Origin of the sequence: Peribacillus sp. FSL R5-0717 (assembly GCF_038002945.1) — a bacterium.
Lineage (GTDB): Bacteria > Bacillota > Bacilli > Bacillales > DSM-1321 > Peribacillus > Peribacillus frigoritolerans.
This window is the reverse complement of the sequence record NZ_JBBOOF010000001.1, coordinates 230,687-288,357: the sequence shown is the minus strand read 5'-3', so window position 1 is coordinate 288,357 and position 57,671 is coordinate 230,687. Positions and strand designations below refer to the sequence as shown.

57 protein-coding genes and 2 pseudogenes (1 of these 59 cut by a window edge) are annotated in these 57,671 nt (G+C 40.1%); 53 read left to right on the top strand and 6 right to left on the bottom strand.

Annotation, left to right across the window (positions count from 1 at the left end):
- Window positions 1–3 precede the first annotated feature (3 nt).
- The 6 genes and pseudogenes from NYE65_RS01370 to NYE65_RS01345 all read left to right on the top strand — a co-directional run bounded on the left by NYE65_RS01370 (window position 4) and on the right by NYE65_RS01345 (window position 7,412).
- Window positions 4–1,002, top strand: a pseudogene (locus tag NYE65_RS01370) (permease).
- Between the two features lie 13 nt (window positions 1,003–1,015).
- Complete coding sequence (locus NYE65_RS01365; RefSeq protein ID WP_340859591.1) at window positions 1,016–1,978, top strand: TIGR03943 family putative permease subunit; 963 nt, start codon at window positions 1,016–1,018, stop codon at window positions 1,976–1,978.
- A gap of 1,168 nt (window positions 1,979–3,146) precedes the next feature.
- Window positions 3,147–5,324, top strand: coding sequence for a DNA topoisomerase III (locus NYE65_RS01360; protein WP_340859590.1), 2,178 nt, complete (start codon window positions 3,147–3,149; stop codon window positions 5,322–5,324).
- A 102-nt stretch (window positions 5,325–5,426) separates the two neighbouring features.
- A complete protein-coding gene (gene mntR, locus NYE65_RS01355) occupies window positions 5,427–5,855 on the top strand; it encodes a transcriptional regulator MntR (RefSeq protein ID WP_034307593.1) in 429 nt (142 codons plus the stop codon).
- A gap of 166 nt (window positions 5,856–6,021) precedes the next feature.
- Window positions 6,022–6,717, top strand: a complete 696-nt coding sequence (locus NYE65_RS01350) for a class I SAM-dependent methyltransferase (RefSeq protein WP_340859589.1) — start codon at window positions 6,022–6,024, stop codon at window positions 6,715–6,717.
- Complete coding sequence (locus NYE65_RS01345) at window positions 6,717–7,412, top strand: AIM24 family protein (protein ID WP_328176890.1); 696 nt, start codon at window positions 6,717–6,719, stop codon at window positions 7,410–7,412. The genes NYE65_RS01350 and NYE65_RS01345 overlap by 1 nt, the downstream gene beginning before the upstream one ends.
- Before the next feature lie 108 nt (window positions 7,413–7,520).
- Here the strand turns inward: NYE65_RS01345 and metA are convergent, their stop codons facing one another.
- The gene (gene metA / locus NYE65_RS01340) at window positions 7,521–8,429 is read right to left on the bottom strand and encodes a homoserine O-acetyltransferase MetA (protein ID WP_057277307.1); all 909 of its coding nucleotides are present in this window, start codon (window positions 8,427–8,429) and stop codon (window positions 7,521–7,523) included.
- 161 nt (window positions 8,430–8,590) lie between these two features.
- Here metA and NYE65_RS01335 point away from each other — a divergent pair, with 161 nt between their 5' ends.
- The 9 genes from NYE65_RS01335 (at window position 8,591) to NYE65_RS01295 (ending at window position 17,915) form a co-directional block, all read left to right on the top strand.
- Entirely contained in the window at window positions 8,591–9,124 is a 534-nt protein-coding gene (locus NYE65_RS01335) for a hypothetical protein (RefSeq protein ID WP_328176891.1), read from the top strand.
- Window positions 9,125–9,202: 78 nt separating this feature from the next.
- Window positions 9,203–9,679, top strand: coding sequence for a glutathione peroxidase (locus tag NYE65_RS01330; protein WP_034307586.1), 477 nt, complete (start codon window positions 9,203–9,205; stop codon window positions 9,677–9,679).
- 141 nt (window positions 9,680–9,820) lie between these two features.
- Window positions 9,821–10,666, top strand: coding sequence for a DegV family protein (locus NYE65_RS01325; protein WP_098864245.1), 846 nt, complete (start codon window positions 9,821–9,823; stop codon window positions 10,664–10,666).
- Window positions 10,667–10,719: 53 nt separating this feature from the next.
- The gene (locus NYE65_RS01320; RefSeq protein WP_340859588.1) at window positions 10,720–11,364 is read left to right on the top strand and encodes an HD domain-containing protein; all 645 of its coding nucleotides are present in this window, start codon (window positions 10,720–10,722) and stop codon (window positions 11,362–11,364) included.
- Window positions 11,361–13,238 carry an ABC-F family ATP-binding cassette domain-containing protein gene (locus NYE65_RS01315; protein ID WP_340859587.1) on the top strand — a complete coding sequence of 626 codons (1,878 nt, stop codon included), beginning with the start codon at window positions 11,361–11,363 and terminating at the stop codon, window positions 13,236–13,238. The genes NYE65_RS01320 and NYE65_RS01315 overlap by 4 nt, the downstream gene beginning before the upstream one ends.
- Window positions 13,239–13,368: 130 nt before the next feature.
- Window positions 13,369–14,505, top strand: coding sequence for a conserved virulence factor C family protein (locus NYE65_RS01310; RefSeq protein WP_340859586.1), 1,137 nt, complete (start codon window positions 13,369–13,371; stop codon window positions 14,503–14,505).
- Between the two features lie 282 nt (window positions 14,506–14,787).
- Complete coding sequence (ilvD, locus tag NYE65_RS01305; RefSeq protein ID WP_034311212.1) at window positions 14,788–16,458, top strand: dihydroxy-acid dehydratase; 1,671 nt, start codon at window positions 14,788–14,790, stop codon at window positions 16,456–16,458.
- 172 nt (window positions 16,459–16,630) lie between these two features.
- The gene (locus NYE65_RS01300) at window positions 16,631–17,059 is read left to right on the top strand and encodes a BrxA/BrxB family bacilliredoxin (RefSeq protein WP_057277313.1); all 429 of its coding nucleotides are present in this window, start codon (window positions 16,631–16,633) and stop codon (window positions 17,057–17,059) included.
- 76 nt (window positions 17,060–17,135) lie between these two features.
- A complete protein-coding gene (locus tag NYE65_RS01295; RefSeq protein ID WP_340859585.1) occupies window positions 17,136–17,915 on the top strand; it encodes a class I SAM-dependent methyltransferase in 780 nt (259 codons plus the stop codon).
- Here NYE65_RS01295 and ggt read toward each other — a convergent pair whose 3' ends face one another.
- A complete protein-coding gene (ggt, locus tag NYE65_RS01290) occupies window positions 17,916–19,604 on the bottom strand; it encodes a gamma-glutamyltransferase (protein WP_268591202.1) in 1,689 nt (562 codons plus the stop codon).
- Window positions 19,605–20,040: 436 nt separating this feature from the next.
- Between ggt and NYE65_RS01285 the strand changes: the two genes are divergently transcribed.
- The 3 genes from NYE65_RS01285 (at window position 20,041) to NYE65_RS01275 (ending at window position 21,983) form a co-directional block, all read left to right on the top strand.
- Window positions 20,041–20,658: a YpjP family protein gene (locus NYE65_RS01285; RefSeq protein WP_340859584.1), complete on the top strand. Its 618-nt coding sequence runs from the start codon at window positions 20,041–20,043 to the stop codon at window positions 20,656–20,658.
- Window positions 20,659–20,853: 195 nt separating this feature from the next.
- The gene (locus NYE65_RS01280; protein WP_340859583.1) at window positions 20,854–21,624 is read left to right on the top strand and encodes a TerC family protein; all 771 of its coding nucleotides are present in this window, start codon (window positions 20,854–20,856) and stop codon (window positions 21,622–21,624) included.
- Between the two features lie 71 nt (window positions 21,625–21,695).
- A complete protein-coding gene (locus NYE65_RS01275) occupies window positions 21,696–21,983 on the top strand; it encodes a hypothetical protein (protein ID WP_340859582.1) in 288 nt (95 codons plus the stop codon).
- Window positions 21,984–22,629: 646 nt separating this feature from the next.
- Here NYE65_RS01275 and NYE65_RS01270 read toward each other — a convergent pair.
- Entirely contained in the window at window positions 22,630–22,872 is a 243-nt protein-coding gene (locus NYE65_RS01270; RefSeq protein ID WP_048686776.1) for a hypothetical protein, read from the bottom strand.
- A 224-nt stretch (window positions 22,873–23,096) separates the two neighbouring features.
- Here NYE65_RS01270 and NYE65_RS01265 point away from each other — a divergent pair, with 224 nt between their 5' ends.
- From NYE65_RS01265 to NYE65_RS01215, 11 genes are all read left to right on the top strand, one after another.
- On the top strand, window positions 23,097–23,810 hold the full coding sequence (locus NYE65_RS01265) for an anthrax toxin lethal factor-related metalloendopeptidase (RefSeq protein WP_328143954.1): 714 nt from the start codon (window positions 23,097–23,099) through the stop codon (window positions 23,808–23,810).
- 57 nt (window positions 23,811–23,867) lie between these two features.
- Window positions 23,868–24,662, top strand: coding sequence for a thymidylate synthase (locus NYE65_RS01260; protein ID WP_048686772.1), 795 nt, complete (start codon window positions 23,868–23,870; stop codon window positions 24,660–24,662).
- The gene (locus NYE65_RS01255; protein WP_057277318.1) at window positions 24,659–25,144 is read left to right on the top strand and encodes a dihydrofolate reductase; all 486 of its coding nucleotides are present in this window, start codon (window positions 24,659–24,661) and stop codon (window positions 25,142–25,144) included. Before NYE65_RS01260 ends, NYE65_RS01255 begins: the two co-directional genes overlap by 4 nt.
- A 150-nt stretch (window positions 25,145–25,294) precedes the next feature.
- On the top strand, window positions 25,295–26,563 hold the full coding sequence (ilvA, locus tag NYE65_RS01250; protein WP_034307560.1) for a threonine ammonia-lyase IlvA: 1,269 nt from the start codon (window positions 25,295–25,297) through the stop codon (window positions 26,561–26,563).
- Between the two features lie 193 nt (window positions 26,564–26,756).
- Window positions 26,757–26,948 carry a twin-arginine translocase TatA/TatE family subunit gene (tatA, locus tag NYE65_RS01245; protein ID WP_034307557.1) on the top strand — a complete coding sequence of 64 codons (192 nt, stop codon included), beginning with the start codon at window positions 26,757–26,759 and terminating at the stop codon, window positions 26,946–26,948.
- 85 nt (window positions 26,949–27,033) lie between these two features.
- Window positions 27,034–27,780: a twin-arginine translocase subunit TatC gene (tatC, locus tag NYE65_RS01240; protein ID WP_034307555.1), complete on the top strand. Its 747-nt coding sequence runs from the start codon at window positions 27,034–27,036 to the stop codon at window positions 27,778–27,780.
- Window positions 27,781–27,915: 135 nt separating this feature from the next.
- A complete protein-coding gene (locus NYE65_RS01235) occupies window positions 27,916–28,179 on the top strand; it encodes a DUF2535 family protein (RefSeq protein WP_306804680.1) in 264 nt (87 codons plus the stop codon).
- A gap of 226 nt (window positions 28,180–28,405) precedes the next feature.
- Window positions 28,406–29,248, top strand: coding sequence for a DegV family protein (locus tag NYE65_RS01230; protein WP_328176898.1), 843 nt, complete (start codon window positions 28,406–28,408; stop codon window positions 29,246–29,248).
- Window positions 29,249–29,401: 153 nt separating this feature from the next.
- Window positions 29,402–29,992: an SCO family protein gene (locus NYE65_RS01225; protein ID WP_340859581.1), complete on the top strand. Its 591-nt coding sequence runs from the start codon at window positions 29,402–29,404 to the stop codon at window positions 29,990–29,992.
- Between the two features lie 278 nt (window positions 29,993–30,270).
- Window positions 30,271–31,113 (top strand): SGNH/GDSL hydrolase family protein, encoded by an 843-nt coding sequence (locus tag NYE65_RS01220; RefSeq protein WP_063590834.1) that lies wholly within the window; start codon window positions 30,271–30,273, stop codon window positions 31,111–31,113.
- On the top strand, window positions 31,110–31,694 hold the full coding sequence (locus tag NYE65_RS01215) for a YpmS family protein (protein WP_057277322.1): 585 nt from the start codon (window positions 31,110–31,112) through the stop codon (window positions 31,692–31,694). The genes NYE65_RS01220 and NYE65_RS01215 overlap by 4 nt, the downstream gene beginning before the upstream one ends.
- Before the next feature lie 50 nt (window positions 31,695–31,744).
- On the opposite strand, the gene NYE65_RS01210 is transcribed toward NYE65_RS01215, so the two are convergent.
- Window positions 31,745–32,485 (bottom strand): DUF4397 domain-containing protein, encoded by a 741-nt coding sequence (locus NYE65_RS01210; protein WP_340859580.1) that lies wholly within the window; start codon window positions 32,483–32,485, stop codon window positions 31,745–31,747.
- Window positions 32,486–32,668: 183 nt separating this feature from the next.
- Between NYE65_RS01210 and msrA the strand changes: the two genes are divergently transcribed.
- The gene (gene msrA / locus NYE65_RS01205; protein ID WP_340859579.1) at window positions 32,669–33,211 is read left to right on the top strand and encodes a peptide-methionine (S)-S-oxide reductase MsrA; all 543 of its coding nucleotides are present in this window, start codon (window positions 32,669–32,671) and stop codon (window positions 33,209–33,211) included.
- On the top strand, window positions 33,201–33,629 hold the full coding sequence (gene msrB, locus NYE65_RS01200) for a peptide-methionine (R)-S-oxide reductase MsrB (protein ID WP_034307536.1): 429 nt from the start codon (window positions 33,201–33,203) through the stop codon (window positions 33,627–33,629). Before msrA ends, msrB begins: the two co-directional genes overlap by 11 nt.
- Before the next feature lie 51 nt (window positions 33,630–33,680).
- On the opposite strand, the gene NYE65_RS01195 is transcribed toward msrB, so the two are convergent.
- On the bottom strand, window positions 33,681–34,769 hold the full coding sequence (locus tag NYE65_RS01195; protein WP_340859578.1) for a GDSL-type esterase/lipase family protein: 1,089 nt from the start codon (window positions 34,767–34,769) through the stop codon (window positions 33,681–33,683).
- A 294-nt stretch (window positions 34,770–35,063) separates the two neighbouring features.
- On the opposite strand from NYE65_RS01195, the gene NYE65_RS01190 reads away from it, so the two are divergent.
- The 11 genes from NYE65_RS01190 (at window position 35,064) to NYE65_RS01140 (ending at window position 45,434) form a co-directional block, all read left to right on the top strand.
- Window positions 35,064–35,237 carry a YjcZ family sporulation protein gene (locus tag NYE65_RS01190; protein ID WP_340859577.1) on the top strand — a complete coding sequence of 58 codons (174 nt, stop codon included), beginning with the start codon at window positions 35,064–35,066 and terminating at the stop codon, window positions 35,235–35,237.
- A 307-nt stretch (window positions 35,238–35,544) separates the two neighbouring features.
- Window positions 35,545–36,519, top strand: coding sequence for a S66 peptidase family protein (locus tag NYE65_RS01185; RefSeq protein WP_328176902.1), 975 nt, complete (start codon window positions 35,545–35,547; stop codon window positions 36,517–36,519).
- 221 nt (window positions 36,520–36,740) lie between these two features.
- A complete protein-coding gene (locus NYE65_RS01180; protein WP_034307530.1) occupies window positions 36,741–37,070 on the top strand; it encodes a hypothetical protein in 330 nt (109 codons plus the stop codon).
- Between the two features lie 180 nt (window positions 37,071–37,250).
- Window positions 37,251–38,615 (top strand): aspartate aminotransferase family protein, encoded by a 1,365-nt coding sequence (locus tag NYE65_RS01175; RefSeq protein WP_340859576.1) that lies wholly within the window; start codon window positions 37,251–37,253, stop codon window positions 38,613–38,615.
- 2 nt (window positions 38,616–38,617) lie between these two features.
- Window positions 38,618–39,328: a CoA transferase subunit A gene (locus tag NYE65_RS01170; protein ID WP_340862072.1), complete on the top strand. Its 711-nt coding sequence runs from the start codon at window positions 38,618–38,620 to the stop codon at window positions 39,326–39,328.
- Window positions 39,295–39,960, top strand: a complete 666-nt coding sequence (locus tag NYE65_RS01165; protein WP_098185832.1) for a 3-oxoacid CoA-transferase subunit B — start codon at window positions 39,295–39,297, stop codon at window positions 39,958–39,960. The genes NYE65_RS01170 and NYE65_RS01165 overlap by 34 nt, the downstream gene beginning before the upstream one ends.
- A gap of 9 nt (window positions 39,961–39,969) precedes the next feature.
- Window positions 39,970–41,241, top strand: a complete 1,272-nt coding sequence (locus tag NYE65_RS01160; RefSeq protein WP_340859575.1) for a peptidase — start codon at window positions 39,970–39,972, stop codon at window positions 41,239–41,241.
- A 77-nt stretch (window positions 41,242–41,318) separates the two neighbouring features.
- Window positions 41,319–42,167, top strand: coding sequence for a putative beta-lysine N-acetyltransferase (gene ablB / locus NYE65_RS01155; RefSeq protein ID WP_340859574.1), 849 nt, complete (start codon window positions 41,319–41,321; stop codon window positions 42,165–42,167).
- A gap of 82 nt (window positions 42,168–42,249) precedes the next feature.
- Window positions 42,250–43,629, top strand: a complete 1,380-nt coding sequence (locus NYE65_RS01150) for a sigma-54 interaction domain-containing protein (RefSeq protein ID WP_340859573.1) — start codon at window positions 42,250–42,252, stop codon at window positions 43,627–43,629.
- Between the two features lie 118 nt (window positions 43,630–43,747).
- On the top strand, window positions 43,748–45,151 hold the full coding sequence (gene ablA, locus NYE65_RS01145) for a lysine 2,3-aminomutase (RefSeq protein ID WP_063575877.1): 1,404 nt from the start codon (window positions 43,748–43,750) through the stop codon (window positions 45,149–45,151).
- A gap of 1 nt (window position 45,152) precedes the next feature.
- Window positions 45,153–45,434 carry a YokU family protein gene (locus NYE65_RS01140; protein WP_063575878.1) on the top strand — a complete coding sequence of 94 codons (282 nt, stop codon included), beginning with the start codon at window positions 45,153–45,155 and terminating at the stop codon, window positions 45,432–45,434.
- Between the two features lie 304 nt (window positions 45,435–45,738).
- On the opposite strand, the pseudogene NYE65_RS01135 reads toward NYE65_RS01140, so the two are convergent.
- Window positions 45,739–45,931, bottom strand: a pseudogene (locus tag NYE65_RS01135) (amino acid permease); the annotation flags it as partial.
- Window positions 45,932–46,141: 210 nt separating this feature from the next.
- Between NYE65_RS01135 and qoxA the strand changes: the two are divergent.
- The 11 genes from qoxA to NYE65_RS01080 all read left to right on the top strand — a co-directional run.
- The gene (qoxA, locus tag NYE65_RS01130) at window positions 46,142–47,083 is read left to right on the top strand and encodes a cytochrome aa3 quinol oxidase subunit II (RefSeq protein ID WP_340859572.1); all 942 of its coding nucleotides are present in this window, start codon (window positions 46,142–46,144) and stop codon (window positions 47,081–47,083) included.
- A gap of 50 nt (window positions 47,084–47,133) precedes the next feature.
- Window positions 47,134–49,089: a cytochrome aa3 quinol oxidase subunit I gene (gene qoxB, locus NYE65_RS01125; protein ID WP_340859571.1), complete on the top strand. Its 1,956-nt coding sequence runs from the start codon at window positions 47,134–47,136 to the stop codon at window positions 49,087–49,089.
- Window positions 49,080–49,676 (top strand): cytochrome aa3 quinol oxidase subunit III, encoded by a 597-nt coding sequence (gene qoxC, locus NYE65_RS01120; protein WP_340859570.1) that lies wholly within the window; start codon window positions 49,080–49,082, stop codon window positions 49,674–49,676. The genes qoxB and qoxC overlap by 10 nt, the downstream gene beginning before the upstream one ends.
- Before the next feature lie 2 nt (window positions 49,677–49,678).
- On the top strand, window positions 49,679–49,966 hold the full coding sequence (gene qoxD / locus NYE65_RS01115; RefSeq protein WP_057277337.1) for a cytochrome aa3 quinol oxidase subunit IV: 288 nt from the start codon (window positions 49,679–49,681) through the stop codon (window positions 49,964–49,966).
- Window positions 49,967–50,909: 943 nt separating this feature from the next.
- Window positions 50,910–51,152 carry a YozE family protein gene (locus NYE65_RS01110; protein WP_034307512.1) on the top strand — a complete coding sequence of 81 codons (243 nt, stop codon included), beginning with the start codon at window positions 50,910–50,912 and terminating at the stop codon, window positions 51,150–51,152.
- A gap of 14 nt (window positions 51,153–51,166) precedes the next feature.
- On the top strand, window positions 51,167–52,933 hold the full coding sequence (locus tag NYE65_RS01105) for an ATP-binding protein (RefSeq protein WP_340859569.1): 1,767 nt from the start codon (window positions 51,167–51,169) through the stop codon (window positions 52,931–52,933).
- Window positions 52,934–53,083: 150 nt separating this feature from the next.
- On the top strand, window positions 53,084–53,791 hold the full coding sequence (locus NYE65_RS01100) for a hypothetical protein (RefSeq protein ID WP_340859568.1): 708 nt from the start codon (window positions 53,084–53,086) through the stop codon (window positions 53,789–53,791).
- Between the two features lie 171 nt (window positions 53,792–53,962).
- Entirely contained in the window at window positions 53,963–54,133 is a 171-nt protein-coding gene (locus NYE65_RS01095; protein WP_064505166.1) for a YozD family protein, read from the top strand.
- Between the two features lie 229 nt (window positions 54,134–54,362).
- On the top strand, window positions 54,363–55,067 hold the full coding sequence (deoD, locus tag NYE65_RS01090) for a purine-nucleoside phosphorylase (RefSeq protein WP_034307509.1): 705 nt from the start codon (window positions 54,363–54,365) through the stop codon (window positions 55,065–55,067).
- Between the two features lie 253 nt (window positions 55,068–55,320).
- The gene (locus NYE65_RS01085) at window positions 55,321–56,808 is read left to right on the top strand and encodes a S41 family peptidase (RefSeq protein ID WP_445670391.1); all 1,488 of its coding nucleotides are present in this window, start codon (window positions 55,321–55,323) and stop codon (window positions 56,806–56,808) included.
- Window positions 56,809–56,921: 113 nt separating this feature from the next.
- Window positions 56,922–57,671: the 5' portion of an LCP family protein gene (locus NYE65_RS01080; protein ID WP_063590845.1), read on the top strand. 138 nt of this gene lie beyond the right edge of the window; only the first 750 of its 888 coding nucleotides appear in the window; it begins with the start codon at window positions 56,922–56,924; its stop codon lies beyond the right edge, outside the window.

Here is a 57,671-nt window from a genome sequence, read left to right as displayed (position 1 = left end):
CCTATGATTCGGATTATTCGAGGTCATATGATAGATATAACCGGTATTATCATAATAGCGCTAGCTCTTTTCCTGTTTTCTTTCAGTTCTAGTATAAAAGATACCTTTGTTATTCCACCGTCATTGTTAAATTTAAATACTATTTTTCTAAGTATTTTAATAGAAGCCCTGCCCTTTGTTTTAATTGGCGTCCTCATTGCTGGAGTGATCTAAATCTTTGTTACTGAGGAACATATTCAAAGGTGGATACCAAAGAATAAAGTTATGGCTGTAATCATGAGCTGTATTGTAGGAGCGCTGTTTCCTGCCTGTGAATGTGGAATCGTCCCCATTGTTCGACGTTTAGTTGTAAAAGGAGTACCTATTCATGCTGCGATGGGTTTTATGTTAACAGGCCCTCTTATCAACCCGATTGTTATTGCTTCTACATATATGGCATTTGGAAACGATTTTAAAATTGCTGGATTGCGTATGGGGTTAGGTTTTCTGGTGGCTATAATGGTTGCCTTTGCTGTCAGTTGGATTTTTAAAGGCAATCAATTTAAGGATTCCATCATTTCTGTCTCAACCCATAATCACAGTAAAAATCAATCACTTTCCAATCGTTTTTGGTCGATGCTCACACATTCTATTGATGAGTTTTTTGATATGGGGAAATACCTGGTTATGGGTGCTTTTTTAGCTGCTTTTGTACAAACCTATATGCCAGCAAAATCCTTGTTGGAGGCTGGAAACGGTCCGGCTTCTTCTATATTTGTTATGATGGGATTGGCTTACGTTTTATCTCTATGTTCTGAAGCAGACGCGTTTATAGGAGCTTCCTTCAGCAGCATTTTTCCAGTTTCTTCAATCCTTGGCTTCTTAATTTTCGGACCCATGATTGATTTAAAGAACACACTTTTGATGCTGAGCGTTTTTCGATTTAGATTTGTTATGGTTTTGCTAGCATTGGTTGTTTCTATGGTGTTTATCACTTTAATGCTGCTGCAAAGCTTTTTATAAGGAGGGGAAAATCATGCAACTCCAATTTCAGCAAGCTGCTAGAGCTTTAATTTTACTAGCTTTTTCGGCCCTCATATTTAAGCTTCATTTCACCGGTGAAATTACAAAGTTCATTAACCCAAAATATGAAAGTTTAAGCCAAGTAGCTTCTGTAATATTTTTGATTTTGTTTTTTATTCAAATTACAAGGACATGGAAAGTAAAGAAAAGCAGCTATCATCATTGTGATCAGCACGACCATGACTGCGACCATAACCATGATCATGGAGATTCTTCTTTTAACACAAAAAAACTAATCTCGTATTTTATTATTGTGTTTCCATTACTAACTGGGTTTCTGCTTCCAGCCAAAGTACTCGATGCTTCTATTGCCAATAAGAAAGGGGCAATGCTGGCACTGTCAAACCAAAAACAAGCACCTAAAGAAGACAAAAATAAAGAAAACAGTAACCCTCCAGAAGAAATGGAAGAGAGTAACATAAATGGTCAGGCTAATCCCTCTATAGATGACAACCCTGTAGACCCAGCTCTTCTAGAAAACCAGCAGGAAGAAATCTCAGAGGAAGAATATAATCAACTGATACAACAGTTAGAACAAAACCAAAATATTGAGATGAATGACTATGTTTATGCAGCCTATTATGAAGAAATGAGTAAAGATATTAATAAGTTTAAGGGAAGAAAAATCGAATTAAAGGGCTTTGTTTATAAAGAAGATGGATTTGCTCAAAATCAGCTGGTGATTTCAAGATTTTTAATTACTCACTGTGTCGCAGACGCAAGTATTATTGGATTTCTTTCAGAGTTCCCAGAGGCTTCTTCCCTAGACAAGGATACATGGATCAAAGCAAATGGTGTAATAGAAATTACGACGTATAACGGGAAGGAGCTTCCTGTAATCAAAATTACTGATTGGGAAAAAATCAGTGAACCTATTGAGCCTTATCTATATCCGATTAGTGTAAAAATATTATAAAACATTTGCAAAAAGAAGCTGATTTCATCGGCTTCTTTTAATTTTATTTAACTTTCATAGTTTATGCAACTTGTTCGTCAATTGAAAAGTAGTTTCAATGTTAGAGTCTAATAAATTTAATTTCAAATAAAAACTGGGGGTAACCTCTTATAGGGTTTGCTCTCCATTTAGTGAGCTGATTAACCTTACGGCTAACCCCATAACAGGCATTTGTTCGGACTGCCTTCAGGCGGGCATATAGTTCATTCATGGTATTCCATATCAAACCAACCCTTTCCTATATCAGTTAATTTTTAAATGAGGTAATTAAATCCGCCGCTAATAGATTAGAGCCTCTTACTCCTTTCAAATATTTTAAACTTCCCTCATTTGACCAATCAATGTTAGTAATATTGGTTAAATTCTTAGAAATTTCAGTATTGTTCAATTGATTAGATGAGAAATTATAGTTCTCTGAAATAATAGTGTTTCCAGCAATGGATAGAGCATTTAAACAAACTATATAAGTTAGTCTATATTTTTTATAATCGCTCCATTGGATAGGCAATATATTTTTAATTTCATTAAAGTAATAGAGTGAAATATATAAAATTTTTTCTTTGGGTAATTCAGCTAAATCTGACTTTCTCGTCAATAATTTTTAAAAAATAATGGATGTTTTTGTAGTGTGATATGGTTTTCTTTATTTCTCTTACCAATAAGAGTTCCGATGCTGTAAAAAGGACTATCAGGATTAATAATAAGTTGAGTTGTAATCCAACTAAGGTTATCGTTGTTTCTCTTTAAATATCTGCTTAATGAACATCCAATTCCTTTAGCTTTGGTATTAATAATATCAAAAAATTTATTTTCTTCATCTTCATCTAAACAGTGAAAAGCTAGGAAGGGCACATATAACATCGCACTTGTTTCTTTTGTATTTACTCCGATTCCCCCTAATCTATGCTGACCATCCAGTAGTGAAGCTTTTTTTGCATATTAATCTGCCTATATTTTTAGAAGGATTTTATCATCTGCCTGAAAACCTCACTCTTCACCGAAGTTAAGCAATCATTTCATGCTTTCTACTATCAGTCCGGTAAAAACGAAGTCATATCTAGCCGATTGTGATAATTAAGGTATAATGATAGGGGAAAGATATTTTGTAACGGATTAGGTGAAGATGATCATGAAGCTAATCATTGCGGAGAAACCAGATCAAGGTTCAACGCTAGCGGCTCAATTTAAAACGAAAAAACAGCAAGGCTATATAGAAATCATGCCGAATGAACTTTTCCCCGATGGAGCTTATGTAACTTGGGCCGTCGGACATTTATGTCAACTTGTTTCGCCGGAAACCTATCATTCAAAATGGAAAAAATGGTCGATGGAAACGTTGCCGATGATTCCTGAGAAATTTCAATATGAAGTGACCCGGCAAAAGGCAAAGCAATTCAATGTTGTGAAGACTTTGCTTAGGAAACCGGAAGTCGATGAAATCATTCATGCAGGTGATGCCGGGCGTGAAGGAGAATTGATTGTACGCAATATCGTTAATCTATGCAATGTCAATAAACCGATGAAACGTTTATGGATTTCCTCTTTGACCCCGAAAGCGATTTATGAGGGATTCCAAAATTTGAAGAGCGAGGAAAAAACCAGGCCGCTCTATTATGAAGCGTATACGAGAGCTTGTGCGGACTGGGTTGTGGGAATGAATGCGTCGAGAGCGTATAGTATTTTATTGAAACAAAGGGGCGTTTCGGATGTGTTTTCAGCTGGAAGGGTTCAGACACCAACTCTTGCTTTGATAGTGAAGCGGGAAATGGAAATTGAGCAATTCAAGTCTGAGCCGTTCTGGGAAGTGTTCGCTGACTTCAAGATGGATGGAAAGAAATATCAGGGAAAATGGCAGCAGAACAATGATCCGAGAATAAAGACAAAAGAAATGGCTGATAAAATTGCTGCCTTTTGCAAGGGTAAGGAAGCTGAAATAGCGGAAATGGATACTGAAAGGAAAGAATTTCAGCCGCCTTTGTTATTTAATCTATCGTCATTGCAAGCTACAGTGAACAAGATTTATAAATATTCACCGAAACAGACGCTAGATATCGTGCAAAGTTTATATCAAAAAGGGATCGTTTCTTATCCACGTTCAGATTCCAATTACGTGACGGAGGGGGAAGCCGAAACATTTCCCGAAATCTTGCAAAAACTAAGCAGATTTTCAGAATATGAATCCCTGTTTCCTTTGCCACAACCGAACATCATAAATAATAAAAGGTTTGTAAATGAAAAAAAAGTGACTGATCACTATGCAATTATCCCGACGGAGCAGGTAACCGACCCGAAGCGGCTTTCCGCCGAAGAACGGAATATTTATGACTTGGTGGTACGCCGGTTGATTGCGGCTCATTATGAGAAAGCGATTTTCGATTACACCACCATTAAAACGCTTGTCGATAAGCGTGCGGAATTCATTTCTAAAGGCAAGCAGCAGATTCAAGAGGGATGGCGCAAAGTGATTTTCCAAAATAATGACAAGGATGATGATGATATCATTTTGCCGTCCGTTTCCAAAGGGGATACTGGAAATGTCGCCAATATAAAGGTGAAAGAAGGAAAAACCCAACCTCCTAAGCGCTATACAGAGGGTCAGCTGATCACTTTGATGAAAACAGCCGGAAAGCATCTGGATAATGAAGAGTTAGAAAAAGTTCTGATGAAAACCGAGGGTCTCGGAACCGAAGCAACTCGGGCTGGCATCATTACCATGCTCAAAGACCGTAAATACATCAATGTCAAAAAAAATCAGGTGTTTGCGACAGATAAAGGGAAAGTGCTGATTACTGCCATCGGGGAGAAAATCCTGGCTTCACCTGAAATGACAGCCAAATGGGAACAGCGTTTGAGGGAAATCGGTGAAGGAAAGGCTTCAGCTGGCGGATTTATGGAAGCTGTTAAAAAGATGTCAGCAAAAATCATCAGTGATGCCGTGGAATCATCGGAAAGCTGGGATTTTCAAGGGCTGGATACCGAGTCGATTCAACGGAGCGGCCCTAAAAAGAGAAGTTCCGCATCTGTGGGCAGCTGTAAACTATGCGGTTCTAAGATTGTCGATAAAGGGGAATTCTATGGATGTGTAAGTTATCAAAAAACAAAGTGTAACTTCACCATCTCCAAAAAAATTCTTAATAAGAAAATCAGTCAAGCAAATATAAAAAAGCTGTTGGCGAGCGGTGAAACGGATCTGATAAGCGGTTTTAAAAAAGGGGAAAAAACCTTTGATGCCATTCTATCGTGGTCCGATGCTGAAAAGAAGATCAGTTTTACATTCCCAACAGAACAAAACATCAAGCAAACTTGAGAAGAAACATCATTAAAGGCGCCCTGAGACTTATATCTTCTTGTTTCGGGGCCGTTAATATAGTAAAATTTTTAGATATGCGTTTGAATGGGAGGATTCCGAATGCCTACACCGAGCATGGAGGATTACATAGAACAAATTTATTTACTTATTGAAGAAAAAGGATATGCAAGAGTTTCCGATATTGCCGAAAATCTTTCCGTCCACCCATCTTCTGTTACAAAAATGGTACAAAAACTGGATCAGGAAAAATATTTGATATATGAAAAGTACCGGGGTCTGGTCTTAACCGCAAATGGGAAAAAAGTTGGTAAAAGGCTCGTATATCGTCATGAACTTTTAGAACAGATGCTAAGGTTGATTGGGGTCAAGGAAGAAAATATTTATCAGGATGTAGAGGGGATTGAACACCACCTTAGTTGGAATGCCATCGATAGGATTGGAGACCTGGTTGAATTCTTTGAAGAATCTTCTGACCGTGTCGAGGATTTACGTAAGATACAAAAAAGAAATGAAGAAAATTCAAAATAAGCTGCCGCTGGCAGTTTTTTTTATGTATTTGAAAATCACTAGGGGTCGACGTTTTAAAGGAGGATTTTTGAATTAAGAGCAGAATAGCTATAGGGAAGCCCCGGTCGGGAAAATATTTTTCAGGAAAATATTTAATTAGGGGGGTATATGGGAGGATTAATTTCAGATGAATTTACATACATGGCATAAAGAGTCGGAAAAGGAATGGGATGTTTTTGCACCTATGTGGGTGAAGAATTCGCAAGAAATGTGGGAAACGGGGAGTCGGAAAAACATCATTCCCTTCTTTTCTGAATATGTACCTTCGGGATTGAAGGTGGCTGACATAGGCTGTGGAGATGGAGTTGGTTCCTTGAAATTGGCCGAAGCGGGATTTAAAGTAACTGGAGTTGATTTATCCAATGTGATGATTGAATTTGCAAAGGGGAAAACCGCTCAACAACCAGGACTTTCTTTCCTGCAAGGGGATTTCTATAACCTTCCCTTCGAAGATGAAGAAATGGATGCGGCAATGGTCATTAATTCTTTGGAATATACGGGTGAACCCTTAACGGTGTTGAAGGAAATCCAACGGGTAATAAAGCCTGGAGGTTATGTCTGTTTTGGAATACTTGGTCCAACAGCTGAGCCGCGAAAAAAATTCAGCTTCCACCGGTTATTGGGAGATGAAGTCATCATGAATACCATGCAGCCGTGGGAATTTGAAAAAATGGCTTTAGAAACGGGATGGAAGGAAGTGGCTGATACCGGCGTAGCAAAGAGAGGGGTGGACTATACAAAGCTCGGACATTTTTCAAAGGAATTAAAGCAAGCTGTATCGTTCATGTGGCTTTTCCTCCTGCAAAAAGAGGTGGGGCAGTGATGGAGAAGTATCAAATCGATCAATTCGTTGAAAAGACGAAACAGCAGGATAAAGGGCAAGGTTTATTTGAACTTGAAACGGAACGAATCCTGGAGATTAATTTGGAAAAGAAGATTTGGGCAAAAATGGGAACGATGGTTTCTTATCGCGGCCAAATTAAATTCGAGCGGGAAGGTATTTTGGAGCATGGTTTTGGTAAACTCTTTAAAAAAGCCTTAACCGGTGAGGGTGCATCCCTGATGAAAGCGACCGGAAGCGGCAAGCTATACGTCGCGGATCAAGGGAAGAAGATTTCCATTTTAGAGTTAAATGGTGAATCGATCTGTGTTAACGGAAATGATTTACTCGCATTTGAGCCGGGGATTTCATGGGATATTAAAATGATGCGGCGCATTGCCGGGTTATTGGCGGGCGGATTGTTCAACATAAGGCTCGAAGGGAGAGGCATGGTCGCATTCACTTCCCATTATGAGCCTCTTACTTTAATGGTGGAACCTGGGAATCCGGTTTATACCGACCCGAATGCCACAGTAGCTTGGTCAGGGGAATTGCAGCCTGAATTCGTAACGGATGTTTCATTGAAGTCATTTTTTGGAAGGGGAAGCGGCGAATCCGTTCAAATGAAATTCGAAGGACAAGGATTTGTGGTGGTCCAACCTTTTGAAGAGGTATATTTCGGTAATAAGGAATCATGAAACAAACAACCTGAGTCAGATACTCAGGTTGTTTCCCATGATGATCGGATGTGTCTGCCATAAAAAAGCGATTCATTTCAAAGTGAAAGCTTCTTTTTTCTTACCCTTTCAATCCCACTCATAAGGGGTTGATTGGTAGACATAATAGTTCAGCCAATTCGAGAACATCAGGCTGCAATGGCTCTTCCAGCGGTGAAGAGGTATCCTGGTCGGATCGTTATCAGGAAAGTAATTTTCTGGGAGTTGCGTATTGATCCCGCGTTCCCTATCGCGCTTGTATTCTTCACCGAGGGTATCGGCATCATACTCGAAATGGCCGGTAACCATAATTCTTTTTCCATCAACTGAAGCAGCCATCAATACACCAGCTTGATCGGACTGTGCGAGAACCTTCAATTCAGGATGGTTAACTAATTTTTGATAATCAATATCCGTATAGCGTGAATGAGGGGCCATAAAATAATCATCGAATCCGCGGACTAGATTTTCATTCGGTTCAAGGACCTCATGAGTGTATACCCCGAAGCATTTCTCTGGAAGTTCGTACTTGCCTATTCCATAATGATGGTACAGGGCAGCTTGTGCCCCCCAACAGATATGTAGGGTGGATGTAACATTTTCACTTGACCAGTTCATGATGCTCTGCAGTTCTTCCCAATAATTAACGTCTGAAAACTCCAGCTTTTCCACTGGAGCGCCTGTAATGATCAAGCCGTCATATTTCTTTGTGCGAATATCATTAAATGATTTATAAAACTGATCTAAATGAAATTTACTTGTGTTCTTTGATTCATGTGTGCTTAAGCGCAGGAATGATATATTTACTTGAATGGGAGTATTGCCAAGAAAGCGCAGTAACTGGGCCTCCGTTTTTTCTTTCTCTGGCATTAGGTTTAAAATTAATATATTCAATGGACGGATTTCCTGATTGGTAGCTCTTTGCTCATCCATTACGAAGATATTTTCCTGTTCTAAAATTTCCCTTGCTGGCAGTTGTTCCGGAATTCTAATTGGCATGATTAGCCTCCTTCTTCAAAAATCATAATATTTTAATTATATAGAAAATTATTGAATAGAAAAGCTATTTTAATAATTTCTTGTAAATCCCGAAGGAAATGGCCTGGGAATGGTAAAATGGGAAGATCGGAATACATTAACTATGGAGAGGTGTTTGGAGATTGTTTGATCCTACAGCATTTGAAAACATGAAAGTGGTATTGGAAGGAGCGGTTTACGATCGTGACTTCATAGGGGATATATTGGTCATAAACCGTGATGATATAGTGAATCTCTCAACCATGTCCAGATCATATAAGATCGAGATGGAATTGAAAAAAACAAACGCGCCCATTTCCATTAGCGGTGCCATTGAGCTACACGCTTCCCTACATAACCTAAGTTCGGAGTTACTCGATGTAGCTATGGATGATACGCATTCAGGCTGCACGGTCAATATATTCATTTCTTTTCCTAAAAAGCTTGATGAAGTGAATGCTGAACAATTTATGAGTGACCTGGAAAAAATCTGGGGAGATCAGAGAATCATATCAGTGACGACCAGCGAAACGGTCAGTAAAAAAATGCAACCCATTACTTCTTCTATTTATAAAATTTCATTTGGAAGGCTTGTAAGAGAAGAGCAAATGGATGATTTGGAAGACATGGTAGAGTATTTGATTCAATCCATTCAAGCAGTGAAGATTCCTGGATGATAGGAAAAGGATTAAAGTTGGTAAACCTACCTTTAAATACGGTAAAATGAATCATCATACTAAAGGGAGAGATCATTCATGTCCATTTACGAATTTGAAGTCAATAAAATCAATGGCGAAACCATCTCGCTTGAGGAATATAAAGGGAAAGTGATGATTATAGTGAATACCGCAAGCAAATGCGGTTTTTCGCCACAGTATGATGATTTGCAAAGTCTGTATGTGCAATATAAAGAGGATGGGGTAGTCGTGCTTGGTTTTCCGTGTAATCAGTTTTTGAATCAGGAGCCTGGTGATGATCTGGAAATCGATTCATATTGCAAATTGAATCATGGTGTAACCTTCCCGATGTTTGCAAAAGTGAATGTCAAAGGAAAGGAAGCCCACCCCTTATTCAGCTATCTGACTGAAAATGCTCCTGGAGTGATGGGGTCCAAATCGATAAAATGGAATTTTACAAAGTTTTTGATTGATCGTAATGGAAATATCGTCAGCCGGTTTGCACCTAAAACAAAACCTCTGGAAATGGAAGAAGATATAAAAAAATTAATATGAAGTATGAAATCGAGTCCAACGGAAAGTTTCTGTTGGGCTCTTTTCTTGAGGTAAGATATTTATTGCATGCATCCGTTTTTAAAAGGGGACAGATGGTTGGGATATTGAATATAATAGAAGACACAAATGAGGGGGGAAACCATGGAACGAATTGCATGGGTAACAGATAGTACGGGAACTTTAGATGAAGAATTATCATTGAATGAACATGTATACATCGTTCCGATGGTCGTCATCATCGATGGGAAGGAATATGAAGATGGCGTCGACCTATTACCTGAGGAATTATACCGGCGGATGAGTGAGGAAAAAATCACGGCAACCACGTCACAGCCCTCGGTCGGCCGATTCCAGGAATTATATAAGGAGCTTGAAAAACGCTATGATCGAATCATAGCCGTACATCTTTCCAGTGAATTGAGCGGGACGGTTTCTGCGAGCAGGCAAGCTGCACAAATGGTTACGATCCCTGTTGATGTTTTTGATACTTTACTTATTTCCTTTCCAATGCTATTAATCTTGAAACGGCTCATGCATTATATTGAAAATGGCAATTCCATCAATGAAGCATTCGTCAAAACGAGAATGTATGCGGATAACCATGAGACCTATGTAATGATAGGCTCTTTAGATCAGCTGCATCGTAGCGGCAGGTTAACAAACGCACAGTATATTCTAGGAAGCCTATTGAGCTTTAAACCCATCATTTCAATTGAAAATGGTGTGCTTCATACTAAATCTAAACCTCGGAACCTAAAAAAAGCGGAAAAACAGATCTTCACTGATTTTCGCAGATCAGTCGAAGCGGGAACAGTAAAGGAATGCACCATATTATATGGTGGAGTGTCGGAGCAGGCACAAAAATGGAAAAAGATGATTTCCGAAGAATTCCCTCATGTGTTGATCCATGTATCCCCACTGGGGAGCGCCATCGGGGTGCATACCGGTGAACAGACGATCGGGCTCAGTTGGTTCAATGAAGATTAAAGCACACCATTATTGAGAACCATGGTAAAATAGAAAGGACATGGAGTGGTGAAATGAAACAAACGATGATTGAGTTAACGGAGAAGTATGTATATGACCAATTGAATTCTGATGCCAGCGGCCATGATTGGTTCCATATCGATCGTGTTCGTAAGCTGGCTTTACATATTGCAAAAGAAGAACGAGTAGGAAATGAGTTCATCATTGAAATGGCGGCTCTGCTTCATGATATCCCTGATGATAAACTAAACCAGGAAGCCGATGGGGGCTGGAAAAATCTTGATGCTTGGTTTGATGAAATAAAGTTGGATATTGATAGTGTTGATGCCATCAAACAGATCATCAATACAATTTCATTTAGTGCAGGGCAGATGAGGCTACCTTCGATAGAGGCTGAAATTGTTCAGGATGCGGACCGCTTGGATGCAATTGGTGCCATTGGCATAGCCAGGACATTTGCATTTGGCGGAAAGAAGGGACAGCTTATGTATGATCCTTCATTGCCCATTAGGGAAAACATGACCAAGAAGGAATACAGGAATGGCAAAAGCTCTTCCATTCATCACTTTCATGAAAAATTATTGCGCTTGCAAGACATGCTTAATACTTGTACAGCCAAGAAGATTGCTAGTGAAAGGCATGAATATATGGTAGGATTTTTAGAGGAATTTAATAAGGAATGGGATGTACGATTATGAAAGTTTTTAGCATGGAACATGTAATGAAAACCCAAGGGGAAAAGCTGCTTTTTAAAGATGTCTCTTTTTCCATTACCGAAGGGGAAAAAATCGGGATCGTTGGGATAAACGGTACCGGTAAATCGACATTATTGAATATCATCGCAGGGCTGGAAGACAGTGATTTAGGAACGAAGGATCATCCGAATGATTATACGATTTCCTATCTGTCCCAAGATCCGCATTTTGATGAGAAATTGACGATCATGGAATATATGTATGAAAGTTCAACTCCTGTATTTTCGTTGATTAAAGAGTATGAAAAGACGCTCATTGAACTTCAAGTGGACCCGCAGAATAGCGCAATACAGGACCGTTTGTTAAAACAGCAGCAGGATATGGACACGCTAGGCGCCTGGGATACAAGTGCCAATGCCAGAACGATACTGACCAAGCTTGGACTTCCTGATCATTCAAGGAGACTGGGGGAACTGTCAGGCGGCCAAAAAAAACGTGCGGCCCTGGCAAAAACCTTGATTGAGACCCCAGATTTATTGATTTTGGATGAGCCTACGAACCATCTCGATTTTGAAAGCATCACTTGGCTTGAAGAATATTTAGGTAAATATCAAAAATCCGTTTTATTTGTAACCCATGATCGATATTTCCTTGATCGTGTATCCAATAAGATTTGGGAAATTGCCCAGACCCAGCTTTTCGAATACAAAGGAAACTATGCGGATTATTTAGAATCAAAGGCCATTCGTGAAGAGAATGAATCGGCTGAAAGAACGAAAAAGGAAAGTCTATTCAAAAAAGAACTGGCCTGGATCCGTAAGGGTGCAAAGGCTCGGACAACGAAACAAAAGGCCAGGATCCAACGCTTCGAAACATTGGAATCAGGTGTAAAGGATAAGCAGAAAACCGAGAACCTGGAAATGGAATTAAGCGGTGCCCGTCTTGGGAAAAAAGTACTTGAGATGCAGGATGTATCTAAATCCTTCGGTGATCGAACCATCATCAACCATTTTTCCTTCCTCTTCAAACCAGGTGATCGAATTGGGATCGTCGGTAATAATGGCAGCGGAAAGTCAACCTTGTTGAATATCCTGGCAGGTAGGGAATCAATAGATGAAGGAAACCTGGAAAAAGGGCAAACCGTGAAAATAGGATACTATACGCAAGAAAGCGTCGATATGGATGAGAATTTGCGCATGATAGAGTATATTCGGGAAACGGCGGATTCAATCGCCCTTAAAGATGGTAGTTTCATATCGGCTGCGCAGATGCTTGAAAGATTCTTATTTCCAATGGGATCGCATGGGACGCCAATTCGTAAGCTGTCCGGTGGGGAGAAAAGGCGATTATATCTCCTTAACATATTGATGTCGGCACCTAATGTCCTGCTTTTGGATGAACCGACGAATGATTTGGACACGCAAACCTTGACCGTTCTTGAGGATTATTTAGAAACATTTTCAGGGGTAGTCATTACTGTCTCACATGATAGGTATTTCTTGGATAAAACGTGCCACCAGCTTCTTGTTTTCAAGAATAAAGGTGACATTGACTTTTATTACGGCTCATATTCAGAGTTCTTGGAAGACAAGACGGAAGAGGCTGTGCCAGTAAAAGCACCAGAGCCACAGATGAACCGGACCGAAAAGAAAAAGAAAAAACTGACCTATGCGGAAAGTAAGGAATGGGAAGAGATAGAAGGGAACATGGAGCAGGCCGAGCAGCGCTTGAAAGACATTACATCAGAAATGTCAGCAGCGGGAAGCGATTTTGAAAAAGTCCGCCTGCTTCTTGAAGAAGAAAAGGAACTATCGGATAAATTAGACCATTTGATGGAAAGATGGGCGTATTTAGCGGAAAAATTGGAAGAAGAATGAGCGTGGTGACTGGTCCAAGGAAGTAAACTTGGATCAGTCTTTTTTTTGCCAATCTCAATTGCATGAGAATCTGTTTGCGATGTGATAATATCTAGTACATGGAAACGTCTTGTTAAAGGAGAGAAATGCATTGAAAATTAAGTCGATAGAACCTACACCAAGTCCGAATACAATGAAAATCAATTTAACAGAAGAGCTATTAGCTGGTAAAAGCAATAATTATAAGAAAGATCAAGCTGACCAAGCACCCAAGCTGATAAGGGATTTATTTACGATCGAGGGAGTGAAAGGGGTATATCATGTTGCGGACTTCTTAGCCGTTGAGCGAAACGCGAAATATGATTGGAAAGATATCTTGGTCCAAATCCGTCAGGTCTTTGGTGAAAAAACCGAGGAACAAAATCAACAAGGGGCATTAAATGAACATTACGGTGAAGTAACTGTTGCCATTCAACAATTCAAGGGCATTCCGATGCAAATTAAAGCAAGTGATAGTCAACACGAAAAACGTTTTGCCTTACCGGAATATTTCATAAAGGGCATTGCCGCTGCCCAAAAAGAAGATGATAATGTAGTCCTGCTTCGAAAATGGAAGGATTATGGCGTAAGATATGGTGATATGGAAGATATCGTGAAGGAAGTATCGGATGAACTGATCGCAGCTTATCCGGAAGATCGAATTAATCGGCTAGTTGCAGCTGCACAAGAAATGGTCGATACGAAGGAAGCAATTTTGAAACGTCCAAAAATTAAACTGACTGCAGAAATGATGAATGATGAAAGTTGGGAAAAGCGTTATCAGGCTTTAGAACAAATGGAAGATCCTACGGTTGATGATATTCCAGTATTGGATATGGCACTCTCCGACAGTAAAGTCTCCATTCGAAGGCTCGCGGTAGTATACTTGGGTATGATTGAAGATAGAAAAGTGCTTCCGAGCTTGTATAAAGCCTTGAAAGATAAAAGCGCGGCCGTAAGACGTACTGCTGGTGATTGTTTATCAGATCTTGGCTTTGAAGAAGCGATGGGAGAAATGTCTCAATCACTTTCGGATAAAAATAAATTGGTTAGATGGCGGGCCGCGATGTTTTTATACGAAGTGGGAAATGAAACGACCCTCCCTTATCTTAAACAAGCGGAACAGGATCCTGAATTCGAAGTGGCCCTGCAGGTCAAGATGGCCATAGACCGTATAGAAAATGGCGAAGCAGCAAAAGGTTCGGTTTGGAAGCAAATGACAGAATCAAGACAAGCGAATGACAAGTGATTTGAAATGACCCAGGAAAAAGGCATGCGGCTGATATAATCCGTATGCCTTATTATTTTTTTAGGATCATTTCCAATCGTTTGAAAGGGGTTCCCCTGAGGTCGAATCTATAAATTGAAACTCTATTATTTTAGTAAAATGATTTTTGTAGATATTTAGTGAAGAATGGTTGCATTTGTCTATAAATATGTTAGAATTTTTAGAGTATACTAAAAATTATATTATTCTGAATCATTAAACATTTATCGGAAATTGGGGGTACAACAAATGTCTACATCAAATATGAGAAGTGACATGATTACAAAAGGGGTCGATCGAGCTCCACATAGAAGTCTGTTGCGGGCAGCAGGGGTTAAAGAAGAAGATTTCGGTAAACCGTTCATCGCGGTTTGTAATTCATACATCGATATCGTTCCAGGTCATGTCCACCTTCAGGAATTCGGAAAAATTGTGAAGGAAGCGATTCGCGAAGCGGGCGGTGTTCCTTTCGAATTTAATACGATCGGGGTAGACGATGGAATTGCAATGGGTCATATTGGTATGCGCTATTCCTTGCCAAGCCGTGAAATCATCGCAGATTCCGTGGAAACTGTTGTATCGGCACATTGGTTTGACGGTATGGTGTGCATTCCAAACTGTGACAAGATAACGCCGGGAATGATGATGGGAGCACTTCGTGTCAATATTCCTACAATATTCGTAAGCGGCGGACCCATGAAAGCAGGTAAAGATAAAAATGGTAAATCTCTTTCATTAACATCCGTTTTTGAAGGGGTGGGTGCTTATCAAGCAGGTAATATCAATGAAGAGGATTTGCAGGAGATCGAGCAAGTTGCATGCCCTACTTGCGGTTCTTGTTCAGGAATGTTCACAGCAAACTCCATGAACTGCCTGGCTGAAGGATTGGGACTTGCGCTACCGGGAAATGGAACGATTTTGGCGGTAGCCGAAGAACGTAAGGAATTCGTTAAGAAATCCGCTAAACAGTTGATGGAGATAATCAAACAGGATATCAAGCCTCGTGATATCGTGACGATTGATGCAATTGATAACGCATTTGCCTTGGATATGGCGATGGGCGGTTCGACGAACACCGTGCTTCATACGCTTGCATTGGCACATGAAGCAGGTTTTGAATATCCGATGGAACGCATAAATGAAATAGCTAACCGCGTACCGCATCTAGCGAAAATTGCACCGGCATCCGATTACCATATTGAAGATGTACATAATGCCGGTGGTGTAAGTGCCGTCATTAATGAGTTACTAAAAAAACCAGGTGCGTTTAATGGAGATTGCCTTTCTGTCTCAGGTAAGACGCTCCGCGAAAATGTTGCCGGTTGTGAAATATTGGACAAGGATGTAATCCATCCATTGGATAATCCGCATTCTGAGCGTGGCGGGCTTGCGGTATTGTTCGGTAACCTTGCTCCTCAAGGCTCCATCGTAAAAGTGGGCGCCGTTGACGCATCAGTTGGTGGCTATCACAGGGGTCCGGCCATTTGTTTCGATTCCCAGGAAGATGCACTTTCCGGAATCATTACCGGAAAGGTTAAAGAAGGGGATGTAGTGGTCATTCGTTACGAAGGGCCTAAAGGTGGGCCGGGAATGCCGGAAATGTTGGCACCCACTTCCCAAATCGTCGGGAGGGGACTTGGAGCGAAAGTCGGTTTGATCACTGATGGCCGCTTTTCAGGAGCATCGCGAGGCATCAGCATTGGTCATATATCCCCTGAAGCAGCTGAGGGAGGTCCGATCGCCTTTGTTGAAGATGGAGATATCATCGAATTGGATTTGAATAATCGTAAAATCCAATTGGAAATTTCCGATGAAGAATTCGAAAAACGCAAAGCCAACTGGAAAGGCTTCGAGTCAAAGGTCAGGACTGGCTATTTAGCACGGTATTCCAAACTTGTGACGAATGCCAGCTCAGGCGGAGTGATGAAAGTTTAAGTTTAAAGGGAAGACTAAAACATGGTGGCAGAAGGAAACTGGATTCTGTCACCATGTTTCTTTGTGAAGAAACATGAAATTTTACAAAGCTTTAAGCGTCATTTTTGCATATGCACTGAAGAATATAGTATCATTATACTAATTGAAGAATTGTAACCAAGGAGGTTTTTTTATGTCGATGGCATATGATGAATATATGAAACAAATGGTGAAACCAATGCGTGCGGAACTGGTGCAGGCAGGTTTTGATGAGTTGGAATCCGCTGAAGCTGTTGAAAACTTTATGGAATCGGTGGAAGGTACGACACTTGTGGTTGTGAATTCAGTTTGCGGCTGTGCTGCCGGGTTAGCCCGTCCAGCTGCTACTCAAGCCGTACTCCAAGCGGACAATAAGCCAGATCATTTGGTAACTGTATTCGCAGGCCAAGATAAGGAAGCGACAGCTAAAATGCGCGAATACTTCGATGGAATAGAACCTTCTTCACCATCCATGGCTCTTTTAAAAGGCAAAGAGGTTGTACATTTCATTCCTCGCCATGATATAGAAGGACAGCCAATGGAAGCCATCATGGAAAATTTATTGGCAGCGTTCAGTAAGTAAATAAGTGATGAAGCGGAATGTCCTGGAAACAGGGCATTCTTTTCAAATTTTAAGAGAGTATGAAGGGGTAGGATTCATGTTTGTCACAACAGTAGGAAGAGCCGATAAAGAAACGATGATATTAGCCAAAAGGTTAGCTGAAGAATTGCAAATCCCCTTTATAGCAAGAAGAAAACGATCGGTGAAAGATATCCAAGCGGAACATAATGAAGATGATTGCCTTGTTTTTGGTAAAAAGCGGATGGAGTTATATCGATATCAGGAAAAAGAACCATTCTTTTTTCATCCGAACCTGGCGATGATCCGTATAAAAAGAATAATGCGCGGAGAAAGTGATCCATTTCTCATTGCCGGAGATATAAATGAAGGGAACGCTGTGCTTGATTGTACCTTGGGATTGGGCTCTGATGCGATTGTCGCAAGTTTCGCGGTGGGTGATCATGGACGGGTTGTCGGATTGGAAGGAAATCAATATTTGGCCTTGCTCGTGGACCGTGGAATGAAAACATGGGAGGATGCAGAAGAAAAAATGATTTCTGCGATGAGAAGAATAGAGGTCAGGCAGGGTGACCATTACGAAATATTGAAAACATTGCCGGATAATCATTTTGATGTCGTATATTTCGATCCCATGTTTGAAGAAACGATTCAGGAATCGAATGGTATCAGGGGACTGACTCATTTTGCGGATGGTAAGGATCTATCGGTTGAAATAATGAAAGAAGCCAAGCGGGTTGCGCGCAATAGAGTCGTGTTGAAAGACCATTACCGCAGCTCCCGCTTTGAGGAATTTGGATTTGAGGTACTAAAAAGAAAAACATCCAAATTCCATTTTGGCTTCATTTCTATCCAGTGATCACGATTTATAATCTGTTTCGTCCAGACCCATGGCACAGCCTTCCCGGCTTGAATCGGCAGCGCCATAGTTCGAGCCATCAGGGTTGATTTGAATCGCTTGGACATTCCCTATTGAGTGGGGAACTTCATTAAAGGCGAAGCCCATTGCTTCCAAGTGGCCTTTGCTAGTCATATCCATTCCAGGCTCCCATTCAATATGAGGACCCATCGGAGTGAAAATTCTAGGTTCTTCGATGGCTGCTTTCAAATCCATTTTTAAATCGAGTACATTAATGATCGTTTGTACGACTGAACTGATGATGGTTGGTCCTCCTGGTGACCCTAAGGTCAAGATCGGCTCGCCGTCTTTAAAGATGATGGTCGGGCTTTTACAGCTGACTGGGCGTTTATTGGGCTGCACTTCATTCATGCCGCCAGGAATGGAATCAAAATCAGTAAGTTCGTTATTCAGCATGAAACCATAGTCCGAAACCATAATGCCTGATCCGAATGGATGTTCCACTGTAGAAGTGCATGCTGCGATATTACCCCATCTGTCACGGACTGTGAAGTGCGTCGTTTCACTGATCTCTTCTTCATTAGGTTGCGGAATGACTTCCCTTTGTTGCACGGAATCATAAATCCAAGGGTTTCCGAAGTCAATGGCATTATTTCTTGACTTGAAATTAATGAATGAGCGGCGTTTTGCTATATACTCATCATGCATGAGACCCGCCAATGGCAATTCGGCAAATTCGGGATCAGCGAGAAATGCTTTTTTATCTGTAAATGCCAGACGCATCGCTTCTGCGATTAAATAATATTTTTCCCAAGAACGGGCGTCATATTGTTCGATTTGGAAGCTTTCCAAAATTTTCAGGATTTGAATGACCGTGAATCCGCCGGCACTTGGCGCATTTGATGAAGCAATTAAATAATCCTTATAAGTCCCATACATTGGTACATCGATAGTAGCTTTATAGCCCTTTAAATCAGAAAGCTCCATGAACCCTCCAAGTTCTTGTATGCAGGAAATAATGCCCTCTCCGATTTCACCTTCATAAAAAGCGGAAATTCCTTCACGTTGTAATATCCGATAGGTATTCGCCAATTTTTCTTTAATCAGCAAATCGCCATCCTGATAGGGTTTTCCGTTTGGTATGAAGAACTTACGCGCTTCATCGCCCAATCGATATTCAAAGTTTTTAAGAGCATCGCATAGAACCCAATTGACGGGAACTCCTTTTTCAGCAAATTCAATGGATGGCTCGATAAGTTCTGCCAATGGCTTGCTGCCATTTTCGGCGAGTGCTTCATCCATAGCTTTCAGTATTCCAGGAATGCCAACCGCTGTTGCTTTGATAGATCTCTCTTTAAAAGGGATGACTTCCCCTTTTTCATCAAGAAACATGTCTCGATGTGCGGCTTTAGGTGCCCTTACATGGCCGTCGTATATTTTCGTTTCCTTATCTTTTGCATTATATACCATAAGAAAACCACTTCCGCCGATACCAGTCATCATTGGTTCAACAACATTTAGGGCAAATTGGATGGCGACGGCCGCATCGACAGCATTTCCACCTTCACGTAATATTTTTTCCCCTATTGAAGTTGCAACAGGATGAGCCGTAACGACCATTCCGGAGCTCCCTTTCGCAGTTTCCCTTTTGTAATCCTTATCTTTTACCTTCTCATTGTTGTTTTCCAAAATGATTCCTCCATTATTCAGTCCTTTTATCTGCCAAAAAGGTAAACTTATGTTTGAGTGAAAAGAAAACCTTGTCATTGTAGAAAAATGACAAGGAGATTTTTCGTAGGTATTCATTTATTCTTAATCAGCAAATGATAAATATACGAAAAATGCTAATGTTACAAGACATAAAGCCACCATGGCAGTCGAAGCCATATAAGACCCCTCCTTAAAAAGACTTGAATCTAATTAATTTCTCCAAAAATCGTCAAAATCCTTCATTTAAATGTAAATTTATTGATATTTATTAAAAAGTTCGAGTTCATTAAACTTTATATAGGTATTTATCCTTTTTTTTGATTTTTAAAACATGGGTAACTATATATTCGTAATTACCAAAAAATAAAAGTATACTAAATATAAAGACAATACTAAAAAGGAGGGGGAGTGTGAGTTGAAAGCAGCGGTATGGTTCAGGAAAAGTCTCGTCATTTTAGTATCCGTTTTGACGTTTGGTCTTGTTACTCCTTCAGATCTGGCGTGGTTAGCGGAAGCCGATTCGTTAAAGGATACTAAAAAAGGCATAGTGGAAGAAGAGGGATTAGCTTATCTTCCTTCGCAGGATTCGAATGAACTTGAAGAGGAATTCAACCGGGAGGAGTTTTTATCGGACATCCTGAATAAGGCAGAGGAAAACGCATTTATGAAATTTGGCGATAAGATCAATCCAAAAATTGGCAATGAATTCAAAATGGTCATATTACCAAAAATGGAAGAAGCCATTACAGAAATGGCTGCACAATTTCCGGATGAAAAATTACAGCAATTAACCATCACTGAGCAGCCGAGTGCCGGCAGGTCCGAGAAAATATTCCATATTTATGATTCAAACAGCGGCAAGGATATCATCAGATTCCATGTAAGGCAGGAAAATCCCCCATTGGAAGGACATTGGTTCGATTTTCACTATCATACCCATCATGATTCATTTGCCACCCATTATAATATAGGGAAAATATATTGGGATAAAAATACGCCGCCACAGTGGACGAGTAAACAAAAGCTCTCATAGTGGTGGGTTTCGTTGATTTTATTTAAGTGGAAGAGTATGATGAAATGAAACTTAATTAGCATCGAATGATACGTTGTCCTGCAACGTATTTATTTTGTGTTTAAACTTAAAGTAAAGTTTTTATCATAACTGGGAACAATGTTATTTTAAAAGGTTTTCTAATTTTGCTGTTATAGGAACAGAGGAGTCTTTATCATGTCAGAGTTGTTAAATAACATCGTGCAAACGTATGCTCAATTTTTTGACTGGCATATGTGGGTGGAGGTTTTATCCGATCCGGTTAGCTGGGGATTGATTGGAACGCTCGTCTTAATGGAAGGATTACTATCAGCGGATAATGCTCTGGTATTAGCTATAATGGTCAGGCACCTTCCTGAAAAACAACGGAAAAAAGCATTATTTTACGGTTTGTTAGGTGCTTATGCTTTTAGATTTATAGCGATTGGAATCGGTGTTTTCCTCATAAAGCTTTGGTGGGTGAAGGTGATTGGAGCCGCCTACCTTGGTTGGCTCTCGTTTAAATACTTTAGGGATAAAAGAAAAAAACAAGCTGGGATCGACGAAGATATCCAGGGAATGAGTAAAAACAGCTTACTGATCCGAATGTTTGGTACTTTATGGGGAACGGTTGCGGCAGTGGAATTGATGGATATAGCATTTTCCGTCGATAGTGTCTTGGCCGCTTTCGGAGTGAGTGAAAAAGTCTGGGTCCTTTTGACAGGCGGAATGATTGGTGTCTTGATGATGCGGGGAGTGGCCGGAGTATTTCTAAAATTGATAGATAAGGTTCCAGAATTGGAAACCGCCGCTTATGTCCTTATCGGATTCATTGCAATAAAAATGTTAATGGCAGTTGCAGGGATCGAAATCCCGCCTGCGATCTTTTTTGTCTTTATATTACTGATTTTCGGCACTACAATCGTGTATCATTTGAAGAAAGGGAAAAAGGTCAAGGAACATGGCTGAGCGCCATTTAAAAAGCTGTCATCAAAATATAGTAGAATAAATGAATACATTGGAACAACGGGGACGGAAAATTGAATATAGAAGTTGGCTATTTCCCGAAGAGATATTATGACTCAAATCCTGATGCTGGAGGTTTTTTCCCGTTTGCAATAGAAGGCACTACACCATATGTTTTCTCAATGGATGGCTTTTATATACCAGAATGTGATCAAAATTTCCTGCCATTATGGATGAGAAATATTAAAGCATTTCCACTTTATTTTTGTGCTGAGGTTTCTTCTTATTGCAATTGCAAAGATGAGTTTGAACATAATTGCAAGGAATTCAATATCAGTTATAGATACTTAACTAACCGATAAGTTGTTACTGAAATCCAGAATGAAAAGCAGTTTCAGGAGATTTTCCCTTTCTATATTACTCTTGGTAGTGGGAATGATTTAGTTTTATGGTCCACAAACAAAGATGTATTTAGTGTAGAACAAAGAGAATGGAAAGGAAATTGGGAAGGGAAAATTGCAGGAACAGTAGTGGTTAAAGTAGAAGTCGATACAAGTATTTTTTGGATTGGCTATGATGGAGATAACATTGCGGTTATCTCAAGTCAATCGTATTTCGCAACATATAAAAAAATAATCAAGACTTTTCCCGATTTTGTAGTTCCAAAGCTATGTAAGTACGAGTAATTTCAAAAGTTAAAATGATTATGAGACCTCTGATAAGAGAATGGCTCATTTATTTGAACAAAAACAACAATATTATTTAACATAACCAAAATTTAAACACAAGTTGATTGAAGTGGAAGGTGCGAGACTCCTGCGGGAAAAGCGAGTCGAGGGTAGACCCCACAGTCGCAAAAGCGCCGAGGAGGCTACCGGACCGCCCGCGGAAAGCGAGTGCCTGGAGCGGAAATCAACGTCTAAATTGTGCTCATATAAAAAAACTGTAGGCAAACTTGATTTTTCATCGAGGTTGCCTACCCGTCTAAAGCTGACATCAAAAATGATGTCAGCTTTTTTTATGGAAAATATCAAGTATTTGAAGAAGAGCGGTAAATGTAGTGAAAAAAAGCAAAGGCAATAAAAAGTTAAGCCATAGAGAAGACAGTAGCGGATGCAGCAGTATGCCGAAGAAAATGGAGAACAGAAAAAGGTCGAGAATGATAAACACTTTTAAACTGTAAATATCAAGGACTTCTTCAGCAAGTTCATGTTGCTCATTCAAGATGGCTTTTTTATTATTGGTTTCCATGCGATCACCTTAAACCTTTTACGATTATATATATTTGATATATGAAAACCGCGGATCAATGGTTCTTCTCAGGATGAATGTGCAACCAAAATTACCAAAAAAACATAGAACTTTTACATTTAGACAATATGTTATACTAATATAATAGTATGTAAGATTTAGAGATTTTAAATAACATATATTTTCTTAACGATACATGAAGAATGAAGAAAGGGGAGAAGAGTATGAAAAGGAAGAAATGGTGGTTATCCATATTTGCATTGTTTGTCTTTTTACTCTCAATGCTCTCCTATTCATTAGCGAAAGATGATGGGGTAAAATGGCGGAATTTACCCAAAGATAATCTTTTAAGACAAGCTGAACTTTTTAAGGGAAATAAAGAATTGCAAAGAATATTTTTATTTCCAGAAGAGGAGTACGATCAAGGGGAAGCACTGAAAATTGCTGGAACCATTAATAAACTGCCTCATTCACTTTTGGTGAAAACAGCGGAAAGTGGTGTGAGGATCAAACTATTCGATGGCGATATAACGGAAAATCAATCCGCGGCTAAATTAAAGGGGAAAACTCCGCGTGGTTATTTGAATAAAGAAACAACTTGGGATGATGTGCCTGGTATGGGCGGATCCCATACGGTATTGGTTAAAATCGGGGCGAGTGACAAGGGCAACGGGCATGGCTCGGTTAATTTGGAACTGCATGAGCTGGGGCACTCCATTGATAATATAGTGTTTAATGGAATCCGTGAAGACATGGATTATTTAAAGATTTGGGGTAAGGAAGTGGATGGGCTGTTTCCTGGGATTACGTATTTTTCCAACTACCCTGAGGAATATTTTGCAGAAACGTTCGCCATGTTTTATGTGAACAATGAACAAAATCAATTGCTTAGACAAAAAGCACCCGAGACTTATAATTTTATTAAACAATTAGATTAAACATTGGGCAATAATACGTTAAAATAAGGAGAATGAAAGTAGAAAAGGTGGTTTATCATGAAGCAATATTTAGATTTATGTAAGCATGTACTCGAAAATGGAACGCAAAAAGGTGATCGTACGGGGACAGGAACGATCAGTACCTTTGGATATCAAATGAGATTCAATTTAAAAGATGGATTCCCTGTACTTACAACGAAAAAGGTTAGTTTAAAAGCGATTATCCATGAACTATTATGGTTTTTGAAGGGTGATACAAACGTTGGGTACCTTCAGGAAAACAGTGTGCGCATCTGGAATGAATGGGCGGATGAAAAGGGGGAATTAGGTCCGATTTATGGTCATCAATGGCGTTCCTGGGGAACGGCCGATGGAAGGCAAATCGACCAAATCAGTGAATTGATCGAACAAATCAAGACGAATCCAAATTCAAGAAGATTGATAGTCAGTGCTTGGAATGTTGGGGAACTGGATGAAATGGCCTTGCCGCCTTGCCATGCTTTCTTTCAATTCTATGTTGCTGATGGCAAGCTTTCATGTCAGCTATACCAACGTTCAGCGGACGTCTTCTTAGGTGTTCCTTTTAATATAGCTTCGTATGCGCTTTTAACGATGATGATCGCCCAGGTGTGTGATTTGGAAGTTGGTGAATTTGTACATACTTTCGGGGATGTCCACATCTACTCTAACCACCTTGAACAAGTGGAACTGCAGTTGACTCGTGACCCGAAACCATTGCCAATCATGAAAATCAATCCGGATGTGAAAAATATCTTTGATTTTAGCTTCGAGGACTTCGTTTTGGAAAATTACGAAGCCCATCCCCATATAAAAGGTGAGGTTAGCATATGATATCGTTGATAGTGGCTATGGATCAAAATCGTGTGATAGGTAAAAACAATAAACTGCCATGGCATTTACCGGCAGATCTGCAGTACTTTAAAAAAGTGACGATGGGCCATCCAATCGTCATGGGGCGAAAAACATTTGAATCGATCGGCAGGGTCCTGCCTGGCCGCGAAAATGTCATCGTCACCCGCAATCAGGAATTTGAAGCGGAAGGCTGCGTAGTATTACATGATATTGCACAAATCAAAATGTTCGCAGATAACCATGAAGCGGAAGTCTTCGTAATTGGCGGAGCCGAAATCTTCAAGGAAATCCTTCCTTTTACCGACCGCCTGTATATTACGGAAATTCATGAAACTTTCGAAGGGGATACTTTCTTTCCCGAGATTGATGAAAATGAATGGGATGAAATCTCCTCAAACCCAGGCAACATCGATGAAAAAAATCGATTTGCACATGATTTTATTATTCTACAAAAAAAATAAAGTGCTAATCCGATTATGGGGAAATGACCATAATCGGATTTTTTTGGTATGGGACAACCAAAAGAAAGAATTTTTAGAAAAATCAATTACATTAATAACAGTAAAGTGCTATAATGATTGAATTCATCAGAAAGGAAATGAGGGATTGTTATGAATCAGACTGCATCTAAGAATAGGGGGATTCAATTGGAAGACATTCTAATTGCCTATAGAGAACTGAAAGAAATCGTTTTACATACACCTTTACAAAAAAATCAGAGGCTCTCTGAAAAATATGATTGTAATGTTTATTTAAAACGCGAGGACTTACAACACGTACGTTCCTTTAAATTAAGAGGGGCTTACTATAAAATGAAAAGCCTGACCGAGGAAGAGACGAAGAACGGAGTCGTTTGTGCCAGTGCAGGAAACCATGCACAGGGTGTTGCTTTTTCCTGCAGCCAATTGGGCATTCACGGGAAAATTTATATGCCTGCTACAACTCCAAGGCAAAAAGTCGATCAAGTTCAGCTATTCGGCAGGGATAATGTGGAGATCATCCTAATAGGGGATACATTCGATGATGCATTTGCCATGGCGATGGAATGCTGTGAAAAAGAAGAGCGTTCCTTTATCCATCCATTTGACGATGAAAAGGTAATCGCCGGGCAAGGTACAACGGCTGTAGAAATCCTGAACGATTGTGAAGATGGAATCGACTATGTATTTGCCGCTATGGGCGGCGGCGGGTTAATGGCCGGAGTATCGAGTTATTTCAAATCGGTTTCCCCAAATACGAAATGCATTGGAGTTGAGCCGCAAGGTGCTGCTTCGATGGAATACTCCTTCAAGGAAGGAAAAGTATCTGAACTCGAAAAAATAGATACATTCGTTGATGGAGCAGCTGTCAAGTGTGTGGGACAGTTGACATATCAGCTTTGTAAGGAAAACCTGGAAGATATCGTTGTCGTACCTTCAGGCCAAATCTGTACGACGATTCTCGATTTGTATAATCAGCATGCGATTGTCGCTGAACCGGCAGGTGCTATATCTGTAGCCGCGTTGGATTCATATAAAGAACAAATCAAAGGAAAAACGGTTGTTTGCATGGTCAGCGGAGGGAATAACGACATTGGGCGCATGCAGGAAATTAAAGAGAAATCCTTATTATATGAAGGGCTGCTTTATTATTTTATCGTGAATTTTCCACAACGTGCTGGCGCTTTAAGGGAATTCCTTGATGAAGTGTTAGGACCGAATGATGATATAAGCCGTTTTGAATATACGAAGAAAAATAATAAAGAAAGCGGGCCGGCCCTGGTTGGTATAGAGCTAAAAGATAAAAATGATTATGAAGGGCTCATCCAAAGGATGAACAAGAAAGGATTCTCTTTCGTAGAGGTCAATAAAGACAGTAATTTATTTCACTTGTTGATTTAAACATGGATAAAATGTTAAATTAGGATAGAATAATACCTATGTTTTTACATTTTATCTGCCGGCCCAGTCGTATATGGGCATACTGTCGATAATTGTTACCATTCTATGACGAATTGCCAGTTCCCTTTCAATTGGTTGGAAATGGTATTATAATCGGAGTAGGTCTAATTACAACACCAAAGGGGATGTATCCATGTCGAACATTGGAGTACCTGGTCTAATTCTAATCTTAATTTTGGCATTAATTATCTTTGGTCCGAAGAAACTTCCAGAAATTGGCCGTGCTTTTGGACAAACGCTTCGTGAGTTTAAAAAATCCACAAGTGATTTAACAAAAGGTGATTATGAAGAAGATAAGAAGCTACAACAAAAAAATCATGAATGATTGAATGCTGGGCGTAAGATGGAATCGTCTTGCGCCTTTACGCTGTAACAAAGATACGGATTTTCAGATGAAGGCGTGATCAACTTTGGAAGATAAGGAATTAAATATCATCGATCATCTCGATGAATTGAGAAAACGGCTCATCATTACAGCTGTTGCTTTTGTCATCTTTTTTATCGCCAGCTTTATTTATGTTGAGGAGATTTATAATTGGTTCGTGAAAGATCTCGATTTTGACCTGATGGTATTGGGACCGAGTGATATTATCTGGATTTACTTCATGCTTGCAGGTGTCGTAGCCATTGCGGCAACGATACCGGTAATTGCCCTGCAAATCTGGTTATTCGTTAAACCCGCTTTGATGCCAAATGAAGTGAGGGCGACCCTTGCCTATATTCCAGCACTTTTCCTGCTTTTTATCGGAGGGCTTGCTTTCGGTTATTTTGTCATCTTCCCGACCATTCTTCAATTTTTGATTGAATTGGGTGATGGGATGTTCATAACCAGTTTTACAGCTGATAAGTACTTTTCATTCGTATTTAATATGACGATACCTTTTGCTGTTTTATTCGAGCTTCCTGTCGTTACCATGTTTTTGACCTCCCTTGGCATAATAAATCCTTATGTGCTTCAAAAATTAAGGAAGTATGCATACTTTGTACTTGTTGTCATAGCGATATCGATTACGCCGCCTGACTTTATGTCAGACTTTATGGTGATGGTTCCATTGCTGTTATTATACGAAATCAGTATTTCATTATCTAAAGTCGTCTATAAACGAAGGGTGAGACGTGAAAGCTTGCGGGAAGACACCTACGAGGAAGGTTTATAAGAAGAAGCCCATAATGGCATTTTGCCCTTATGGGTCTTTTTTTTATGATTATCAATCTGATTTCTCTGTTTTTTTACACATTTGAATATTTATACTTTTGGATTTATTGTGTATAATGTAAGCAATCGGTTAAAAATGAGGATTGATATTTTGATGTTCAAATGCTTGGAATTCAAAGATTGTTTTGGACATAAGGTCACCATTTCAGAAATACCTGTCTTACTGCCTAGTGATCCGAATTTTTTTATGTTGACCGTGCGTTTGGAAGTATTTGTTAAGAAGGTTTTTGCCAATAAAGATCATAAAGAAAATTACTCATTTAAGCATTATTTAGCATCCGTACTCAAATGGCCCGTTTACAACAAGCTTTTTTTTGGAAGTTTACTCAATAATGCTTAATGCGGATTGTTCCATAGCTAACATCTCCGTTAAAAGAGATGACACGAATGCCATGCAATATCGAATGTATCGGCATGTGTTCAGGTTAGCTCATGGAACGGTCTTTTTTTGTGTAATCATTTCAAAAGATAAGTATCACTTCAGTCGAAAAATGAAACCTTTGGTTTGAATGCTTACCTTGAATAGGTATAATACAATAGATATGTTAATTTAGGGATGTGTAATGATGAATAAAGTAAAGATAGTAACAGACTCGACAGTAGATATGACACCAGAGGAACTGGAATTTTATGATATTACAATGGTCCCTTTATCGATCTTTATAGATGGGGAGACTTATTTGGATAAGGTCGAAATCGAACAAGAAGAATTCCTGAAAAGGATGAACCAGTCAAAAGAACTGCCAAAAAGCTCACAACCGGCCGTAGGTACCTTTGTGGAGGTATATGATGAACTCGGAAAAGACGGCAGCGAGATTATTTCCATACATATGACAGGTGGCATGAGCGGTACTGTTCGTTCAGCGGAAAGCGCAGCTAGCATGTCTGAAACGAAGGTTACCGTTCTTGACTCGAAATTCATTTCAAAAGCGATGTCATTTCAGGTGATCGAGGCAGCGAAGATGGCGAAGGAAGGAAAATCCGTAGCCGAGATAATTGAACGATTGGAACATATTAAAAAGCAGTCAAGTTTAATCATTGTCATAGAAACACTTGATAACCTCGTTAAGGGTGGAAGGATTGGAAAAGTTTCTGCTTTTATCGGTTCATTGCTGCACATAAAGCCGATTGCACTTCTTGATGATGGTGTACTGAACCCTGTATCCAAAGCCAGGAGCCAGTCACAGGTCGTCAAGTTCATCATCAAGAAATTCAAAGAAGAGACTCAAGGCAAAAAGATTAGAGGCATCGGTTTTGTACATGCGAATGGCCTTGAAATAGCGGATAAGGTCCGCCAGGCCATTGCAGACTTAACAGGATATCAAGACATAAAGATTGAAGCAACGACTGCCGTTGTCAGTACCCATACAGGTGAAGGCGCCATGGCGATCATGTATTATTGGGACTGATAAGGATATCCCATATGAAACTGCGTTTGGCGGCGGTTTCGTCACTTTTACAATTGTCTTTAATTCGTAGAAATAGTTGCTGTCCTCATTCCGGATGGTCTGTTAGAATATATGAAGTAACAGAATATTTTATACATAAAGGACGGGGTAGGGATGAGAAAGCTGCAATTGCTTATGGCAGCTATGGGAGCATCAATTTTATTGCTGTTGACAGCATGCGGTTCCAATGGTGTACCTGATGCCAAAAATTGGGACCTTGAAGACTTCAGTTATATCGATCAGGAGGGGAAGCCTTTCTCAAAAAGCGATCTTAAAGGAAAGGTTTGGGTAGCGGATTTTATATTCACGAGCTGTGAGACGGTCTGTCTCCCCATGACTTCGAATATGACGAAGCTGCAGCAGCAATTGAAGGATGAAGGGATTAAGGATGTAGAGTTCGTTTCATTTTCCGTGGATCCGGAAATTGACAAACCTGATGTTTTAAAAAAATTTGGTGACCAATTTAATGTGGATTACGGCAATTGGCACTTTCTGACCGGTTATGGACAGGAAGAAATCGAGCAGTTTGCATTGGAAAACTTTAAAACGATCGTCAAAAAACCAGAAGCGGAAGATCAGGTGATTCATGGGACCAGTTTTTTTCTGATGGATCAAGAAGGAAAGATCATCATGGATTATACAGGTCTGCAGGATATTCCGTTTGATGAAATCATTAAGCATATTAAAATTTTACAGAATTATTGAACAGGTTAAATGACCTGTTCTTTCTGTTTTCATCCATCTTAATTACCTGGCTTTATCGATGGTGAAAATGAGCAATAAGTTTTTGAAGAAACAGCGGTAGTGAAGAATGATTTTACATGCTAAGTAACATGCTAATTTTTATAGGACTAGCTTTAATTCACAGCGTTTTTCATATTGTATAGTAAGGAATGCTCAATTTTGGAAGTACAATGAAGGTATATTGTTTGCAATTTTTCGTTTTCTGCATGATATAATATATGGGTAGGAAGGTGAGGGTCATGAGGTACAAAATCACCTGTCTTTTCATATGCCTAGTTTGGATTTCAGGCTGCAGTCAAAATGAAACAGCCTCAAATCAGCCATCTGTTCAGCAGAAAAGCATAGTTGAGCTGAGTAAAAAGGAAACCATTCCTGCCAGCTTTTTTCCGGACCCTGTGAAAATCGTGTCAATTGGCGACTCCTTGACTCAAGGTGTCGGTGATAGTAAAGATAATGGCGGGTATCTGCCTTATTTACAAAATAAGCTGGAAAAAGAACCATCGATTACTTCCGTTGAGATGATTAATCATGGCATACGTGGAAATAGGACCGACCAACTATTGAAAAGACTGGATAAGACTAGGATTAAAGAGGACATAAAGCAAGCTGACTCGATTGTCGTCACAATCGGTGGAAATGATATCATGAAGGTCTTTAAACAGAATTTCTCCAATCTGGAACTGAATCAGTTTGATTCGGCAAAAATAGGGTATGAAAAAAGATTAAGGCAGATACTTGATAAGGTTCGCTCCGAAAATGATTCTGCGCAAATATACCTTGTAGGCGTCTATAATCCATTTTCCAAATGGTTCGGAGATTTTTATGAACTTGATATGATCATGAATGATTGGAATGAAAGTGGAAAAGAGATCATTGAAGAATATGATTCAGCATATTTTATTGAAATAGCAGACATTTTCGAGAATCCCGAAGAAGATTTGCTTTATGCCGAGGATTATTTTCACCCAAATGACCGCGGATATGAATTAATCGCGACAAGAATTTATAATGATATGGATATTACCACTATCGGAAAGGACACATTGGAAGCGAGTGCCAAAGGAGATGATGACCAAGAATGACAAATGTCAAATGGAAGACTTTGTTTATTTCCCTATTAGCCTTAAACATCCTGGTCATCCTGTTTGTAACGATTTTAGTTAATCTGCCGACTAAAGATAAAGAGCTGATACCCAAAGTAAGCCGCGAAGAAGATATCCAATTTCAAATTCACACGAATCGGGAAGATTTGACAAGGTTAATCAACCAGTATCTGGATAAAGAGGGGTTAACGGGATCCATTCACTATGAAGTGTATTTAACGGATGAGGTGGAGCTATACGGAACAATGCCATTTTTCAACCGTGAAGTGGAAATGAAATTGACTTTTGAACCAATTGCCCAAAAGAATGGGGATTTGATTCTTAAGCAAAAATCAATTGCAGTCGGTAAAATGAACCTTCCTGTTTCATATGTAATGAATTTGATTAATGAGCGATATAATATGCCTGAATGGGTTAGCATAAGCCCCAATGATAAAAGTATTTATGTGTCATTACAGGATATGGAACTGAAAAGCGATATAAGGGTGAAGGCGAAAGAATTCGATCTGAAAAATGATGACATTTCATTTTTATTGACCATCCCATCATCATTACAGTGATCGTGAATAAATGGATAAAAAACCAGGATCGATGCATCCTGGTTTTTTATTTATGGGGAGAGCGTTAGGGTTTCTAGTGAGGATGATTCCCGATTCGAACCGATTATATAAATGGTAGAGGAAGTATTTTCTTGAAATGCTTTGTTTGGCAACGGGAGTGCGATTTCTTTTGTTCCAGCTTTCCTCACTTCGAAGTCAACTATCATGGGATGAATAGTGAGATATTCGCTTGCTTTCCTGAAATGGAGTTGATCAAAGACGACATCTCCGCCTTTGACCGCAATGTCCACCGAGGGTAAATCATGTGAAAGCTGGATGAATCGGACCTTTGCTTCATTTGGAGGAACAGATGGGTTATCCTCGAAAGGTAAAATTTTCAACGATTCGTTAGCCACGGTAGGTGCTAGAGCAATGGTATAGGAAGCTCCGATTTCGAGAGCCACTTTACAGCTTAATAGAGGTGAGGTGTTTTGCCCACTGCGGTATATATCCAATTGGTACTTGCCAGGGGGCAGTGGTGAATAACCATTGCACTCTTTATACGAGAAATTTTTGAGGATACGCATTTCATTTACATGAACATCAAATGGGTGAGCTGTTGGGGCAGCATGTAAGAAGCGGACTTGTGCAGGCATTAGGACAGTTATTTGTTCATTTCTATATGTTGAATTTTCGAGACTTTTCAAATGTTTATGGTAATAATAATCATGAAATTCCGAATCGCTGTTTTTATAAGACGATAGTAAATCATATGTTTCCGATCTTTGTGGATATGATTGTTTATCGCTCATTTCCAACACCTCTCATTTTTCCATCATGTTGTTAACATATGTAATCATGCTTGGGCGTGTGTCTCCTTTTTAAAAAGAAAGGTAACATTTTCGTGAAAAGGCTCTCGGCATATTATTTTACAGGGGTATATAAAAACGTTAAAATGCATTCAATGGATGGTTTGTAAAAAAGGAGGATTTTCATTGACAAAGCAATTAGAGAAAGCAACATTCGCAGGTGGATGTTTCTGGTGCATGGTGAAACCGTTCGATGAACAGCCCGGTATCGAATCCGTTATCTCGGGCTATACAGGCGGGACTACGGAAAATCCCACGTACAAAGAGGTTTGTTCTGAAACCACGGGACATTATGAAGCTGTTCAGATCACCTTTGATCCAAACGTATATCCATATGAGAAGATAATTGAGTTATTTTGGCAGCAAATTGATCCGACAGATCCTGGCGGGCAATTTTATGACCGGGGAACTTCTTATCAAACGGCCATTTTTTATCATGACGAAAACCAACGTGAAATTGCAGAAGCATCCAAAGCTAAGCTGCAGGCGAGCGGGAAGTTTTCCGGACCGATCGTAACCCCGATTATACCTGCCAAAACGTTTTATCCAGCCGAGACATACCACCAGCATTACTATAAAAAGCAACCTGAACATTATGAAAGATATTCGATTGGCTCAGGACGCAAAGCATTTATACAACATCACTGGGGGGAAAAAAATGAAAAGTAAAGAAGAATTAAAAAAGAAACTCACTCCGATTCAATATGAAGTCACGCAAAATAATGGAACGGAACCAGCCTTTAACAATGAATATTGGAATTTGAAGGAGGAAGGATTATATGTTGATATCGTTTCAGGCAATCCTCTTTTCACTTCAAAGGAAAAGTTCGATTCAGGCTGCGGTTGGCCAAGCTTCACTAAACCGCTTAAAGAAGAGGAAGTGGTGGAAAACCTCGATACGAGTTATGGTATGAGAAGGATCGAGGTCCGCTCAAAAACTGCCGATTCTCATCTGGGACATGTTTTCAATGACGGGCCGGGACCGTCAGGATTACGCTATTGCATCAATTCTGCATCATTAAGGTTCATCCCGCTCCAAGATCTTGAAAAAGAGGGATACGGGGAATATAAAAAGCTTTTTGATTGATTGGAAAACCCCCTATCAGATTATGATAGGGGGTTATTTATTGAGTAATATTCAATCTGTGATGATTGACGCGATCCGGACATATGGAATGTCGGTCAGGTCCATTGCTTTAGTCCTGCCAGTCACCTCAAAACGGACAGTATGTGAACCGGGGCGAAGTCCATTAGTGACAAATAAATATCTTTCACGGGCAAATGGCCACCATGTATTCAAAGTCGTGATTTCATTTCCGTCAATCCAGACATTCACTTCCCCGCCATCAGGACTTCTAAGCAGTTTCACACCAAGCATGCTCCCTTTGAAGGTATATTGAATCACACTGCCCTTTTCACTACTAGTGAAATAGCCGCCCATTGGCCGGAAACCGCTCATTTTTTCATAGTGGTCAATTTCCGATAATACAAAACCGGAACGGGCATGCAGCTTAGTTGGAAGACCCGCTATAGCCTTCTCTTGTTTGATGTTATCCAGGAACCGTTCATAAATGGCATCGGCATATAATTTATACCCCAGCCCATTTGGATGTACCAAATCTTTGGTCAGCTGTTTTTCCGTATATCCTGAATTTTTGAATATCGGCCGCATATCCACATTTGTAGCACCATAATGTTTGGATAAAAGGCCGATAGCTGACGCAAATTCCTCATATTTCAAGGAACTCTCTGTTATTGTGAATAACTCAGCATTAGGGTGGAGCCGTTTTGCCTTTCTCATTAACGCTTCATATGTCATGGTAAAATCATCGACATTCATATATTTGCGGTCATTTTCACCAAAAACGAAGAAAATCAGATCTTTATGATCATGCTTCCTACTTTGGGAAAGCTTGAATAGGCCCTCAAAAGCAGTTGATCCGCTTTGGACCACGTAGTCACCGTGTAACGGAATATCATTGGCATCATTCATCTTATTTTCTAGCTGTTTGAACCATGTTCGATTAGGATTTTCAGCTCCCGATCCTCTTCCGATACTGTCACCAATGACGAGATACTGAATGGGCTGGCCTGATTGGAATTTTTGATAAACATTTATCGAATCATCTGATCCATATGTTTTAGGAACTTTTTGAAGGATATAGCTGATTAGAAGGATCGTGGCGATTGCAGCGAAAGGGATGAAGGATTTTGCGTTCGTTTTCAATTATGTTCCCCCGTATTGCCTTTTATGTATCCATGTAGGTATGAGATAGCTTAAAGAGGCTAAGAATTGTTTTTTCCTTATTATATCCCAATTTTAAAGTAACACAATAAATTTGTGACAATTTTCATGGTTACTCGTGGGATTTCAGCCATTGAATGAATAACGCTTAAGATGGTGTTGATTGAAGTTTTTTCTTAAATCCAAAAAAATAGGCAAATGCACAGACCAAGGCGGGCGTATCGACATATGGTAAGGTGTAAAGAGAAATAAGAATTCTAAAAGGAGTGAAACTTAATGTACGGATATGGTGGAAATGTTGCAGGACCAGGATTTGGTTATGGTGGCGGTGGATACGGCGGCTGTGGATACGGCGGCGGCGGCGGTTGCTGCGGATTTGGATCAGGCTTCGCATTAATCGTTGTCTTGTTCATTCTATTGATTATCATCGGCGCTTCATTCTGCTGCTAATACGATAACCTAAAGACCAGCTGATAAAGCTGGTTTTTTCTTTATGTAAGGAAATTGGTGGTTTGACGGTGGACCTTTCTGATTCCATGGTTGTTGACTGAATCGTCATGGATAAATCCAGGTAAACATGGGACAGGCGATACATAGCCATTCCTTTATTAAATCCTGATTTCAGTACATCGGGAATGACGTGAGAATTCAAAGAAACTAGCTCGGTGAATGACATACGATAAAGGACTTAGTTTTCTTTGTAAACCATTTCTGCTAAAATAACGACAGAATGTAATTAATTTAGGGGGATAAAGATATGAAACCTTCCCGTTTACAAGCAGGGGATGAAATTCGCGTAATTGCTCCTTCTAGAAGCTTGGCGATTGTCAAAGGGGAACAACGCAGATTGGCAGAAGAAAGATTGACTGAGCTTGGTTTTAAAGTGACATATGGTAAAACGGTTTTGTTCCATGATGACTTTTTCTCGAATTCGATCGAAGACCGGATCGAGGATTTGCATGATGCGTTCAGGGATCCGAATGTTAAAGGGATTTTCACAAGCATCGGGGGGTATAACGCTAACCAATTGTTACGGTATATCGACTATGATTTGATTAAGGAAAATCCAAAAGTGTTGATGGGGTATAGTGATATAACCGCCATTTTATTGGCCATTTATAATAAAACAGGCTTAACTACATATTCAGGTCCTCATTTCTCGACGTTCGGGATGAAGGCTGGTCTGGAATATACGATGGAATATTTTAAAAAGGCTGTAATTGAAAGTGAAGGCTTTTATCTTGAACCAAGTGAAACGTGGAGTGATGATTCTTGGCATTTGGAACAGGATGACAGAACTTTCCACCCGAATGCTGGATACATGGTCATTCAGGAAGGTGAAGCTGCCGGGACAATCATTGGGGGAAATCTTTGTACACTCAATCTATTACAAGGAACAGAGTACATGCCATCGTTAAAGGACAGTATCCTTTTCATTGAAGATGACGAAGAAAGCCATCCATTCAGTTTTGACCGGGATTTACAATCCTTGCTCCATCAGCCAGGTGCAAGTGGGATTAAAGGAATCGTCATCGGCCGTTTCCAAAAGGATTCAGGAATGACTGAATATGCTTTGCAGGAAATCATCGCCTCCAAAAAGGAGATAAGTGGCATACCCGTGATCGCTAATGCCAACTTTGGTCATGTTCATCCTTTTGTAACTGTGCCGGTTGGTTCAAAAGCAGTAATGAAGGTGAAGAACGGAAAAGCGACGATCCAGATCCATCCATGAACAGTTTGAAGACGCCGTTCAAAAAATGGACGATGTTTTAATCTGTTAGAGATATCTATGAATATGGTTTGCATTATGGTGTATATTAGGAGTCTTTCCTCTTGTCAGCCCTGGAAATTGTCCTATTTTACAAGCATTATTAGGGAATATGAGTCTAATAGTTCAAATTCTTTATTTTTCTGATATAATACTAAGAGATTTAAAATAGAAAAGGTGATTATGTGTTATTAACAATTCCAGCATCCATTCGTTTAGAAGGGGCTTTGGCCGAGTATAATAAAAAAGGCCGTGTGAGCCATACATGTTCCGTTTGTAACGAAGACACTTCTAACGGGGATGCAAGTAACTTGAACTACTATAAGTTAGGAACTAAAAAAGTTTGTCATTCCTGCATGAAAAATGTTTTGCGTCATCCGTCTTTAAAAGAGTATGAATATGTACATACTTCAAATATCGATAAAACGGCTTTTTATAAAAATGTGTTGGCTGTTTTAAAGGATGAAAGTTTTTTGGAATCCATTCGTGAAGAAAAACTAAATAGCGTATTATAAGAAAAAAGTGTATCTCTCGCGGATACACTTTTTTTGTCGCCATTTTTGGAAAATCACCCATGAAACCAAGAAATTATCCGTATACATGCTTAGGCCAATTTCCTTAGCAAGATTGCCTTCATCTGGACATACACTTTATTATATGGCATTTGTTTTTAAAGAGAAGGAGTGTGTGGGCTTATGGAGCAGTCTTCATTGATCAAACCGGTCCTGGGAGGAGCCTACCCGACTATCAGTCATGGTCAGGGAGTGTTTTTATACGATAAAAATGGAAAGGATTACCTCGATGCTTCTTCCGGTGCCGTTACAGCCAATATTGGCCATGGAGTCCAGGAAATCATTGAGGCGATGGTAAAACAGGCTAAACAGGTTTCGTTTGTGTATCGTTCCCAATTTACCAGCGATGCTGCAGAGAAACTCGCCGGAAAAATTGCAGAATTGACCAAAGGGGAACTGACATACAGCTTTTTTGTAAACAGCGGCTCCGAGGCGACTGAAACGGCATTGAAAATTGCCATTCAGCATTGGCAGGAAAAAGGGAAGCCAAAGAAACAGAAAATCATATCGAGATGGATGAGCTACCATGGCATCACGATGGGAGCTCTTTCAATGTCTGGACATCCGATTCGCCGGGAACGCTTTACTCCTTTGCTTGAATCATATCCTTCTGTATCTCCTCCATATTGTTACCGATGTCCACTTCAACTTGACCAACATACTTGCGGAATGGCCTGTGCTTCGGAATTGGAAGCATCAATCCGGCGCATTGGCAGTGAAAATATAGCGGCGTTCATTGCAGAACCTGTTATCGGCGCAGCCGGAGGGGCCATTGTTCCTCCTGACGGTTATTTTCAAAAACTCAAGAAAATCTGCGAAGAGAATGATATTTTATTCATTGCGGATGAAGTAATGACCGGATTTGGACGTACCGGTAAGATGCTTGCTTCCGAATATTGGGATGTGGAACCTGATATCGTGACATTAGGTAAAGGTATGAGTGGGGGGTATACCCCAATAGCGGCAGCAGTAATGACCAAAAACGTGATGGAACCCATAATGAAAGGATCGAAGTCAATTATAGGAGGTCATACTTTAAGTGCAAATCCGTTATCGTGTGCGGTATCTTTGGCGGTTTTAGACTATGTCGAAAGGAATGAACTTGTCGAAAAATCAGCCGACAGGGGGAATTACCTGATTAGGGGCCTGAAAAAGTTGGCAGGGAGGTATTCCTTTATCGGTGATATACGCGGGAGAGGTTTATTGATTGGCATCGAATTTGTCCTGGATAAAGCAACGAAGGCCCCATTTCCGAAGGATGCAGATGTGACCAATGAAATCATTGAATTGGGAATGAGAAACGGAATCCTTCTTTATCCCGCAGCTGCAGGCCTTGACGGTGTAACCGGGGCAGCACTCATCATCTCCCCGCCGCTAACGATATCGGAAGAGGAGTGTGCTGAATTGTTAATGAGGGTCGATATAACCTTTGGGCAATTTAATGAATCGATAGGTAAACGATCATCACAACAAGGAAGTGAGTCATAGTGGTGGAAAATACATTCCAGAAGATTTGTCGTTTGGAAGATGTCCGCCATCACTTTAAAGATAAACAGTCCATCCTATTTGGGGGATTCGGTGGCATAGGGACGCCTCCGGGATTGATCAATGTGATTTTGGAATCAGGTATTAAGGATTTAACCTTGATTGGGAACGATACAGGTTTCCCAGAAATCGGAATCGGAAAACTGGTCACCCAGCGCCGAGCGAAAAAAGTCATCGTTTCCCATATCGGTTCCAATCCCAATGCAGGACTATTAATGAACAATGGTGAACTCGAAGTGGAGTTCTGTCCGCAAGGGACACTTGTCGAACGCATCCGGGCCGGAGGGATGGGACTCGGCGGAATATTGACCGATATTGGAATGGAAGCCGATATCGTACGGGAAGGCAAGCAAACCGTAAAGCTAGGTAAGAAAAATTATCTGGTGGAATCGGCATTAACTGCAGATATCGCCATTGTTTACGCAGAAATGGCTGATCCTTATGGAAATCTTCTATTCGATAAAAGTGCCAGGAATACGAATCCAATCGTTGCTGCGGCCGGACAGATCACTATAGTCGAAGTCAGGCAAATCGTTCCGTTGGGCACTTTGGATCCAGAGAACATCATTGTACCGGGTGCCTTTGTGGATTATATCATTCCATCAAAAGGAGTCGATTGGAAATGGGTTTGGGAACAGGGGATAGAAACAGAATAGCGAAACGGGCAGCAGCAGAAATAAGCGATGGGATGCTGGTCAATTTGGGAATTGGCATTCCATCACTTGTACCGAATCATCTTTGGGATGATCATAAAGTTATGTTTCATGCAGAAAATGGCCTTGTGGGAATTGGCAGTACTCCTGAAACGGGGAAGGAAGATGCGCATCTTTGCAATGCTGGGGGATTGCCGATCACCATTAGAGCCGGGGCTTCTTACTGTGACAGTACTGTTGCATTTGGAATGATACGCCGCGGCAGGGTGGATATCACGATTCTAGGAGCCCTTCAAGTAAGTCAGGCGGGGGATCTCGCAAATTGGATTGTTCCGGGAAAGCGGGTGCCAGGCATGGGCGGTGCAATGGAACTGGCTGCAAAGGCAAAAAAGGTCATTGTCTTGATGGAACATAACGATAAAGCGGGCATGTCTAAATTAGTCAAAACATGTACGTTGCCGTTAACAGCCCAAAAATGCGTACATATGATCATCACCGAATTAGGCGTGTTTTCCGTAACTTCGGAGGGCCTTCTATTAACTGATGTATTTGATACGTCCAGCATTGAGGAAATAAGGAATCGGACCGAAGCCTTGTTTACCGTCTCTGAAAACATCCACAAATTAAAAGAATGAGAGAGGAGAATGGATATGTATGAGGAAAAAATAAGAACATGGCTGAATGAACATCGGATGAATGGGGTTCAGCTTTTGCAAAAACTGGTTCAGGAACCGAGCAAAAGGGGCCAAGAAGGAAGTGCACAAGCAATAGTGGTGGAAAAGTGCAGACAACTTGGTCTGGAAATAGACCTTTGGGAAATCGGGGATGAACAATTAAGAAAACATCCCCATTTTTATTGCGACCGCAGGGATTTTAAAGGAAATCCGAACCTTGTGGCCATTAAAAGAGGAACAGGCAAGGGGAAATCCCTTATTTTAAACGGACATATTGATGTAGTTCCTGAAGGTGATCATGCAGCATGGCACGATGAACCCTATAGCGGCAAGTTGATGGACGGGAAAGTTTTCGGGCGGGGAACGACGGATATGAAAGGCGGCAATGTATCTTTATTGCTGGCCATAGAAGCGATCGTCGAATCTGGAATCCAATTGAAGGGGGATTTGATATTTCAGAGTGTGATTGAAGAGGAAAGCGGTGGTGCCGGCACACTTGCGGCAGTCATACGCGGGTATAAAGCAGATGGTGCAATCATTCCGGAACCTACAAATATGAAACTATTCCCATTACAGCAAGGATCGATGTGGTTTCGACTGAGAATAAAAGGCAAGTCTGCACATGGAGGCACTAGGTATGAAGGAGTCAGTGCAATTGATAAAGCGGTTGTTGTAATGAAAGAAATCAAGATGCTTGAACAAGAACGGAATGAGTCACTCCGTCATTCACTCTATAAAAATGTCCCTATCCCCATTCCAATCAATATTGGTAGCATTCAAAGCGGGAATTGGCCTTCCTCCGTGCCGGATACAGCCGTCCTGGAAGGAAGATTCGGCATAGCCCCTACAGAAACCATGGAAGAGGCACAAAAATCGCTGAAGGAGCGAATAGATGCTTTAAACGAGAGTGATGCATGGTTCATAGAAAGACCTATTGAATTAGAATGGTTTGGGGCCAGATGGCTGCCTGGCAATCTCGAAATCAATCACCCGCTCATGAAGACAATTGGCACATACTATGAAAAAGTGGTCGGGGAAGAACCGCTTGTCGAAGCTTCACCATGGGCGACGGATGGAGGGTATCTTTCATCAGTTGGTTCTACCCCCGTCGTTGTGTTTGGACCAGGGGAAACGAAGATGGCCCATGATTCGAACGAATATATAGAGGTTGATAAAATGTTGGAAGTTGCGGAAATCATCGCATTGACCATTATTGAATGGTGTGGGGTGGACCAGGAATAATCATTGTTCCAAGGTCTGATCCAGGAAGGGTCAGGCCTTTCGCAACAATTTTGGAAGATGTGAAAGGAGCGGGACAAATGGAGGCTGGAATCATCGAAAAAAGAATTCGAAAGCCAATGTGCACCATACATATTACGATCGACCATTTTAATAAGCGAATCAGGGTTGATGATTATCTAGGGCATTTTCAAGAATGCGTGGAGGAAACCTTGAAGGTGGCTAAAAGCATATCAGCAGAAAAAATCATCTTCAAGTCCCGCAAGGAAAACGTTATGGCATTGCTTGCTCAGGGCTTTCTGTATGAAGGAAGCATCGATAAATTCTTTTTGGGAAGCGATTGTTTCTTCCTTGTTAAATATAACCGGAATGAAAGGCGCAACAGTGCTGAATGGGAAAGGGAAGATCAAATCCTTACCGATGTTCATATGCTGCCGATTAAATCCGGACTGGATGAACCGCCGTCAGCCTATCAAGGACGTAAAGCTGAAGTGGCAGATGCACTTCAGCTGGCCCAACTGTATGGGAAGGTTTTCGAGGTGTATCCCACACCGATGAATGATCCGGTATATGTGAAAAAGTGCATGGAAATGGGAACGGTTTTTTATATTTATGTCCATGAAGAGAGGATCGTCAGTGCAGCTTCCGCAGAAATTAATTCCTTTTACCATAATGCAGAAATCACTGATTGTGCGACATTGCCGGAACATCGGCAGTACGGCTTAATGAAACACTTGATTTCCGCGCTTGAAGACTATCTTATTTCACACGGCATTTATTGTATCTATTCGATTGCCCGATCGCTCTCGTTCGGCATGAATGCTGCATTGCATCAGCATGGATACTCATACCGCGGACGTTTGGCCAATAATTGTTATATCTTTGATAAACTGGAAGATATGAATCTTTGGGTGAAAAACTTTAGTTGAATGCTCATTTTTAGGCGGTTCATGACTAGTTTTTGGCATTTCCTCATATACATCTAGCAAGAAGGTATTGAGGAGGGATAGCTTGCCTAGTGAATTTTTTAATACAAGTGAAGTGTTGGAAGCGATATTAGAAACCATTGATGAAGGCATTCATGTGATAGATCCAAAAGGACAGACCATCTTTTATAACGAAGTGGCCGCCAATCATGATGGGATGAAAAGAAGTGAAGTGCTCGGGAAACCGTTGCTTGAAGCGTTCCCTTCTTTGAATCACAAATCATCGACGTTACTCCGGGTCATTAAATCTGAAAAACCAATCTATAACTATAGTCAATCGTATGTAAATGCTCATGGGCGTATCATTGAGACGCTAAATACTACTCTACCCATATATGTAGATGGGTTTATGATAGGTGCAATCGAGATTGCAAAGGATTATTCAAGCTTGAAGCAATTATCGGAAAGGCTAGCTGATCTGGAAAGCTCGCTCAAGACAATCAAAAGTCCTCAAAGGAAAACGACTGGGAACGGCGGATTGTATTCTTTCACTGAAATCCTGACAAGTGATAAGGGGTTTAAAGGTTTGATATCCCAAGGTAAAAAGGCTGCCCGCTCCACCTCATCGGTATTGGTTTATGGGGAAAGCGGTGTAGGAAAAGAGCTTTTTGTTCAAAGCATCCACCAGGAATCGAGCCGCAGTAATGAACCTTTCATCGCTCAAAATTGTGCGGCCTTACCAGAAAGTTTATTGGAATCGCTTCTATTCGGTACGGCAAAAGGAAGCTACACTGGTGCTGTGGAGCGACAGGGATTGTTTGAATTGGCCAACGGCGGAACCTTGTTTTTGGATGAATTGCAATCGATGCCGATTGACTTGCAGGCAAAGCTTCTGCGTGTGCTTGAAGATGGGTTCATCAGGAGGATAGGTGGCACAAAAAGTGTACAGGTGAATGTCAGGATCATGGCAGCGATGAATATTGATCCGAAAAAGGCCGTATCGGAAAATAAGCTAAGGCCGGATTTATTTTACCGATTGAACGTATTGAGCTACGAGCTGCCTCCGCTAAGGGAGCGGATTGATGATATCGAGCTTCTTTCTGAACATTTCATATCAATATATAACAGTAAGTTAGGACTGTCCATAAAAGGCATGGATGAGAAGACAAAGGATTTTTTTAGGAAATATGACTGGCCTGGAAATGTAAGGGAACTTAAACATACGATAGAATTCATGATGAACCATACGGAGAATGATGTTTTGAATCTTGAAGATTTGCCCCAGTTTTTAAAGAAGCGCAACCCATCCGAAAAAATACTTCCGCTTCGTGAGGCCATGATTGAGATGGAAACAAAATTGATTACCGAGGCCCTTCTTCAAACGAACGGTAACGTTTTCCAAGCATCGAAGCTATTGCAAATTCCAAGACAGACCTTGCAATATAAAATAAAAAAACATATTTGATGGAAAAAATCCGGATGCAGCCTGCAATCCGGTTTTTTTTATGGACATTCGAATTTTTGGGTCATTTTGGCATCCTTCTTGCATTTAATACTACTATCATAACTCAGGAGGTATAACCATGTTATTTGACTTATATAAGCCAGATCGCAATTGGAAAGATATAGAGCTATGGAAAGATGTAACCGAAGAACAATGGAACAACTGGCTGTGGCAGCTTACAAATACGATCCGAACAGTTGATGATTTGAAAAAAGTGATAAACCTGACTCCGGATGAAGAGGAAGGCGTGAGGATTTCCACAAAAACCATTCCATTGAATATCACCCCATACTATGCTTCGTTAATGAATAAAGATGACCCAAGGTGTCCAATCAGGATGCAATCGGTCCCAATCTCGGAAGAAATGCATAAAACCAAATATGACATGGAAGACCCCCTGCATGAGGATGAGGACTCCCCTGTACCGGGATTGACCCATAGATATCCTGATCGCGTTCTTTTTTTGGTGACGAATCAATGTTCCATGTACTGCCGTTATTGTACGCGAAGACGTTTTTCAGGCCAAATTGGCATGGGCGTGCCAAAAAAACAATTGGACGCAGCAATTGGTTATATACGTGACACACCGGCAGTTCGGGATGTCCTTATTTCCGGCGGGGACGGATTATTGATCAATGACACGATCCTTGAATATATCCTCAAAAACTTAAGGGAAATTCCTCATGTTGAAATAATCAGGATAGGTACACGGGCACCGGTTGTTTTTCCTCAAAGAATCACTGAAAATTTATGTGCCATTTTAAAAAAGTATCACCCGGTTTGGCTGAATACTCATTTCAATACCTCGATAGAGATTACCGAAGAGTCAAAGAAAGCATGTGAGATGCTTGCCGATGCGGGTGTACCTGTAGGTAACCAGGCAGTTATTTTAGCGGGGATAAATGACAGTGTCGCAATCATGAAAAAGCTGATGCATGATCTTGTTAAGATCCGTGTCCGCCCTTACTATATCTATCAGTGCGACCTCTCCGAAGGGATCGGTCATTTCAGGGCACCCATTTCAAAAGGAATTGAAATCATCGAAGGGCTCCGGGGCCATACATCCGGGTATGCAGTGCCTACCTTCGTCGTCGATGCTCCAGGAGGGGGAGGGAAAATCACCCTGCAGCCGAATTATATCCTTTCACAATCTCCAACAAAAACGGTACTGCGCAATTTTGAAGGTGTGATAACCACATATCCTGAACCTGAGCAATATACACCAGGACTTGCAGATGATTATTTCAAAAGGGTATATCCTGATATGGAAGAAAAACAGTCAGATATAGGTGTATCTGGTTTAATGAACGACAAGCAATTCAATTTAGTGCCAGAAGGGCTGAAGCGAATGAACCGACGGGAAAATTACGTGACCAACCCAGAGCATGCTTCATTGAAGAACAAACGTGAAAAGCGAGATTTGTTAAAAGAAAAGAAATTCCAGGCACAGCAAAAAAAGAGCACTCCTAAGGGGGATGAATAGCATGGAGACGTGTCCATGGTGTGAGGTCGGAACATTACAATCGGTAACTGATACAGTGTTTTGGGAGTTGCCAGATGGATCGAGAGCGGTTGAAATTGATGAAACGCCATCGTTCTATTGTGATAATTGCCATGCGCTATTTCAGAGTGATGAAACGACTAAAGAGATTGAAGACCAGCTGTTTTTAATTGATACGAAAGAGTTAGGGAAACAGACGACGTATGACGAGTTATTGAAGATGAAGCGGTTGTTAAAGCGGAATTATTTTGATTTTGGGAAATAAAAAATAATTAGAAGTTGCCTCATCATTTACTTTTTTGGTGAGGTTTTTCTGTGCGCCCGGCGGTGCGGTCTATAGGGTGCACATCTCGAACAGTGAAGGCATTATTAGCGGTTGCTTTCCGTAGTGACGCGGAATTCTGAAGGAAGCAAGCGGTATATTGAGATATATTATTTTGGAAGCCTCTTTGGGAGAGGTCTTTTTAAATTTCTTCAAAGGGTATTAGGGTAGATGAAAAAGCACTGTTAAAACAACTAAATTTTATTTTCAAAATACGAAGAGCAGAAATAATAATGAAAGACCAATCGTACAAAATTAAAATCCCTCCGGCTGTTGTAAAGGAAAGGAAAATTGAAGGGCCTGTTATTTTTATATCAATGACCAGTCCAAGAAAAAATCCAGTACCAATAGTGCAGCCAACCCTTATCAAGGACAATTGCAACCATTTAAATCTTCATCTTCACTCCCTTACTTTGACCACTAGGAATAAAAAAATCCATGCAGTATCTCCTCACATATTCAAATTTCTTTTCAAAGCAAGTAGGTATTTAGATTACCTGTTTCTCTGAACATTCCCCAAATGAATTCATATATATATCCCGCCTATAAGTATGAATGTGGGAAATTACCATTCTTAATAAGCATTTTTTGGGATAACTTCATCTTTTGTGGATAACTTAGAAATGAATCTTAAAAGAAAGGGTACATATATGAAAAAAAAATGGGTTACATTAGCTATTCTTTCTACCATCGTCAATGTGCTTTCTGGCTGTGAATCATTAGCGGTCTTAGACCCTAAAGGACCTCAAGCCCAAACGCAGGCCAATGTGATTTGGCTATCAATTGCGATCATGGCGGTTATTGTTATAGTTGTTTGTGCTATTTTAGTCTTTGTGTTAACGAAATACCGTGACTCTAAACTACCTAAAGATTATGAACCACCCTACATTGAAGGGAATCATGTTGTTGAAACGATTATTGTTGGGGTGCCAATTTTAATCGTCATTTTCTTCTCCGTTGTTTCTGTAATTTCCAACAATAAAGTGGAAGCCACTCCGGAAGGGTACAAGGGTCAAGATCCATTAGTTATTTACGCGTCGTCATCAGACTGGAAGTGGCATTTTAGTTATCCAGAAAACGATATCGAGACAGTTAACTACTTGTATATTCCAACAAATCGACCACTTGAATTTAAACTTTATTCATTCGGGCCTATCACGAGTTTCTGGATTCCACAACTTGGCGGTCAAAAATATGCCATGTCTAACATGGTGACCACATTACACTTAGCAGCGGACGAATCAGGGGAAATGATGGGACGAAATGCAAACTTTAGTGGGAAAGGATTCGCTGAAAATATGTTCCACGTCGAAGCGATGTCTCAAGATAAGTTTGATGAATGGGTAAAGGAAGTTAAAGAAACTGCGAAACCCATTACTGAAGTAAGATTCAATGAATTATTAAAACCGGGTCATGAAGGACAGTTAACGTTTACTGGAACTCATTTAGACTTCTCACCAGCTCCAGAAGGTGAAAATGCTGGACATCATCATGGCTCAAGTGACTCTAACGCGAATTCAAAAGGCGAACATATGGAACATGATCATAAGTCTAGTAATAGTAAAGAAAAATCAGTACACAATCATGAATAATTTCTTAGTCTATCTCGAGAAAAATATTTTCAGAAAGGAAACACAAAAGTATGGGTTTTTTCTCTAGATTTCTTATACCTAATCCTAGTCCCGTCATTTACTCATCAATGGTGGCCATTGGTGTTACTGTTCTCTTGATCATTGTTGGTTTAACTCACTTTAAAAAATGGTTTTTTTTATGGAGTGGCTGGCTAACAACCGTCGATCATAAAAGAATAGGTATTATGTATCTAATATCTGCTTTGCTAATGCTATTTCGTGGTGGGGTAGATGCTGTGATGATGCGTGCGCAACTTGCCGTACCGGATAACAAATTATTAGATTCACAGCACTATAATGAAATTTTTTCAACACATGGGGTTGTGATGATTCTCTTTATGGCGATGCCGTACATTATGGCCTTAATGAATTTCGTAGTGCCATTACAAATTGGAGCCCGAGATGTAGCATTCCCACGTCTAAATGCCGTAAGTTTCTGGTTATTTTTTATGGGTGCGATGCTATTCAACATCTCTTTTGTAATTGGTGGTTCGCCTGATGCAGGGTGGACATCTTATTTCCCGCTTGCAGGTAATGAATTTAGCCCGCATGTTGGAACGAATTATTATATGATTGGTATTCAGATAGCCGGAATAGGTACATTAATGACGGGGATTAACTTTTTGACGACTATTCTTAAAATGAGAGCACCCGGTATGACATTAATGAAAATGCCAATGTTTACATGGTCTGCTTTAGTCACAAGCATTATTATCATTTTCGCATTCCCTGTATTAACAGTGGCGCTGATCATGGGAACAATGGATCGACTATTCGCAACCAAGTTTTTCACAATGACTGATGGCGGTATGGATATGCTTTGGGCTAACCTGTTCTGGGTTTGGGGACATCCTGAAGTTTATATCTTAATTTTGCCTGCATTCGGTCTTTTTAGTGAGATTATCCCAACCTTTTCACGACGTAACCTATATGGATATCGATCAATGGTTGCTTCAATGGTATTTATCTCTATATATTCATTCTTCGTTTGGACGCACCATTTCTTTACAATGGGGCAAGCAGCATATGTTAATAGTATTTTCTCGATTACAACGATGGTAATCGCTATCCCGACTGGAATCAAGATCTTTAACTGGTTGTTCACAATGTGGAAAGGCAGAATCAGATTTACCGTACCTATGCTTTATTCAATAGGTTTCATACCTCTTTTCACAATCGGTGGAGTTACCGGGGTTATGCTTGCGATGTCAGCGGCGGATTATCAATACCATAATACAATGTTTTTAGTAGCTCACTTCCACAATGTCATTATTCCGGGTGTAGTATTTGCTGTGCTTGGTGCCGGAACTTACTACTGGCCGAAAATGTTTGGTTTCATGTTGAATGAAAGGATTGGGAAATGGGCGTTCTGGTTTCTAACCATTGGTTTTTGCTTAGCATTCTTCCCTATGTATATTACGGGTTTAGATGGTCAAGCACGTCGTATATACACATACTCTGAATCGACTGGATTTGGACCATTGAATATGATTTCGTTTATCGGGGCAGCTTTAATGGCAATCAGCTTTGTATTAATCGTATATACGATTTACTATAGCATTCGCCATGCCCCAAGAGATGTTAGTGATGATCCGTGGGATGCACGTTCCCTTGAATGGGCTACTCATAATCCAGTACCAGAATATAACTTTGCTATTATTCCACAAGTGAACTCAAGGGAAACGTTTTGGGATGCTAAATATAAAGGTCATGAATTATTCAAGGGTGACCATGAAAAAATTCATATGCCCAATAACAGCGGGGGACCATTTATCCTGTCCTGTATCTTCTTTGTCTTTGGATTTGCGTTAGTATTCAGCATATGGTTTCTTGCGATTATTGGGTTAATCGGTATCTTTGTTTGCATGGCTCATCGTTCATTCGAAATAGATCATGGGCATTACATTTCTGTAGAAGAAATTAAAGAGACAGAAGCAAAATTCGGAGGTGTCAATAAATGGAAATAGATCACTCGCAACCTCTTGAATATAGTACTGAACAAAATCGTCTAAATATTTTAGGCTTCTGGATTTTCCTTGGAGCCGAAATTATGCTTTTTGCAACACTCTTTGCATCATATTTTACATTAGTTGATCGTACGGGTAATGGACCTGCTGGAGCAGAATTATTTGAAATCACTCCAGTACTTGCTGAAACATTCTTGCTCTTAACAAGCAGTTTTGTCATCGGGCTTGGAATTCATGCCATGCGAATTGGCAACAGGAAAGCTATGTTGACATTTTTCGTAATCACTCTCATTCTTGGATTAGGATTTATAGCATTTGAAATTACTGAGTTCATTACCTATTATCGCGAAGGAGCTACACTGCAAACTAGTGCATTTACATCGATGCTTTTTACAACATTAGGGACACATGGAGCACATGTTACATTAGGGCTTTTCTGGGGGTTATTTATTATCCTTCAAGTGAAAAAACGCGGGTTGACACCTGAAACAGCCAATAAATCTTTCATTTTCTCTCTTTACTGGCATTTCTTAGATATCGTTTGGATCTTCATCTTCACCTTTATCTACATGAAAGGGATGACATGAACATGAAGGAATTATTCCCGGCTAAGCAAGTATGGGGTTTTGTATTTTCATTGATTTTGACGTTTGTAGCTATTTTGGTTTACTTCTTCAATATGTCAAAAGCAACAGGCATGACGATTTTTATATTGACAGCATTCATACAAGCAGCTGTTCAACTAGTTGTGTTTATGCATGCTCGTGAAACTGATGATAGCAAATCAATTTTTATGACATTATATTGCGCTATATTCCTAGCTCTAATTACTGTCTTCGGTACAATACTATGTATGATCTGGGGTTGGAGTTATTGATATGATACAGCTTGGGAACAGAAGGCGTATGATGAGTAATTGAAGTTGAAATAGGGACAATGAGCTATGAATAGGGAAAAGCTTATAATGCCCTATCACAATATAACTGCTGATAAATTACAATTTTAAAAAGCGACCTTCATTTAAGGGATACGGCTATTGAAATTCCCTTTTAAGGTTATTGCCAATCCCAATGAGAATGGGGGAAATAGCCACTGATCGTGCGGATTCAGATAGCCATCTAAAAAAATGTTTTATAAATTATTAGGGAAAAGTAATAGCAAGGTGTTTGATGGCTGGGAAGAGTACCAAAAAGAAATTCCCTATTTCTCCAGATGCAATGAAAGCATATCATTATCAAGAACTTCATCGTGAAAATCCTACTCGTGAGTAATATGTTCTTCATACTATTCGTAAGTGGTGTAAGGCGATAGTGAAAAGACTTGATTTTTTACAGCAAATAAAAGCAATAAATTGTTCCAAATATGAATGAATAAATCCCCTCATTTTAGACAGAACAGTGTAAACCACTATTTCTATCGATGAAGGGGATTTGATTTTTCCTTTCAGAAAACTATAGCCTGCGGGAAATTGACGATTTTTGAAGTCATTCCGTCATCCTTCATGCGGAATGACAGACCGTGCCCAGCATGTTTATTATAGGCCTTGGGCATTGATTGATACCAGTTGAAGAACTTCGTCTCCTTTATCGAACATATTTAGAACGATATCGTAAAAAATAAAAAAAATTTCCGTTTTAAGGAAAGAGTACGATATTTTAGTGTAATTCCGTAATAAAACGAATGCGTTTTGTGTTGAAAAATCGTGGATTTCATAAAGTGAGGAAGAAAAAACCAAATTGTTTTTTAAAAAAGTGGACGGAAGCGAAAGTTTCCGATATATTAAAGCAGAAATCATAGTTATTTTAGGGGGGCTCGACATCATGAGACCATTTTATTTATATTTAATGAAATTTCGACAACCAAAGGAGATTGATGCAATCACTAAATTTGCCAATTATGCCTATGAGGATCATGGCTTCCCAAAACAATCGACTGATTATAATGAACTGAGCAGTTATTTAGAATTGAATGCAGACTATCTCGAAAGTATGTCAGTATTCGATCAAGCGTGGGAACAGTATGTCCAAATAGAAGAAGGGCTCATATTGGGAGATCAGGAATAGGGAGGATCGGAAGGATGTTTAAAAGCCTTCAAACCCGAATTTTGCTTTATTCTTTACTTATTGCAAGTGTTCCTCTTCTGATTTTGGGAATCATATCCTATGGATCACAACGATCCCTTCTGGAGAAGGAAGCAAAAAATGCCCTGAATTCAGGTTCACTGAATATTGTAAATGAAACATACAGCTATTTGAACGAACGGATCAGTGATGTGAAGTTAATGAGTGCAAATTCTGCAATCATCAATCCTGGCCACTCAAAAGAAGAGAAGTCAGATGAACTAAAAAAGTTTATCGATGCAAAAGGAAATTATTACGGAGTTTTGCATTTGGATATGGAAGGAAATGTCATTGCGGATACATCCAATAAAATGATTGGGGATAACCTCGCGAAGAGAATATGGTTCAAAGAGGCCACGGAAGGTCATGAGTTCCTTTCAGACGTATATAAAACCCGGGCTTTCTCAGAACCGATTATAGCTCTGAGTACGCCGGTATATGATCATGCAGGGAAAATGATCGGAGTCGTGTCCACAGCTTTCCGTTTGGAAGGTCTCTGGGAGATGATGGAAAAAAAGGCTAATGAAATTAGCGATAAATACCCAGTGAACTTTTTCATGATCAACCAGGAAGGCATCATGATTTCGAAAAAAGACCCACACGGCATGATCCAGGATTCTGCCTTGAGAGAAATGGGATTAACAAAAGATAAGCTGATGGAAGCTTCGTTATCGGATGATTTGTACAGTGCAGAGAATGGGGAAAAAATATATTCCATCAAGCCTGTCCATACGATAGCCCAAACAGAGAATAAATGGTTTGTTGTTGTGGGTGCTGATAAGAAGCAGGTGTTTCAGTCTTTGAATGACCTATTGACACGGTACCTGACCATCTACAGCATCGTTTTTGTTTCTATCATTCTCGCTGTCTATTTACTAACAAAGACTCTCGTTCGGCCAGTTCAAGAACTTGTCGAAGCGACAGAGGATTTCATAGGCGGAAAGGAATTCATCATTTCCGATAAAAGAAGCTTCGAGGAAATGGAAAAATTGAACCTTGCCTTTCTAAGAATGATGGAAACGATAGAAGATCGTGAGAAGGAAATCGTCCGTACGGAAAAATTGAAATATGTAGGCCAGCTAGCTGCCGGTGTCGCCCATGAAATCAGGAACCCATTGACGACAATAAAGGGTTTTTTCCAATTATTGAAGAGCCAGGATCATGATAAATCATTGATAGAAAAATATAGCGATGTCATGCTTCATGAAGTGGATCGGGTCAATGTATTTGTAACACAACTTCTTGATTTGGCAAAACCGCATCAATTGGAATGGGAGAAAATCGATTTAAAGGACTTCCTTGATGAAATTATGGATACCTATACTTCCTCAATTCCGAGTTCTCATGTAAGAATAATTAATAGAATGACACAATCCGTCATTGTTTATTCAGACAGGAACCGGTTAAGGCAGGTTCTCTTGAATGTCTTGAATAATGCATGTGAAGCCATCGAAGCAAGGGGGCAGATTGAACTGCATCACGATTCCATCTCCCAATATATAAGATTAGTGATCAGCGATGATGGAAAAGGCATCAGTCCCGAGAATTTAAAAAATATCGGTATGCCCTTTTATACCACCAAACCGGATGGAAACGGATTAGGTGTGGCGACATGCATTCAGATAATGGAGGAATTAAAAGGGAAATTCCAAATTGAGAGCGTCCCTGACGAAGGAACGAAAGTGACGCTCACTATCCCCACTACGAACCGTCTCATTAAATGAGGCGGTTTTTGGTTGTAGTGCCCTTAAATAAATGGGCCGGTTAATTAGCTAAATGAGCAAAATGCCCGCTTAATTCCATTAACCTCCATGTTTGTTTGTGCATATAATTTACTAATCAAACGATAAGGACCATATTGGGGGATGTCTCTTATGGGCAAAAAAAAACAGCCGAAATTTAAATTAGGCGATACAGTCGTAATAACAATGTATGGGACAGTCGGGAATATAACCGATGTGAAATTTCTCGATGGTGCTTATGTGTATGAAGTGAACTATAGTGAAGGTCTTTATATCGAAAAAACATTGCAATCGATAAATGAATATGAAGGAGAAATCCTTTATCCGAAAGAACAAATCGATATTGAATATAAATTTTTATTAGGTGACTTGGTCCAAGTGGATGGATATGAACAGGATTATTTCAAGATTATCGGCTATCGAACGGAAATTTGGCGCTATAAGGAAAATGCCTGGGAGGATGTAATCTATGAGTTATCAAGAATCTCTGATGGTGAATGGCTTGAAGCGCATGAAGAAGAACTGACTTTGATTGCCGATGCTAAACGTGCAGATGGAATCATTAATAAGTTGGGTCTGCTCCTTCCTCAAAAGAAAAATGAGCTTGCTATCATTGCTAAACAAAACAACCCTGGTAAAGGTGAGCGAGAAATGACAATGACAAAAGATGAAAAAAAGGAAATGATTGATGGCCTGTTGGATTTATATAATGATTATTGTAAGCTCTACGAACATTTTGGCGATGATGAATATCGTCACATCATGAAGATCGCCCTCGCTAAAATAGAAAAGGCTGCAGAGGAAATTTATCCAGATCATAAAAAGAAGCAAACGAAGTGAAAGACACCTATAAAGGGCAATTTCCAAATTCCCTATAGAAGTATCCATTCAAATTGAACACGAATGGAACTTGAAAACGATAGACCCTTCATATGTTTTTCCATTAAGGGATGCCTTACTGGAATATTTGTCTCTACACATTCATAGACCTTTAAATAAGGGGGCGATGATTTGCGAGAAATTGAGGTTTTTATTGATACAGAAGAGATAGCGGAATTCTTTTTTCAAGAATTGATAAGACGGGGCTATCTTCCAACAGAAGCTGAAGTTGAAGATCTTGCTGACATCACATTCGAATATCTTCTTGAAAAATGCATAATTGATGAAGAAGTCGATGAGTAACCTGTCATAAGACGGTTAGCAGCTTCCTTTCCCATAATTTTATTAACCATTAAAAAAAGACGGCGGACCTCCGCCGTTTTGTTTGCGATTTAGGAAGGGTGCCAAAAGTCGTTTCGTGATTTCCATTTTTCAAGTTCCAGATAAGGTTCGATTTTCCTAACTTGTGGTTGATATGGTATAGTAGTTTTTGAATATCATTTCAACCACAAGTTAAGGAGGACATAGTCGTATGAGCGTACATATTGGTGCAAAAGAGAATGAAATTGCGGAAACGGTCTTACTTCCTGGGGACCCGTTGCGTGCAAAATATATTGCTGAAACATTTTTAGAGGATGCTAAACTTTATAATGAAGTTCGTAACATGTTTGGATATACAGGGACATATAAAGGAAAACGAATTTCTGTACAAGGTACAGGCATGGGTGTCCCATCCATTTCGATTTACGTGAATGAATTGATGAATAGCTATAATGTCCAGAAGTTGATTCGTGTGGGAACTGCAGGAGCGATTCAAAAAGATGTAAAAGTCAGGGATGTGATCCTTGCAATGAGTGCCTCCACCGATTCCCAAATGAATCGTATGACTTTCGGCGGGGTGGACTTTGCCCCGACCGCGGATTTCGAATTACTTAGAAAAGCCTATGACGCCGGCACGGCAAAGGGCTTGCAATTGAAGGTCGGTAATGTATTTACGGCCGATCAGTTTTATAACGATAATAGTGAATTGGAAAAGTGGGCAAAATACCAAATACTTGCGATAGAGATGGAATCAGCGGCCCTTTACACGCTTGCTGCTAAATTTGGACGCCAAGCTTTATCTGTATTGACCATTTCCGATCACATTTTAACTGGTGAGGAAACGTCGGCGGATGAGCGCCAGTCAACTTTTAACGAAATGGTTGAAGTGGCATTGGAAGCAGCTATCCAGGACTGATAATTGGTTGTAAATGACAGGCGGGTGACCAGGAATAAGTGATGCTGTATAATGACAGTTTGGATACAGGCTCATTTGTTCCAGGTATCCGCATTTTTGTAATATCAGGAGATGCCTGTTGTCCTTGGAGCATTCTCCATGATTTGAATTTTATTAAAAAATACATATGGCTATAAGTTGTTATTTTTGATAACTATTATTTTTCGATTGGCATGAAAGCTGATAAAATAGGAATGAAATCGTTTATATCGTCATGAAGAATGAAAGTGGTGAGGCTTCAGTGGAAGAAGAAAATCAAAAACAGCCAAAAGAGGCAGGGAAATTCATTAAAATGAAGAAGTTTACGTTCATTATGGGGATTTTCTTAGTCATATTTCTAACTGCAGGGATTACTACAATAGCCTTGACCTTTGGAGATGAAAAAGTAGAGTCATTAGCACCGGATAAGCATGCGGAATTTGAAAAGCTGTATTCTACATACGATAAGATAAAAGATGACTATTATGAAGAGGTTGATGAAGAAAAGCTGGTTGACGGCGCAATTAATGGAATGATCAAATCATTGGATGATCCCTATTCTGCTTATATGGATAAAAAGGAAGCATCGAGTTTCCATGAGAGCATCTCTTCATCTTTTGAAGGAATCGGTGCTGAGATTCAGGAGCAGGATGGACAAATCATGGTCGTCTCACCGATAAAAGGGTCCCCAGCAGAAAAAGCAGGGGTAAAACCGAATGATATCATATTAAGTGTGGACGGTAAAAGTGTTGAAGGACTCAGCTCTTCTGAAGCTGTCCTGAAAATCAGGGGCGAGAAGGGTACGAAAGTGGATCTATCCATCTCAAGAGCTGGTGAGTCGGAACCGATTAAGCTCACCATTAAACGGGATACAATTCCGATTGAAACGGTATATGCGGAAATGCTTGATGATGGAGTTGCAAAAATTCAAGTGACCAGTTTTTCCGAACATACAGTCCAAGAGTTGAAAACGGCGCTTGAAGAAATGGCGAAGAAGGATATGAAGGGTCTCGTATTGGATTTGCGGGGAAACCCAGGAGGACTGCTTGATCAAGCAATAGAAATGGCAAGCCTGTTCATACCTAATGGGAAAGTGGTCCTTCAAGTTGAGGATCGCAGCGGGAAAAAAGATGTATATAAATCGGAGAATGATGGAGAACTGAAAATCCCGGTAGTCGTGTTGATTGATGATGGAAGTGCCAGTGCTTCTGAAATCGTTGCAGCGGCTGTCAGTGAGTCTGCACACATTCCATTGATCGGTGTCAAGTCATTTGGGAAAGGGACAGTGCAGACTGCCCAAGACTTCGAAGATGGATCTAACTTCAAATATACGGCAGCTAAATGGTTGACTCCTGAAGGCAATTGGATTCATAAAAAAGGGATCAAGCCGGATATTACTGTGAAGCTTCCTGATTATGCCAGCCTTCCGTACATTTCGCCTGATAAGGAATTGAAAGCATCCGATTCTTCTAGTGAAGTGAAGGCGGCTGAAGAGATGCTGAAGGTAGCAGGACATGATCCAGGTAAAATAGATGGATTCTTCGATGAAGCAACCAAGAATGCGGTCACAGCATTCCAAAGGGAACAAAAAATTAAAGAAACCGGCACCATTAAGGATGATACTACCGTGAAATTGATGCAGGTCATCCGCGAGAAAATCCTTAAAAACGACACACAAGTGAAAAAGGCAGTAGAAGTATTAAAGAAAGAAATTAATAAATGATTTTGATCGAAAAGCCTGTCAGCGGATATCGTTGGCAGGCTTTTTTTTCGTTTCATGCATAGAATTCCAAAATTAGGCAGAGAATAGGGGTAATTTTCCGATGAGGTGAGGTAATGAAAGAAAAGGTATTGTTCATATATCTATTGGTCTTGATTCTGGCAGGCTGCACCTATGCCCCTTTACCCAAACAAAATGGAAATGAAGGTACGGAAAAAAAACTAACCAATGAAGATAACCAGGAAAACGATAAAACTTTTCTGTTAATTGGTGTTGACACAAGGGGAGAGCAAAAATCTCGATCAGATGCGATTATCCTTGCAAAATACTTTCCTGAGCAGGAGAAACTGAAGCTGGCTTCCATTATGCGTGATAGTTATGTGAAAATCCCCGGGAATAAATCAGGATATAACAAAATAAATGCTGCTTATTATTATGGTGGAAGGGAATTGCTCAAGAAAACCATACAGGAAAACTTCGATGTCAAGATCGACCATGTAGCGGTAATCGACTTTAAGGGATTTGTCAAGATGGTGGATTTACTTGCCCCTGAGGGGGTGGCGGTGAATGTGGATCAGGAAATCATAGATGATATGAGCATCCAAGCAAGCGTCGGTAAAAATGTTTTACATGGTGAGGAAATATTGAAATATGTCCGTTTTAGACATGACGATGAAAGTGATTTTGGCAGGGTTGAACGACAACAAGAAGTAATGGTTCAATTAAAAACAGCGTTTATAAATCAAATCTCATCCTTCGAAGGGATGGCGGCCCTTCCTAGTATAATCGAACAAGGACTCTCGTACTTGGATACGGATATTGGACTGAAAACAATAATGGAAATGGGTCCCAAAGCCGTCTTCCAT

Bases quoted from the DNA above. Each gene is read 5' to 3' on its own strand.
- NYE65_RS01365 (WP_340859591.1), top strand. From the start codon at position 1,016: ATGCAACTCCAATTTCAGCAAGCTGCTAGAGCTTTAATTTTACTAGCT.
- NYE65_RS01085 (WP_445670391.1), top strand. From the start codon at position 55,321: ATGAAGAATGAAAGTGGTGAGGCTTCAGTGGAAGAAGAAAATCAAAAA.
- NYE65_RS01235 (WP_306804680.1), top strand. From the start codon at position 27,916: ATGAGGATTGATATTTTGATGTTCAAATGCTTGGAATTCAAAGATTGT.
- NYE65_RS01100 (WP_340859568.1), top strand. From the start codon at position 53,084: ATGGGCAAAAAAAAACAGCCGAAATTTAAATTAGGCGATACAGTCGTA.
- deoD (WP_034307509.1), top strand. From the start codon at position 54,363: ATGAGCGTACATATTGGTGCAAAAGAGAATGAAATTGCGGAAACGGTC.
- NYE65_RS01215 (WP_057277322.1), top strand. From the start codon at position 31,110: ATGACAAATGTCAAATGGAAGACTTTGTTTATTTCCCTATTAGCCTTA.
- qoxB (WP_340859571.1), top strand. From the start codon at position 47,134: ATGGGTTTTTTCTCTAGATTTCTTATACCTAATCCTAGTCCCGTCATT.
- NYE65_RS01260 (WP_048686772.1), top strand. From the start codon at position 23,868: ATGAAGCAATATTTAGATTTATGTAAGCATGTACTCGAAAATGGAACG.
- NYE65_RS01230 (WP_328176898.1), top strand. From the start codon at position 28,406: ATGAATAAAGTAAAGATAGTAACAGACTCGACAGTAGATATGACACCA.
- NYE65_RS01265 (WP_328143954.1), top strand. From the start codon at position 23,097: ATGAAAAGGAAGAAATGGTGGTTATCCATATTTGCATTGTTTGTCTTT.
- NYE65_RS01160 (WP_340859575.1), top strand. From the start codon at position 39,970: ATGGATATGTATGAGGAAAAAATAAGAACATGGCTGAATGAACATCGG.
- NYE65_RS01320 (WP_340859588.1), top strand. From the start codon at position 10,720: ATGAAACAAACGATGATTGAGTTAACGGAGAAGTATGTATATGACCAA.
- metA (WP_057277307.1), bottom strand. From the start codon at position 8,429: ATGCCAATTAGAATTCCGGAACAACTGCCAGCAAGGGAAATTTTAGAA.
- NYE65_RS01330 (WP_034307586.1), top strand. From the start codon at position 9,203: ATGTCCATTTACGAATTTGAAGTCAATAAAATCAATGGCGAAACCATC.
- NYE65_RS01280 (WP_340859583.1), top strand. From the start codon at position 20,854: ATGTCAGAGTTGTTAAATAACATCGTGCAAACGTATGCTCAATTTTTT.
- NYE65_RS01345 (WP_328176890.1), top strand. From the start codon at position 6,717: ATGGAGAAGTATCAAATCGATCAATTCGTTGAAAAGACGAAACAGCAG.
- NYE65_RS01300 (WP_057277313.1), top strand. From the start codon at position 16,631: ATGTCGATGGCATATGATGAATATATGAAACAAATGGTGAAACCAATG.
- NYE65_RS01140 (WP_063575878.1), top strand. From the start codon at position 45,153: ATGGAGACGTGTCCATGGTGTGAGGTCGGAACATTACAATCGGTAACT.
- NYE65_RS01220 (WP_063590834.1), top strand. From the start codon at position 30,271: ATGAGGTACAAAATCACCTGTCTTTTCATATGCCTAGTTTGGATTTCA.
- qoxA (WP_340859572.1), top strand. From the start codon at position 46,142: ATGAAAAAAAAATGGGTTACATTAGCTATTCTTTCTACCATCGTCAAT.
- NYE65_RS01110 (WP_034307512.1), top strand. From the start codon at position 50,910: ATGAGACCATTTTATTTATATTTAATGAAATTTCGACAACCAAAGGAG.
- qoxC (WP_340859570.1), top strand. From the start codon at position 49,080: ATGGAAATAGATCACTCGCAACCTCTTGAATATAGTACTGAACAAAAT.
- NYE65_RS01270 (WP_048686776.1), bottom strand. From the start codon at position 22,872: ATGGAAACCAATAATAAAAAAGCCATCTTGAATGAGCAACATGAACTT.
- NYE65_RS01190 (WP_340859577.1), top strand. From the start codon at position 35,064: ATGTACGGATATGGTGGAAATGTTGCAGGACCAGGATTTGGTTATGGT.
- msrB (WP_034307536.1), top strand. From the start codon at position 33,201: ATGAAAAGTAAAGAAGAATTAAAAAAGAAACTCACTCCGATTCAATAT.
- NYE65_RS01325 (WP_098864245.1), top strand. From the start codon at position 9,821: ATGGAACGAATTGCATGGGTAACAGATAGTACGGGAACTTTAGATGAA.
- ilvD (WP_034311212.1), top strand. From the start codon at position 14,788: ATGAGAAGTGACATGATTACAAAAGGGGTCGATCGAGCTCCACATAGA.
- NYE65_RS01295 (WP_340859585.1), top strand. From the start codon at position 17,136: ATGTTTGTCACAACAGTAGGAAGAGCCGATAAAGAAACGATGATATTA.
- NYE65_RS01175 (WP_340859576.1), top strand. From the start codon at position 37,251: ATGGAGCAGTCTTCATTGATCAAACCGGTCCTGGGAGGAGCCTACCCG.
- NYE65_RS01185 (WP_328176902.1), top strand. From the start codon at position 35,545: ATGAAACCTTCCCGTTTACAAGCAGGGGATGAAATTCGCGTAATTGCT.
- NYE65_RS01225 (WP_340859581.1), top strand. From the start codon at position 29,402: ATGAGAAAGCTGCAATTGCTTATGGCAGCTATGGGAGCATCAATTTTA.
- NYE65_RS01360 (WP_340859590.1), top strand. From the start codon at position 3,147: ATGAAGCTAATCATTGCGGAGAAACCAGATCAAGGTTCAACGCTAGCG.
- mntR (WP_034307593.1), top strand. From the start codon at position 5,427: ATGCCTACACCGAGCATGGAGGATTACATAGAACAAATTTATTTACTT.
- qoxD (WP_057277337.1), top strand. From the start codon at position 49,679: ATGAAGGAATTATTCCCGGCTAAGCAAGTATGGGGTTTTGTATTTTCA.
- NYE65_RS01350 (WP_340859589.1), top strand. From the start codon at position 6,022: ATGAATTTACATACATGGCATAAAGAGTCGGAAAAGGAATGGGATGTT.
- ilvA (WP_034307560.1), top strand. From the start codon at position 25,295: ATGAATCAGACTGCATCTAAGAATAGGGGGATTCAATTGGAAGACATT.
- NYE65_RS01315 (WP_340859587.1), top strand. From the start codon at position 11,361: ATGAAAGTTTTTAGCATGGAACATGTAATGAAAACCCAAGGGGAAAAG.
- tatA (WP_034307557.1), top strand. From the start codon at position 26,757: ATGTCGAACATTGGAGTACCTGGTCTAATTCTAATCTTAATTTTGGCA.
- NYE65_RS01165 (WP_098185832.1), top strand. From the start codon at position 39,295: ATGGGTTTGGGAACAGGGGATAGAAACAGAATAGCGAAACGGGCAGCA.
- NYE65_RS01255 (WP_057277318.1), top strand. From the start codon at position 24,659: ATGATATCGTTGATAGTGGCTATGGATCAAAATCGTGTGATAGGTAAA.
- NYE65_RS01210 (WP_340859580.1), bottom strand. From the start codon at position 32,485: ATGAGCGATAAACAATCATATCCACAAAGATCGGAAACATATGATTTA.
- ablB (WP_340859574.1), top strand. From the start codon at position 41,319: ATGGAGGCTGGAATCATCGAAAAAAGAATTCGAAAGCCAATGTGCACC.
- ablA (WP_063575877.1), top strand. From the start codon at position 43,748: ATGTTATTTGACTTATATAAGCCAGATCGCAATTGGAAAGATATAGAG.
- NYE65_RS01105 (WP_340859569.1), top strand. From the start codon at position 51,167: ATGTTTAAAAGCCTTCAAACCCGAATTTTGCTTTATTCTTTACTTATT.